Raw genomic sequence first — 57,074 nt, 5'->3', positions numbered from 1 at the left:
TATCATTATTAAATCAAGAAAATTAATTAGCTGTATTAGGAAAATTCATTAAACAAGAAAGCGTAATCTGTCGCTCTTCGACCAGTGGCTTTTTAGTAAATCGTTTTTTGTTATGGAGCTGCCGATTAATGGTCTTTCGCGGAATCTACTGCCAATAAAAAAGGCACTGTCTCCAGTGCCTTTTGGTTTTAATTGCTGACAACGAAAAGTCCGCTGTCATCTGCATCAATACGAATGGTTGATTCCGGTATTAATTCGCCAGCGAGTAATTGATGCGCGAGTGGATTTTCCACCTGCACTTGTATCGCTCGCTTAAGCGGACGTGCGCCAAACACTGGGTCGAAGCCCGCGTCGGCCAATTTATCCATAGCCGCGGCAGACAAAGTAAGCTTATATCCTTTTTCTGCGAGCCTAGCACGAAGCGAGGCAAGCTGAATTTTAGCAATAGATTTAATTTGCTCCTTCCCTAATGGATGGAATACCACAATATCATCTACGCGGTTGATGAACTCCGGTCTGAAGTGTTGCCCTACAACACTCATTACCGACGCTTTCATATCGTCATACTGACTTTCGTTGTGCTTATCTTGAATGATATCTGAACCTAAGTTGGACGTCATGATCACAACGATATTTTTAAAATCTACAGTACGTCCTTGTCCGTCAGTCAACCGGCCGTCATCCAATACTTGAAGCAGAATATTGAATACATCTGGATGTGCCTTTTCAACCTCGTCCAACAAAATGACCGAGTATGGCTTGCGACGCACCGCTTCGGTTAAGTAGCCACCTTCCTCGTAGCCAACATAGCCAGGAGGTGCACCCACTAAGCGTGCTACCGAGTGTTTTTCCATAAACTCTGACATATCAATACGCACCATGGCATCTTCAGTATCGAACATAAAGCCTGCCAAGGCTTTGCAGAGCTCAGTTTTGCCCACGCCAGTTGGCCCTAAAAATAAGAATGAGCCAATAGGTCGATTTGGATCCGCAAGCCCAGCACGTGAACGGCGAATTGCGTTTGAAACAGCTTCAACCGCTTCTTCTTGTCCAACAACCCGTTTGTGAAGTACGTCTTCCATACGCAACAACTTCTCACGCTCGCCCTCAAGCATTCGCGCTACAGGTATACCCGTCCATCGCGAAAGCACATCTGCAATTTCAACGTCCGTCACTTTATTTTTAAGTAACGTCGTCTCGCGAGTTTCGTTTTCAGCCGCTTGCTCTAACTTTGCTTCAAGCTCTGGAATACGGCCGTACTGAAGTTCCGACATACGATTCAAATCAGATGCACGTCGCGCTATCTCCAAGTCAAGTTTAGCCTGCTCAAGCTCCCCTTTAATGGTTTGAGTGCCCTGCATGGCGTCTTTCTCATCCAGCCACACTTTCTCAAGCTCTGCGTACTTGGTTTCCGCTTGCTCACGCTCTAGCTCAATCATCTCAAGTCGCTTATGACTCGCATCATCTGTTTCTTTGGCCAGAGCTTGCTCTTCCAATTTTAGCTGGATGATACGACGCTCCAGACGATCCATCTCTTCGGGCTTGGAGTCTATTTGCAATCGAATGCTAGACGCAGCCTCGTCTATAAGATCAATGGCTTTGTCTGGCAATTGGCGGTCGCTAATATAACGATGCGACAAACTTGCCGCTGCAACGATAGCGGGATCAGTAATATCTACCGAGTGATGGAGCTCATAGCGCTCTTTTAAGCCACGCAGAATAGCAATAGTGTCTTCAACGCTTGGTTCTTCAACTAATACCTTTTGGAAACGACGTTCAAGTGCTGCGTCTTTTTCAATGTACTGACGATATTCATCCAGTGTTGTAGCACCAACGCAGTGAAGTTCACCACGGGCTAACGCAGGTTTAAGCATATTACCTGCATCCATCGCTCCATCGCCCTTCCCTGCACCTACCATGGTGTGCAGTTCGTCAACGAATAAGATCACGCGGCCTTCTTCTTTAGCCAGCTCATTAAGCACTGCTTTAAGGCGTTCTTCAAACTCACCGCGATATTTAGCTCCCGCCACTAACGCGCCCATATCAAGGGCAAGAACACGCTTGTTCTTTAAGCCCTCAGGCACTTCGCCATTAATGATGCGCTGAGCCAACCCTTCAACAATAGCCGTTTTACCCACACCCGGCTCACCAATGAGTACTGGGTTGTTTTTGGTTCGACGCTGCAGTACTTGAACAGTTCGGCGAATCTCATCATCTCGACCGATGACCGGGTCGAGCTTGCCTTGTTCTGCTCGCTCGGTTAAATCTGTCGTGTATTTTTCAAGCGCCTGACGTACATCTTCAGCATTAGGATCCGTGACCTTCTGACCACCACGCATGTCGTCTATTGCGCTTTCAATAGCTTCTTTAGTGATATTCAGGCTTTTGAGGATTTCCCCCAAGCGCCCTTTATCTTGTAGCGCCGCTAGAACAAAGATTTCTGAAGTGATGTATTCGTCTTTTCGCTGCTGCGCTATCTTGTCACAAAGATTTAGCAAAATGCCGCTGTCTTTACTTAATTGAACATCTCCCCCAATGCCTTCAATACGAGGTAGGCGCTCAATAGCTTGGCTCAGTGCTGAGCGTAGCGCATTTACATTGATGTTTGCTTGGTCAAGCAAAGGGCGTACTGACCCGCCTTGCTGATTTAGCATGGCAGTCATTAAATGGACAGGTTCAATGTATTGATGATCTCGCCCCAATGCGAGTGATTGAGCATCGGATATTGCGAGCTGAAATTTACTGGTAAATCTATCTAGTCTCATAATTTCAACCTAATTAATGAACAACTATACCTGCGGTAACACGCCGCAATTACGAACATTTTAACTCTCGCTGAGTGGGTAATGATCTATGCGGAATGGTATTCTTTATGTTCTAGTTATGTAGGCTGCTCAATTGCGATTCAAGTATGAGATTAAAAAGTTAGCCAAAAAGATAACAAATAATGTATGAAGTTTGATCTAGCGCAACTGTGTGATCAGACTAAAACTGCCGCCTTTTTTCGAAACAATTTAAAGCAGGCCTATTACGCTAACTATACGCCCAGTCGTGCGCTTGTTTTGATGCGTAGCTCTTCGATGAGAGTAAAAACGCTGTTCGTCAGTGTAAGTACACAAGTTACTTTGTGTAATACTCTCAACGCCAGCTTGCTGCAATTGCACCTGTGCCACTAGAGGTAGATCTAATAAGTACTTCCCTCTATTAGAGCTATTGGCAATGGCACCGTCTATATGGCGAAACTTACTCGCCAACTGTGCATCAACTTCGTAGCAGGGCCCGCTGATTGCAGGACCAACCCAAGCGATGAGTTTTTTTGCGTCGCTGCCAAAGTGTGAAACTGCACTTCCGATAATGTTAGTATCGAGACCTTTCCAACCAGCATGTACTGCCGCCACTTCTTGACCGCTTTCATCACACAATAAAATGGGCACGCAGTCTGCGGTCATTACCGCACAAAAATGCGATGTTGAAGAAGAATACGACGCATCAGCGGTGGTATCTGCGCTCGGCAATGACACCACGCGGTTGCTGTGCACTTGCTCCAACCATGTGATCTTTTCACTATGTGGAATTAGGCTTCTATTGGCTTTCACTAGTAGGAGGTCGTCCCCCACGTGGGCGCCAACGTTCAAACCTGCAAAATCACCTATGCTTGTACCTCCCATTCTTGTCGTTGTGTATGCAACAACATTTGCGGGACATGACCACGCTGGCGTAATCAAATCCAGCGTGGATGAAATAGGTGAATTCGCAGCTGACAATGTCATAAGTTCGCCTTACTCATTAAAGCATATCTTGTGGATTGTCCGCGGTGTCCTTTTTCACGGCTTTAAGCAAGTCCTGCATATCTTGAGGTAGGGGAGCTTTCCACGTCATCCACTCTTCAGTTTCAGGGTGAAACAGCGAGAGCTGTGCGGCGTGCAACGCCTGACGTTGGAATCCGCGAAGCGCAGCGATAAATTCTTCTGACGCCCCTTTAGGAAGACGAGGACGCCCGCCATAAACTTGGTCGCCAAGCAAAGGATGCTTAATGTGGGCCATGTGTACGCGGATTTGGTGCGTACGGCCAGTTTCAAGCTTCAAACGCAGGTGCGTGTATGCGCGAAATTTTTCGATAACACGAAAATGAGTGACCGCTGGTTTGCCCATTTCACGTACTGCCATATGCGTACGTTTTGTTGCGTGTCTACCAATAGGCGCATCTACAATACCACCAGCGACCATCGTACCTAAGGCAACGGCTTCGTATTCACGACTCATTTCCCGACGTTGAAGTTGGTCAACAAGATGCGTTTGAGCAGGAATTGTTTTTGCTACTACCATTAACCCCGTCGTGTCTTTGTCAAGGCGATGGACAATGCCCGCACGTGGAACTTTGTCTATCTCTGGACAATGATTTAACAAGGCATTTAGCACGGTACCGCTTGGGTTCCCTGCACCTGGATGCACAACCAAATCTGCTGGTTTGTTTATGACTAGGATGTGTTCATCTTCATAAACAATGTTTAACGCGATGTCTTGCGCTTCGCTCGTTACTTGTACATCCATTTCGGCCTGTACAGTAACAAGTTCATCCATTTGCATTTTGTGGCGAGGCACGGTGATTACTTCACCGTTTACAGCAACATTCCCATCTTGGATCCAAGTTTTTAGCTTAGAACGAGAATATTCAGGGAACAAATCAGCCAAAACCTGATCTAACCGTAAACCAAAATGCGCAGCTTCCGTTGAAGCTTCTAATTGTATTGTGTTCGGCGACTGTGTCATAACACCATTGATTACGTCTAAAAAAGGGTATTATAACAAGTATTCACGCTGTACACTGCCTTGTTTACGTTTTTGTATGGTTTTTCTCATCGTTAGTACGTTAGAATGCAATTAAAGTGTTGTTGTTTAACACATGAGCTTAGACAGCGAAGTATTAAAACTGTTTAGCAGGAAAATAGAATTATTATGAAATCATTTCGTCTACTGGCCCCCGTTTTATTGGGTGCTATGGTATCTGTCGCAGGATGTAGCTCTTCAGATAATGAAGAAAAAGCCGTATTAGCTAACATGGGTGCGCAGCAACTGTACGACAGAGCAAAGCAGAGCATGGAAGTAGGTAACTTCAGCGCTGCAGCACAAACGTTAAGCGCGCTAGATTCGCGCTACCCGTTCGGTCCCCTATCCCATCAGGTACAGCTAGACCTTATTTATAGCTATTATAAGTCAGGTAAAAACGAAGAAACGCTTGCCACTATCGACAGATTTATTCGTCTGAATCCAAACCATTCAGATGTTGATTACGCGTATTACATGCGTGGATTAACTAACATGGAATCAGATAGCAACCTTTTCCAAGAGTTAATGAATATTGACCGTACGGATAGAGACCCGTCGAAGTCTCGTGCTGCGTTTGAAGATTTCCGCAGACTGATTCAACAATATCCAGATAGCAAATATGCCGCAGATGCGAAACAGCGCATGGTTCATATTAAAGACCGCTTGGCTCGCTATGAAATCGCTATTGCACGTTTCTACATGAGACGCCAGGCTTATGTCGCTGCAGCAAACCGTGGTCGCTATGTTATAGAGCACTTCCCGAATACCACTCAAGTGCAACAAGCACTCGAAATTATGGTTTCAAGTTATGAGCAGCTTGGCCTAGATGAATTGCGTAACAATGCGATGAAGACACTAAAGCTTAACTACCCTGACAGCGAATTTATTAGCTAGATTTGGCTATTCTGTTTTGCTAGAGCTTTATGCAACCAATAAAAAAACGCACATTTGTGCGTTTTTTTGTATCTGGATGTCACATATTGACTGCGTTCGCTTGATAGATTACTAGCGGAAAAACAAGTGACTAAAAGGGTTTAACAATCTTGCAAGGCCCGAAGTAAAGTGCAATGGCTGATCGACAATGCTAAATACAAGGCAGCCTTCTTTACCTTCGGATTTTGGCGTGTGCGTTTTATCACCATCCATGAAAATAAAGTCGCCGGTATCATAACGACTTAGCCCATCACTGAACTCACCATCAATGACTAATGTATATTCCGTTCCACGGTGCGTGTGCTCAGGTACACTACCACCACTTCCCATAAAGATAAAATTAGCTACACCTTGGTTTCCAAGGTCAACTGGCGCCTGCCACAGCTTCCCGACCAAACTTGACCAGTTACCTGTCTTATCGATGTAGCGGTGAAGTGTTCTGGGTAAAGTGAATACCCTTCCATCTAACTCGATGGTATTTGCGCTTGCCTGCGCCTGCAAGGCCGCCCGCCTCTTTACGGGCTCACGATACGCTGTGGGCTGTTCCATCAAAGCATTATTTTGTTTCGATGATGGGAGCTGCGTAATTTGGGATAGCATGTCACCAAACTGAAGTGACATTTCAGCTCTGTCGCTTGCCGATGAATTGGCGTTCGAAACCATTTGAGCAGCAAGACTTTCCGTTTCAATTTCAACAAAACGCTGACATTTCTCACACATGTCACAATGTGCAGAGACCATCAGTGATATAGCAGGTGACAATGTGCCCTCAACAAAATCTTTAAGTTGCTGGGCACTTGGGTGAAACCTAATCATTATCGTTTAACATGACCTTTAATCGTTGAAGTGCCAAACGTGTCCGCGACTTTACTGTACCTAATGGAATTGAAAGCTCATCGGCGACTTCTTGTTGTGACTTGCCATCAATATAGATAGCTTCAACCACTGCTTTCTGTTTTACAGGTAGTGATTCGAACAAATAGCCAATCTGCTCTAAAGTAACTTGTTCGTCAAGTGGCGCCTCGTTTGCATCGGCTGTTTGTTCGCATAAAACCGGCCATAGATCGTCAGAACAAACATCCTCTTTTCTATTCTGCAGCTTTCGAAGCATATCAAAGCGAATGTTGCGTGCGATTGTGAAAATCCACGTTGACGGAGAACCTTTTTCTGCATTGAACAGGTGCGCTTTCTGCCATACATTCGACATAGTATCTTGTACCAGTTCCATGGCCAGTGCCTCATTACCCATCTGTTTCAGTGCATAAGAACGCAGCCGAGGCGCGAAGTAGTTAAACACTCTCGCAAATGAACGCTTGCATCGGGTGTCTGCAACCGCGACAAGGTAATCAGACATTTCAGTTGCACACTCTTTAGGCTTGATTGTGCTGTTACTTTGTTCCAAAGGAATTCCAACTAACATAAGATTCGTCCGCTTTTCCGTTTTGGTTGTATCATTCTACGGCGTTATGACTTAAAACGTTTGCGAAAATCGCTAATATTGGATTACGAATTTGTAATGTCTTTATCCGACTCAACGACTAAGCGATTAGTGCAGAGAGATAGTTCAGTAAACTGGTGCATTCTCTTTGCGCTAAAAAGTGCTGTTTTTGCGAGCCGTCTACTGGCAATAATTCTAACCACCGATTTAATACCCAATTAGGGCAATCAAACTTTGGTGATTCATAAAGCGATGCCAACTCTTCGTAATTTCCAAATATTTCTTTAAGTCGCTCGTCCATAGGCGCTATTTGTTGAGGAGCCAAATCGCACTGCCAAGGTTCTAACACCTTGCAACTACCGGTACGAAGACCATCTTTTTCAACTTCTATGCTACTTACCTCAACTAAATGAGAACCAGCAACCTTTATGCCAAGCAACCCATCATCGAGCATGTCGAAGTCAACAACCTGCGCATAAGTACCTATTTTATGAATATGCTCATTCAAATTTTTGTCACCGTTAGCATTAAGCATACACATCACAAAGCCTTTATTTTCAGCACATGCCTGCTTAACCATTCGCACGTATCGTGGCTCAAAAATGCGCAATGCCATTCTACCTTCCGGCAAAAGGTGCGCAGATAAAGGAAATAAAGGAAAACGTTCTACACTCATACTCAGCACTTCCGAAAACACGAAAATAATTACGCAAGTGAGAACAATTAGGATCGAATGGGAAAATTTTTCACATATAAATGGAAAAACATGATCTTTAGCACGACGATTAATGTAATTTAGTTTTTAAATAAAACATTAACAGATTTCATATCAGAGACTTGCAATTTGAACGTGAAAATAACCGCGAATTTTTTTAAGCGTCGACATTACCGATATGCAAATCTGATTTTGAATTATGAGTTAAGGAAAGGCCATGGACGTCATTGGACGCTTTTGTAAAATTTACACAGACATATGTCAAATTTCTCCAGACGACATAGAACATATCTATGCCGACGACATACTGTTTATCGACCCAATCACTACACACCATGGCATTGATGAAGTAAAACGCTATTTTTCTAACTTATTGACGCAAGCCGAAAGCTGTAAGTTCGACATTGCGGACATTTTTACTTGCTCGCCCAATGGCTCAAAAGAGCATCCATCAAGTCATTCAAAGGTTACCCATATCGCAAACTGGACGATGACCCTTACGCTGAAAGATAGTGATAAGCAAATTACGCTAGATGGCACCACGCAACTTGGTGTCAGCGATGACAGCATTATTTACCACAAAGATTATTACGACTTGGGCGAAATGGTCTATGAGCACGTACCCATCCTAGGTTTTGTCGTAAAAAAAATTAAAGGGAAGCTAGCAAAGTGAAAAGTATTCTAATTACTGGCGCCACATCGGGTATTGGTAAAGCATTAGCAATAAAGGCTGCAAACAGCGGTTATCAAGTGATTGCCTGTGGTCGAAATGAAGACACACTCAACGAGCTCAGTAAGTACAATAATATTAGCGCATGCCAGTTCGATGTCACTGATCTTGACGATACTCGACGGGCGCTAGCAACGGTTAAGTTTGACATTGCTGTACTCAACGCTGGTACCTGCGAATATGTAGATATCGACAACTTCGAGCCAGACATGTTTCGCCGCGTATTCGAACCTAATTTCTTTGGCGTTGTTCATTGTGTAGACGCTCTTCTTCCACGACTTAAGCAAGGCGACAAGCTTGTGATTGTTGACAGCATGGCTCGCCTACTTCCTTTTACGCGAACGCAAGCGTACGGTGCGAGCAAAGCTGCCCTACATTATTTTACAAAATCATTAGAAGTAGACCTTCACCACAAAGGCGTGAAAGTGCAAGCGGTGTCTCCTGGATTTGTAGAAACGCCCCTCACAGATAAAAACGATTTTGAAATGCCAATGAAAATTAGCGCTGAAGAAGCCGCTGACGCTATGCTTAAAGGAATAGAGGGCAACAAACAAACAGTTTTCTTCCCTCGGTTCTTTGGTTTTATTCTGCGCTTTATGCATATACTGCCAACCCCACTGCAAAAGCGATTGTCGTTGGCAATGAGAGAAAAACAATAAGAGAAGATGAATGAACAATAAGATTGCCATCATTGGCACAGGTATTTCTGGTTTGACCTGCGCGCACCTTCTAAATAGGCAGCACGACATCACAGTGTACGAAGCAAATGACTATATAGGTGGTCATACTGCAACGAAGAAAATAAGCGACAATGGGGAAACTTACCATATCGATACAGGCTTTATCGTTTTTAATGATTGGACCTACCCTAATTTTATAAAGCTCATTAATCAGTTAAATGTTGGGTATCAACCAACAGAGATGAGCTTCTCTGTAATGAGTAAAAAGGCAAACCTCGAATACAACGGCAATAACTTAAACAGTTTATTTGCACAGCGGCGTAATATTTTGAGGCCTAAATTTTGGCGCATCGTGAAAGATATATTGACGTTTAACAAAGCGTGTAAAGCGATGGTCGCAGAAAACCGTAATACTTCTTCACTTACGTTAGAAGACGTCATTAGAGAATTAAAACTCAGCGATGACTTTGCACGTTATTATATCTTGCCTATGTGCGCCGCAATTTGGTCCAGCAGCTTAGAGCAAACGAGAAAGTTTCCACTCACGTTCTTTTTGCAGTTTTTCAACAACCATGGCTTGCTCAATATTACCGACCGTCCTCAGTGGTACACAATTAAAGGTGGGTCAAGCCAATACATTCCGCCTTTAATCGCACCATTTGAGTCTAAGATAAAACTATCGACGGCCGTTCTGTCGGTAGCGAAAAGCGATGATAAGTGGCAGGTTACCGACTCTTCAGGCAAGGCTGCGATGTATGATCATGTGGTATTTGCGTGCCACAGTGACCAAGCGTTAAAAATGATTCACTCACCGACTTCGCTGCATCGAGATATCCTTGGAAATATCCCTTACGCAGAAAACGACGTGGTGATGCACAAAGATATTTCACAGCTGCCTAAAAGAAAATTAGCTTGGGCGAGTTGGAATTACAGCTTAAAAGAAGACGCAAGTGAGGAAGCCCGCCCCGCTTCTGTCACTTATAACATGAATATTCTTCAACGCCTTGAAGCACAAAGCACCTACTGTGTAACGTTAAATAATACTGCGGAAATAGACCAAAAGAGTATTCTTCGAAGCTATCAGTACGCACATCCGCAATACAGTGCCAGCATGGTCAACGCCCAAGCAAGAAGAAATGAAATTTGTGGCGTAGACAACTTACATTTTTGTGGAGCCTACTGGTATAACGGTTTTCATGAAGACGGCGTAACTAGCGCACTTGATGTTTGTTCTCGCTTTGGTGAAGCCCTGTGATAGAAAGTGCCATCTACAAGGGTAAGGTTTATCACCAACGGTTTAAGCCTACTCAGCATAAATTTGACTATGACATTTATTTATTTTGGCTAAAGCTTGAGAGCAACGAACTCGAAACCTTGTCCAGTACGTTAAAACGCTTCTCTGCATACGACAAGGCTAGAGTGCGTTTCAAGCGTGAAGACTATTTAGGTGATCCCTCTTTACCTCTAGGTCAGGCAGTAATAGACAGAATGACAGAGTTAAACGGAGGGAAGACGCTTCAAGGCGATGTCTTTATGCTGGGACAACTGCGTATGTGGGGGCTGTATTTCAGCCCGGTGAATTTCTATTACCTACGCAATGCCGAAGGTAAGTATACACATATGCTTGCCGAAGTAAGTAATACGCCGTGGAATGAGCGTCATCACTACCTTGTAAATCTAGATACTCAAGACGATACGCCAAAAGCTTTTCATGTTTCCCCGTTTAATCCAATGGATATGACCTACAAATGGTCGATATCGCAGCCGTCGACTAGACTGTCACTTGCGATGGATTGTGTAAGAGACGACAAAGAGTTCAGTGCAGGGATTAATTTGACTAAATTTACTTTAGATAATGCGAATCTATCTGCGGCACTTAAACGTATACCCAGTATGACAATAAAAACTGTGGCTGGAATTTATTGGCACGCGCTTAAACTATTGCTTAAACGAACGCCACTGTATACACACCCAGAAAAAAGTCAGGAACAATAACAATGTCTTTTGGTGAATCTGTACTACTGACCACCTCAGAGGTCTCCTTTGTAGATAAAGCGTGTAGAACTCTATTCCTACAATGCTTAAAACAACTGCCTTTTGGCAGTCTAACCATTCAAGAAAACGGCGATGTCGTTGCGCGTTTCGGCACAGACGAAAGCGATTTGCGTGCAACGGTAAATATCAAGGATGTACAAGCCTATCGACGCTTACTGCTTGGCGGAAGTGTGGGCGCCGGAGAAGCATTCATGGATGGGTTATGGGACAGTGACGACGTAACAGCCGTGGTAAGAGTGTTTGCTAGGAATTTATCTACCCTTGACGAATGGGAGAATAAATTTAAATGGGTGACTATGCCCATCAACAAGATTCAACACTTTGCACGTCGAAATACAAAGGACCAAGCCAAGAAAAATATCGAGGCGCATTACGATCTGGGTAATAAGCTTTATACCCGCTTCCTTGACCCAACAATGATGTATTCGTCAGCCATATACCCAGATCCGAATGCAACTCTCAATGATGCACAAAATTACAAGCTCAAAGCCATTTGCGACAAGTTACAGCTTAGCGAAACCGATCATCTTCTAGAGATTGGCACGGGCTGGGGCGGGCTAGCCGTCTATGCTGCTAAGCATTATGGTTGCCGCGTAACGACCACTACCATTTCAGAAGAGCAGCATGCATGGGCAAAAGAATGGATTGCCCGAGAAGAACTTGAAAGCAAAATCACTTTGCTGAAAAAGGATTATCGCCTACTTGAAGGCAAGTACGATAAGCTCGTGTCTATCGAGATGATTGAAGCTGTAGGCAAACAATTTTTAGGAAATTTCTTTGAGAAATGCTCGTCACTTTTAAAAGACGACGGCCTAATGCTGCTTCAGTCAATAACCATTGATGACAGACGTTACGACAGCTATTCAAATAGTGTCGACTTTATTCAGAAATATATCTTTCCGGGGGGATTTTTACCTTCTCAGCACCAGCTTAACGCTCACCTGAAAAAGTACACTAATATGATGATTCGTGACTTACACGACATCGGGATTGACTATGCGAAAACATTGAACCATTGGTATGAAGCATTTATTTCTGCAAAAGATGAGCTTTTAAACGACGGTTATGACGAGCGTTTTATGCGAATGTGGACCTACTACCTGAAATATTGTGAAGGTGGTTTTTTAGAAAGAACAATCAGTACCGTTCAACTTGTGATTTCAAAGCCTCATTACAGACTTGATTTGGCTCGTGTTTAACAACGCTAATTATCGATAGTAGTGACAAAAAAAGCGGCGCCCTTTTGGCGCCGCTTTCTTGTTTGAAGCTGACACTAGGTCAAAGCACTACTCATCTACAACTGATATAGGCTTAGACAGCATTGGCTTACCCTGATTAATATTAATTTCAACGCGACGATTTTGCGCTCGGTCTGAAGGTGTAGTGGCATTTTCTACAATTGGATCGGTATCTGCCTTACCCACTACCGACATACGACTTTCGTCAAACCCTGGCGCGGTACGCATGGCTTCTGCGACCGCGACAGCGCGCTGCGCTGACAAGTCCCAATTAGAACGATAGAGTTCATTAGCAATATGCTGGCCATCACTGTGCCCTGAAATTTCGATTTCTCCAGGCACATCCGCCAACAGCGTACCTATTTTTCTCAACACCGGTTGGAATTGGGGCTGCAAAAAGGCCGAGCCCGCCGAAAAGGAACCGTTTTCACGGATTCGAATGGTTAACTGCTGACCCAACGATTCCATTTCCACCGAACCATCTAGAATTTGTTTTTCGAGCTGCTGAGCTACTTTTTTCATCAGTTCAGCCATTTGCGACTGATCGGTGCTTTGTTCAGCCGATGAAGACGATTCTGTAGCAGTTTGTTGAGATTGTCCGCCACGCTGCTCGCCGCGCTGCTTCTGCCTTCCGCCGGCAGAATCCTCATTACCAGCCTGAAATTCCAGCATTTGCTGGGTCATTTCGTTAGTTTGCTGCTGAATGGACTCAATAGGCGTAGGGTCAGGCTTGCCAGGACGAAACTCCATTGCAATAACACTGGTACCCTTTGGAATATCTTTTACTTCAATTTTATTTTGCACACCAAAGGCAAACTTCATAGAGCCTGCAATTTGTTTAAACTTCAGTACGTCCATTTCCGAAAACGAAAGTAGCAGTACAAAGAAGCACATAAGCAATGACATTAAGTCTGCGAAGGTTACCATCCAGGCTGGAAGTCCCTCGGGGGGACATTTTGGGCATTCTTCTTCGGCCATTACTCTTCCTCTGCGCTTCCGCGTTTACTCGCCGCAAGGTAGTTCTTTAATACCCCTTCGATAACACGTGGGTTCTGGCCGTCGGCAATACCCACAATACCGTCAAGAACAAGACTCTGGTTTAACTTCTCTTCTCCAGCTCTTACCGCCAGTTTAAAGGCAATTGGCAAACACACGACGTTGGCAAAAAAGGCACCATAAAGCGTGGTTAATAGCGCTACCGCCATGGCAGGGCCGATGGCTTTAGGGTCATCCATGTTTGAAAGCATGGCAACCAGACCGATCAAAGTACCAATCATACCCATCGCTGGTGCTACGTCACCCATTCCTTTAAATATAGAAGCGCCGAACTCATGCCTTTCCGTTGTCATAGAAATATCTTTAGCTAACGTTTCTCTCACCACTTCAATGTCGTGACCGTCCACCAGCATGTCCACACCCTTTTGCATGAACTCATTTGAAATTTCCGCTTCTTCTAATGCCAGAAATCCGCCTTTTCGTGCAGCGTCTGCCATTTCAACAATCTTTTCGATAAGCTCTTCAGGCGTTTCGATTTTGAACATGAATGCTTTGCCAGCAACTTTACCCGCACTGAAGAATTGGCCCAACGTAAACTGAGATAGGACAACAAATAGTGTTCCCCCGAATACAATAAGTATTGATTGCACGTCGATGAACATGCCCAAGCTGCCGCCCAGAATCATAGCCATCACTATGAAACCAATGGCGCCCAACATACCTATGACGGTTGCTAAATCCACTCACTCTTCCCCATTTATGCGCAGTCAGTGCTGTTAGTGTACAAATACCCTATCGGCAAAAGATAGAAATACTAAAACGACATTATTGAAAAATATCACATTTATTTGTTTATTATGAAGTAGGTTCTATGCAAAAGCGCAGCTTTGTCTTTTTTCTAAACTAAAATACCTAGCGCTTTTTCAGCTCCTTACTTTTTCCTTCACAGTAAATAACACGGTTACTTCTGAAAGGTTAGTGAACCCTGCATCGAATATAGCACAATTTGCTTGTATGTTGCCTTTTGAACTGGATGAAAAAAAAGCTATGTTACTGTGATATAGGCGATATACGGACAAACCATTTGACCCTTGTGCAACCCTCGGTTAATGTGCGCGGTATACGTATTTTGGCCACTATATTGAGTGTTTTTATGACGACAGAAAAAGCATCAGCGTCTTTTGAAGAAACTTTATCAGAACTAGAAGCTATCGTTAACGAAATGGAAAGCGGTGATCTGCCTCTTAATAAAGCACTAGAAAAATTTGAGCGCGGTATAGCACTTTCCCGCCAAGGCCAACAATCTCTTGAAAACGCCGAGCAAAAAGTAAAGATACTGCTCAGTGAACAAGGCGAAGAAACGCTCCACCCTCTTCCTGAAAGTGAACAGCCATAAATCGTTCATTTTTAACTAACAGGCAATCTATGAATTTTTCTGCTTTGCATCAGCAAGTTAAACAGCAAACTGATGCATCTCTTCTTACATTAATTGACGAATTACCCGATTACGCGCCGCGCTTAAAAGACGCAATGCGTCACGCCTTACTTGCTGGCGGTAAACGGATGCGGCCACTACTTGTTCAAGTAGTAGGTAACACCCTAGACGTGCCCAAAAAAGACCAAATGGCTATTAGTATGGCCATTGAATGTGTGCATGCCTACTCGTTAGTCCACGACGATTTACCAGCCATGGACGACGACGACTTGCGCCGCGGTATGCCAACCTGCCATATCGCCTTTGATGAGGCTACCGCTATTTTAGCTGGCGATGCGCTGCAGGCACTTGCATTTACAGTGTTAGCTGATGCGCCATTAAGCACGTATGCTGAAACAAAGCGTAGCCAGTTACTGTCTGTACTTGCGAAAAGTGCGGGTTACATAGGTATGTGCGGTGGGCAAGCTATCGATTTAGCCAGCACCGGCAAAACCATCTCGCTAGAAGAACTAAAACAGCTGCATAGATTGAAAACCGGTGCATTGTTAAAAGCCTGTGTTGAAATGGTCGCCATTGTTAGTGAAGGCTTACTGCCTCAAACTAAAATTGACTTAATGGCTTATGCCGCGGATATTGGGCTAGCTTTCCAAGTTCAAGACGATATTTTAGATGTGGAAGGCAGTAGCGAAAAATTAGGTAAGCCCGCGGGGTCAGACGAAGCGTTAGGGAAAAATACCTTTCCAGCCAAACTTGGTATTACAGGCGCTAAACAAGAATTAGAAATGCTTCACGATAATGCACTTCAAGCATTGGCGCGTTTACCCTACAATACTGACAGTTTAATTGCGTTTAGCGAGCTTTTGGTAAAACGCGACCATTAGCCACGCGCCATGTTGAAAAAGATAATAAGTACATGAGTTTAGATCTCCAACATTACCCAACGCTTGCGCTTGCGCAAACACCCGATAAATTGAGGCAGTTGCCCCAAGACAAATTACGCGAGCTCGCCGATGAGTTGCGTGAGTACTTACTTAACAGCGTAAGCCAAACCAGTGGGCACTTTGCATCTGGTTTAGGCACAGTGGAACTGACCGTCGCTTTGCACTATGTGTACGACACCCCCTTCGATCGACTGCTGTGGGATGTAGGTCACCAAGCTTATCCGCACAAAATCCTTACAGGTCGTGCAGAGCGCATGAGTACCATTCGCCAAAAGAATGGTCTGCACCCTTTCCCATGGCCGCCTGAGAGCGACTACGACACCTTTGCAGTTGGTCATTCGTCTACATCGATTAGTGCAGGGCTGGGCATGGCTGTGGCTGCCGAAAAAGAAGGCAAAAACAGAAAGGTTGTAGCGGTAATTGGCGACGGTGCTATGACCGCTGGTATGGCGTTTGAAGCCCTTAATCACGCTGGTGATATCAAGAAAGACATGGTAGTTGTACTTAACGACAACGAAATGTCTATTTCTGAAAACGTAGGTGCGTTGAACAGTCACTTAGCTCGCTTGCTTACAGGCAACTTTTTCAACTCTATACGCGATGGCGGCAAAAAGCTGCTAAGCAATGTACCTCCTATTAAGGAGTTTGCCAGCCGTGCAGAAGAACACATTAAAGGCATGGTTGTCCCGGGCACGATATTTGAAGAGCTTGGCTTTAACTACATTGGCCCTATCGATGGCCACGACGTAAATGGTGTTGTCGATACGCTACGCAATATGCGCAAGTTTGACGGCCCGCAGCTACTTCACGTAGTCACCAAGAAAGGTAAAGGTTACGCGGTTGCTGAAGAAGACCCTATCAAGTTCCACGCGGTACCAAAATTCAATCCGGCTGACAACGCTTTGCCAAAATCTAAGCCTTCAGCTCCTACCTACTCTGCAATCTTTGGGAAATGGCTGTGTGATATGGCGGCACAAGACCCTAAGCTAATGGCGGTAACGCCAGCAATGCGCGAAGGTTCAGGCATGGTTGAGTTTTCTCAGCGTTTTCCAGAGCAGTATTTCGATGTTGCGATCGCTGAACAGCACGCGGTGACCTTTGGCGCAGGCCTTGCCAAAGACGGTATGAATGCGGTTGTTGCTATTTATTCGTCGTTCCTGCAGCGCGCCTACGACCAGCTCATTCACGATGTGGCGATTCAAGACTTACCCGTATTGTTTGCCATTGATAGAGCCGGTATTGTTGGCGCAGATGGCCCTACTCACCAGGGGGCGTTTGATATCGCTTTCCTTCGCTGTATTCCGAATATTGTGGTTATGGCTCCTTCAGATGAAAATGAATGTCGTCAAATGCTCTACACGGGTCACAAGCTACAAAAACCAGCTGCTGTTCGTTACCCTCGCGGTGCTGGCATGGGTGTCACGCCTGACGAAGCTATGACAGAGCTTGAGATTGGTAAATCTCGTACGTGTCGAGAATCATCAAAAGGCAAGTCTGAAAGTATCGCCATTTTAAACTTTGGCTGCCTACTGCCCTACGCGCTTGAAGCTGCAGAGGCGATTGACGCTACCGTTATCGACATGCGTTTCATTAAGCCGTTAGACGGCGACGCAGTATTAAAAGCAGCCAGTGAACACAGCGCTCTTATCACGCTAGAAGACGGTTGTATTATGGGGGGAGCTGGCAGTGCGGTGCTTGAACACTTGCAGCAAAATGGTGTTCTTAAGGCAGTGAAGATGTTGGGTCTCCCTGATAGCTTTATATTACAAGGCACTCAGCAGGAAATGTACAAAGAGCACGGCCTTGACGCCGAAGGTATTATTGCAGCGGCTAGCAGTTTAAGCGCTAACTAATTAAGCTTTAAAATCACCACTAAGACATTAAAAAGCCCGCTATTTTGCGGGCTTTTTCGTAAATAGTTTGCTCACCGTCAACTGGCTTTCCTTTGAGGTAAGTTTAACAAAATGGCGGCGAATATTCGTAATGAATTAAAACAAAGCCAATGCGGCAGGCCAAAACGCTATTAGTAAATGTAGACAACCGCATGCCATGGCGCCAGCGATTAGATCGTCAAGCATAATGCCTGTACCGCCGTGTAAACGCTTATCGATAATACCTATTGGCCAAGGCTTTAAGATATCGAAAAGCCTGAATAGAACAAAGCCTACAAGCAAAGAAGACGCTGAAATAGGTACAAACAGAAAGGTCACAAACATGCCCGCTATTTCATCCCACACTATAGAGCCGTGATCGTGAACCTGCATATCGTCAGCCGTTTTACCGCACAGGTAAATTCCTACAACTGAGAATATCAGCGTAAGCGCGATAAAGGAAATTAGGGAAATCTGGCTACACGCAATAAGTAGGGGCAACGCAGCAAGTGAGCCAAAGGTTCCCGGCATGAAAGGAATAAGTCCACTGCCAAAGCCTAGTGCGAGAAAATGCACTGGATTTTTCATACTCACTCTAGCGCGAAACTCAGCCTGCATGCTTTTTCCTTTTTATTGCTTTTGTCGGACAAATAGGCCGCCTAAAAGGCGTGCTCGTAACCTGACACATTAACAGGTGTGTACTTTTCGTTGTCTTTGAGCAATGAAAGTGTGCCGTTATGACCGGTTAATTGGCCAATACATGTGGCTTTCACGTTTGTGCTTGCCAACGAGGTTTCAAGACTTCCGCGCTGCTCTTCACTTACAGTGAAAATAAGCTCATAGTCATCGCCTGCAGACAGCGCGTATTCGATAGCTTGCTCAGGTGTAACCGCGCTTGTTAATGCTCGTGACAACGGTAAACGCTCTACATGAACATTTGCACCGCAATTTGACGCTTTTAAAATATGACCTAAATCTGAAATTAAACCATCAGAGATATCAATGCACGACGTTGCAATACGTCGGATAGCTGTGCCCACCGCTACGCGAGGAGTTGGGAAGTAATGACGATTTACCAATACGTCTTTCGCTTCACCACTTACACTCAGCTTATTTTGCAGGATGTCTAAACCTGCACCCGCGTCACCAAGCGTTCCTGTGACATAAAGCCAATCACCCGGCTTAGCGCCGCTACGCGTTAGCTCAGAACCCGGCGGTATAAAGCCTTGAGCTGTAATCGTGAACGCCATTGGGCCTTTAACCGTATCGCCACCGATAAGCTGTACAGAATAGTACTGAGTTAGCTCATAAAGGCCCGAAACAAAGTCATCTAGCCAAGCTTCGTCCACTTCCGGTAATGACAGTGATAAGCTAATCCACGCTGGCTCTGCGCCCATTGCGGCAAGGTCGCTTAAGTTTACCGCCACTGTTTTATACGCAACAGACTTCGCCGGTGCGTCTTTCAAAAAGTGCACACCTGCAACCAGGGTATCTGTGGTAACGGCAAGCTGTTGGTTTTCAGGAACCGTTGTTACAGCACAGTCATCACCAATACCAATAACAACGTCTTTGCGTTTGTGGCCGCTGTTTGAAAAGTAGCGGCCGATAAGATCAAATTCTTTCACGGTAATTTTTAAACCCTTTTAGCGGCAGTCCATGCCGCCACGGTAAGGTTAGTCGCGCTCGTCTTTGCGCAATGTGCGCACTGCTTTATCCAGTGCACCATTAATGAACTTGTGACTTTCTTCAGCACCAAATGCTTTAGCAAGCTCAATCGCCTCATTAATAATTACGCGGTAAGGGACGTCAATGCGCTCGGTCAGTTCCAGCGTCGCAATGCGCAAGATTGCTTTTTCAATAGCGTCTAACTCTTCAGGCAAACGGCCAAGGTAAGGCTTGATGATCGCATCAAGATTACTTGCGTTGTGTGCAACACCGCGAAGCAGAGCTTGGAAATACGCCATATCTACCTTTTGCATGTCGTTACTGGTGGCTAGCGCCAGTTCAACCTGCTGAATATCGTTGTGACTCATTTGCCATGAATACACGCCTTGCAGAGCGAGTTCACGGGCTTTACGACGAGCTGAAACTTTCACTTAATGTTTACCTTAAAGCTTTTCAACAGCATCGATAACGTTAACCATTTCCAGCGCACCAAGTGCAGCTTCTGCACCTTTGTTGCCCGCTTTGGTTCCTGAACGCTCGATAGCCTGTTCAATTGAATCTGTTGTAATTACGCCAAATGATACGGGTACACCGTATTCAAGAGAAACTTGCGCAAGACCTTTGTTGCATTCGCCTGCTACAAAATCAAAGTGTGGTGTACCACCACGAATAACCGCACCTAGTGCGATGATGGCGTCAAATGACTTTTTCTCAGCTAATTTCTTAGCTACTACAGGTAACTCGTAAGCACCAGGTACACGTACTAACGTGATATCGTCATCACTCACTTCACCGTGACGCTCTAGTGTATCTAGTGCACCTTCAAGTAAGCTTTCAACTACAAAGCTATTAAAGCGTGATACAACGATAGCAAATTTCTTACCGGTTGCTCTGATATTACCTTCAATTACCTGCATGGATTCATTCCTCGAGAAAAAACGGCGCGAAGTATACCACAACTGCGCCCAAACTAAATCGATTGTTTCTTTAACTTCAACTATTCGTAAACGGGTACGTTAGCTTGACTCAATGTGGGAAGGGAGTGCTCGTCGCAAACCCTCTCCACTTTAGCTCCGCCCTACAGCTAAGTACTAGTCGTGCACGTACTCCACTACTTCAAGGCCGTAACCTGAAAGTGCGTGATATTTAATTGGCTTACTAAGAAGACGCATTTTGTGTACGCCCATTGATGCTAGAATTTGACTGCCTACACCAATAGTGCGTGACGACCCCTGCCAGTCAGCGCCAGTCGGGCGCTCGCCTCGGTCTTCTGCGGCAAAGCGGCGTACCTGACTTTCAATATGCTCTTCTTTACCTAATAGCACCAATACGCCACCGTCTTCTGAAATTTTGCGCATGCCATCTGCAAGCGTCATCGAGCGATGAATACCGCGGGTAGACCCAAGAAGATCACTAAACGTATTGTGAAGGTGTACACGTACAAGTGTCGGCTCATCTTCTTTAATTTCGCCTTTTTTAAGTGCGAAATGAAGTTGGTTGTCGATGCTGTCTTTAAACGTGTGAAGCTCGAAGTCACCATACTCGGTTGGCATATTGCATTGAGCGACCTTTTGAATGGTGGTTTCGTTGAGATTGCGATATTCAATTAAATCAGCAATGGTGCCGATTTTAAGATTATGTTTTTCAGCAAACTTTTCTAGTTCTGGACGACGGGCCATCGTGCCGTCTTCATTGAGGATTTCTACAATAACCCCAGCAGGCTCTAACCCTGCCAAACGCGGTAAATCTACACCAGCTTCAGTGTGACCTGCGCGGTTTAACACGCCACCGTCTTTAGCAATTAGCGGAAAAATATGACCCGGCTGTACAATGTCTGTCGCTTTCGCATCTTTCGCTACAGCAGCTTTAATGGTTGTTGCGCGATCTGCCGCCGAAATGCCTGTAGTCACGCCGGTTGCCGCTTCAATAGACACAGTGAAGTTGGTAGAAAACTGTGCTTCGTTTTTATCCACCATAAGCGGAAGATTCAGGGTGCGACAGCGCTCTTGCGTCATTGGTAAACACACTAAACCGCGAGCGTGGGTTACCATAAAGTTAATGGCTTCAGGCGTCACATGCTCTGCCGCCATTATCAAATCGCCTTCATTTTCCCTGTCTTCGTCATCCATCAAGATAACCATTTTACCTTGGCGAATGTCTTCAATAATTTCTTGTGTAGTGTTAAATGCCATGTTGTGTGCTTCTTGTAGGGTTATTTTCTTAAAAATCCGTTCTCGGCAAGAAATGCCATGTCAATGCCTTTGCTTTTTGGCTCGGCGGCTTTGTCGCCCAACATCAATCGCTCTAAATAGCGCGCAATAACATCAACCTCTAAGTTCACCGCTGTGCCCACCTTATAGCTCCCCATAATGGTTTCTTGCAATGTATGAGGAATGATCCAAAGCATAAATTCTGCGCCATTAACTTCGTTAACAGTTAAGCTGATACCATCAACGGTGATACTACCTTTATGCGCAATATATTTAGCCAAGGCTTCTGGCGCTTTTACCCAGAACTCTACGTAGTCTGAGTGCTTAATGATTTGTGTAACCTCGCCTACACCATCAACGTGACCAGAAACGATATGACCACCTAAACGGTCGCTTGGACGCATCGCTTTCTCAAGATTCACCGTAGAGCCTGCGCTGTAATGTGCAAAGCCCGTTAATTTGATGGTCTCTGCCGACACATCTGCACAATAATAATCGGGGCCCATATCAGTAACTGTTAAACAAACACCATTGGTCGCAATACTGTCGCCGAGTGCGACATCAGACATATCAAGCGTAGGCGATGAAACGGTAAGTCGAATATCGTTGCCACGGTTATCAAGCTTCTTGATTGTACCTAGCGCTTGAATAATTCCTGTAAACATAAAGTTCCTCTTTAATCGCGTTAACCACGGGTGTTGCTAACATCAGGACGGAAGATAAGCTTAATATCGTTACCCACTTGACGATTTTCAATAAGCGAAAGCGAAATACATTCATTTAGCGACGTGAACGCGGGTAAATTAACCATACTGACTCCCTTATCACCTAAAAGCTTAGGCGCTTGGTAGCAAATAAGTTCATCCACCAGCCCTTCTTGCAATAATGCACCGGCAAGGCCTGGGCCTGCTTCCACCCACACTTCATTATATTGCTTATCGCCTAGTGCTGACATAAGTGAATGTAAATTGAGTTTACCGTCTTTTTCGTCCAGTTGGAGATAGTGCTGAGTAGCGGTGTCTGGGTGAGCCTGTGACGTCGCCGTGATCGTAATATTGCCGTCGTTAAAAAGTGTGTAGTCTCTACTAAGCTTACTTTTGCTATCTACAACCACACGTGCTGGCTGGCGGATATGATCTAGTGGATACTTTTCAAACTGAGCCTCTTTTTCACGAACTAAGAGGCTAGGATTATCAGCTTGTACCGTACCCGAACCCGTCAATACTACGCAACTTTGTGCACGATACTGTTGCACATCCCGCCTTGCTTCTGCACCAGTAATCCACTGACTTACCCCATTTTGAAGGGCTATTTTTCCATCTAGGCTAATACCTAATTTCACGCGAACAAAGGGCCTACCGGTAAGCATGCGTTTAATAAACCCAGGGTTTAGCGCTGCGGCCTCAGCAGCCATCACTTCGCTTACCACTTCGATGCCTGCTTCCTGCAGAATGCTAATACCGTTACCGCATACGTTTGGATTCGGGTCGGTCATAGCAATAACAACACGCGCTACCTTTGCTTCTACCAAGGCAACAGCGCAAGGCGGTGTGCGACCAAAATGACTACAAGGTTCAAGTGTAACGTATGCCGTCGCGCCCTTTGCGCCTTGCGGACGTGCGTTAGATGCTTGTCTTAATGCATGCACTTCGGCATGGGGTGTACCAGCTTGAATGTGATATCCCTGACCAAGCAATTGATTGTTTTCGTCAACAATTACACAGCCTACGCGAGGGTTAGGAGAAGTGGTAAAACGCCCTTGTTGGGCAAGCTGAATGGCTTTTGCCATCCAAAAATAATCGTTTTTAACCGTATCGTGGTTCACTTGGATTCCTGTTGTAGCCCTAAGTGCCTGATGTTTGAGAGGTCGCCGACTTAATCTCCTAATCGCGCAATCTCTTCTCCGAATTCACGAATATCTTCGAAAGAGCGATAAACGGAGGCGAACCGGACATAAGCAACTTTATCGAGTTCTTTGAGGGCTTTCATAATTAGGTTGCCGAGCAGTTCACTGCTCACTTCACGTTCACCGGTTGCGCGCAACTGTGACTTAAGTGAGAGGATACATTGTTCAACTTTTTCTGTGCTCACAGGGCGCTTTTCGAGTGCGCGTTGCAAGCCTGCACGAAGTTTATCTTCGTTAAACGGTTCACGAGAACCATCGCGTTTAATAACGCGAGGCATCACGAGCTCAGCACTTTCAAAGGTCGTGAAGCGCTCGTGACACACCATACATTCACGGCGTCTACGCACCTGTTGCCCTTCTGCAACCAAACGAGAATCAATGACTTTTGTTTCTTGTTCTGAACAAAACGGGCAAAACATGAATAATCCTTAAATATTGCGTACTTAGGTATCTAAATTAAACCTAGACTAGTTAGTCCAGCATTAGTACCAAAGTACGCAATAAAACACAAACCTATTTATTTATAAACAGGGAATTGTGCGCAAAGTGCAACCACTTCGTCTTGAACACGTTTGATAACAGACTCATCGCCCATGTTATCTAGAATGTCGCAAATCCATGTTGCAACTTGCTTAGCTTGTTCTTCTTTGAAACCACGGCGAGTAATCGCTGGGCTACCAATACGAAGACCACTGGTTACAAACGGTGAACGCGGGTCATTTGGCACTGAGTTTTTGTTTACCGTAATATTTGCGGCACCAAGTGCTGCGTCAGCATCTTTACCGGTAATGTCCTTGTCGATAAGGTCAAGAAGGAACAAGTGGTTGTCAGTACCGCCAGAAACGATGTTATAACCGCGCTCTTGCATTACAGAAACCATAGCTTTCGCATTTGCAACAACCTGCTGCTGATACACTTTAAATTCTGGCTGTAGTGCTTCTTTGAATGCAACCGCTTTAGCTGCGATCACGTGGCAAAGAGGGCCACCTTGGTTGCCTGGGAATACAGAGCTGTTTAGCTTTTTGTAAATCGCTTCATCGCCGCATGAAGAAAGGATTAAACCACTACGTGGGCCAGCAAGGGTTTTATGAGTAGTCGTTGTTACCACGTGAGCGTGAGGAAGCGGGTTTGGATAAACGCCCGCTGCTACAAGTCCTGCTACGTGCGCCATATCTACGAGCAAGTAAGCGCCAACGCTATCAGCGATTTCACGGAATTTTGCCCAATCAACAATGCCAGAATACGCAGAGAAACCACCGATAATCATTTTCGGCTTGTGCTCTTTAGCAAGTGCCTCAACCTGAGCGTAATCGATTTCACCGGTTTCTTTGTTCAGACCATACTGAACAGCATTGTAGGTTTTACCAGAGAAGTTTACGTGTGAACCGTGAGTAAGGTGACCACCTTCAGAAAGGCTCATTCCCAATACCGTATCGCCTGCGTCAAGTAGTGCCATGAATACGGCAGAGTTAGCTTGTGAACCAGCGTGCGGTTGAACGTTCGCGTAGTCTGCACCAAATAGTGCTTTTGCACGATCGATAGCAAGTTGTTCAACAACGTCTACGTGCTCACAACCACCGTAGTAACGCTTGCCTGGGTAGCCTTCCGCGTACTTGTTAGTAAGCTGCGAACCCTGTGCTTCCATTACACGTGGGCTACAGTAGTTCTCAGAGGCAATTAGCTCTATGTGATGTTCTTGACGCTCAACCTCTTTAGACATTGCATCGGCTAATTCAGGATCGAAGTCGGCTATATTCATTTCGCGAGAAAACATGGGGGCTCCTTAACTGCGGTTTTTATATGGCGTTACGCACTGATTGCTCAAATTCGAGCCATATTCTAGTCATTTTCGGGGGCTTGTATACCGCTTTGTGACCAAATTAATATAATTGGCGCAGGTTTAACGAAATACCTGCGCCAGCGCGAGATCAGACCTGTTTTTCCAGGGCTTTAACACGGTCAAATAAACTACCAATTTTGGCAAGGCGAACCGCATTTTTGCGCCAGTCACGGTTGGTTTGTGCTGGCTGGCCAGAAGAATAAACACCCGGTTCAGTGATATCTTGAACAATCATGGTATAGCCAGTCACCTGAACATTATCGCAAATGCTAATGTGGCCATTAATGCCCACTCCACCACCGATAATAACGTGCTTGCCGATATGACAGCTACCAGCAATACCTGTAGCGCCGCAAATACAAGAGTGATCACCAATAATACAGTTGTGGCCAATTTGTACTTGGTTATCGATAATAACGTTAGTGCCTAAAATCGTATCTTCCATGGCGCCGCGGTCAATGCTGCTGCTTGCGCCAATCTGACTGTCGTCACCAATGCGAACCGACCCTGTTTGTGGAATAGGGATCCAAACGCCTTTATCATTTGCGTAACCAAAGCCTGCCGCACCAATAACTGTTTGGCTATGAATTGTCACGCGCTTACCAATCACAACGTCATGATAGATAGTTACGTTCGGGTGAATGGTGCAGCCTTCACCAATATGGGTACCTCTACGAATAACCGTATTCGCGCCTACAGTAACTCTATCGCCTAAAACCACGTTCTCTTCAATGATTACATTGTGGCCTAGCGATACATCACTGCCGATGCGGGCAGATGGCGCAATAACCGCTGTCTCAGCAATACCTGTCGCTACCGCTGGAGTAGTATCAAACAACTGAGCGATAAGGGCGAACGCTGCATGAGGGTTTGCCACAACCAACGCTGGAACTGGGCTATCATCTTTTAAGTTTTTGTGCAGAATTACCGCACCAGCCTGAGTATCTTTTAACTGCGGCTTGTATTTAGGATTTGTTAGAAACGAAATTTGGTGCGATGCTGCACCGGATAACGTACCTACTGCAGAGATAGTAATGTTTCCATCGCCCTGCACTTCCCCACTTACATGTTTGGCAAGCTCTTCCAGACTGTATGTGCGTTTACTCATAGCGGTCATCATAATTACCTGTTCAGAGATATGAATAGTGTTGAGTCTATCGCTTTGGGTTCTTTATTGCTGTTTGCTAGCTCACCCTAAAGCCCATGTTTACTCATGCTTATAAAAACAAGTTTACCTTAAATCAACTCGCCAACCGATGCATAAATCGATCTTTTTGGCATGAGTGATTAAAATATCGCCAAGCACAAATACACTAAGCGTAAGTAACTGGCACAAACTACCCTGTTACGAGTAGAATAGACCACAATCACTTTTTTATTTTTCACCGCTTATTCAGCGAGGATAGAGCATGGCGCAATACGTTTACAGTATGCATCGCGTGGGCAAAATCGTCCCACCTAATAGACACATTCTAAAAAATATCTCACTTAGCTTTTTCCCAGGCGCCAAAATTGGTGTGCTAGGTCTAAACGGTGCAGGTAAATCTACCTTACTTCGCATTATGGCCGGCGTAGATACCGACATCGAAGGTGAAGCGCGTCCTCAACCGGGCTTAAAAGTGGGCTACCTTCCACAAGAGCCTCAGCTTGATGAAACAAAAGATGTTCGCGGCAATATAGAAGAAGCCGTCGCCGACGTTAAACACGCATTAACTCGCCTAGATGAAGTATATGCAGCTTATGCAGAAGCAGACGCTGATTTTGACGCCCTTGCTAAAGAGCAGGGCGAGTTAGAAGCTATTATTCAAGCCAAAGATGGCCACAACTTAGAAAATGCATTAGAGCGTGCTGCTGATGCCCTTCGCCTTCCAGCGTGGGATGCGGACGTTAGCAAACTATCTGGTGGTGAACGCCGCCGTGTAGCGCTGTGCCGCCTACTTCTAGAAAAGCCTGAAATGTTGCTTCTAGACGAACCCACTAACCACTTAGACGCAGAATCAGTCGCATGGCTAGAGCGTTTCCTTCACGATTATGAAGGTACGGTAGTCGCTATTACCCACGATAGATACTTCCTTGATAACGTTGCAGGTTGGATTTTAGAACTTGACCGTGGTGAAGGTATTCCGTGGGAAGGTAACTACTCTTCTTGGTTGGAGCAAAAAGAAAACCGACTTGAGCAAGAAGAGCGTACCGAAACGGCACGTATGAAGAGCATGAAACAGGAACTTGAGTGGGTACGCTCAAACCCGAAAGGTCGTCATGCTAAAAGTAAAGCTCGTATGGCCCGCTTTGAAGAACTATCTACCAGCGATTACCAAAAGCGTAATGAAACCAATGAGCTTTTCATTCCACCAGGTGAACGCTTAGGTGACAAGGTTATTGAAGTAAGCAACCTTAAAAAGTCGTATGGCGATCGCGTGCTTATCGACGACTTAACGTTTAAAGTACCAAAGGGTGCCATTGTAGGTATCGTTGGCCCTAACGGCGCGGGTAAATCAACCTTGTTCAGAATGCTTACTGGTGCTGAGAAACCTGATTCAGGCACCATCGATTTAGGTGAAACCGTTCAAATTGCTGCGGTAGAACAGTTCCGCGACCACATGAACGAAAACAACACCGTGTGGAAAGAAATTTCTGACGAACAAGACATTATTCGCATTGGTAACTTTGAAATTAACAGCCGCGCCTACTGCAGCCGTTTTAACTTTAAAGGCACCGACCAGCAGAAGTTCATCAAAGACTTGTCAGGTGGTGAGCGTAACCGTGTTCACCTTGCGAAACTGCTTAAAGCAGGCGGTAACGTATTGCTACTGGATGAGCCAACCAACGACCTAGACGTAGAAACACTTCGCGCCTTGGAAAACGCGCTGTTGGAGTTCCCAGGCTGTGCCATGGTTATCTCGCACGACCGTTGGTTCCTAGACCGTGTAGCAACACACATTATGGATTACCGCGATGAAGGTAACATCAACTTCTTCGAAGGTAACTACTCAGACTACGAAAGCTGGTTGAAGCAAGAATTTGGACAAGATGTGGTTGAACCGCACCGCCTTAAATATAAGCGTATGTCTAAATAAAACAAATTCAGAGATGTAAGATCTGTATCTCTGCTTTACGCCTAAAGCCGCTATCGCTGATAGCGGCTTTTTTATTTGTTCGCTTTTCATTGCGAACCCACGCAAATTAGCCAATACTAATACCAGTCCGCATAGGTCATTACCCACTCAGTGGGCAATTATCTACGCGGACTGATATAACAGCGTTAATGATAACTGGGTATTTGAAAAATGACGGATAAGCGCCAATTTCAACGGGTGTCACTGAATGTAAATGGCACACTGGCACACAATGACGTTAGTATTGATGTGGTAGTCAGCGACGTATCGCTTCAAGGCATTAAACTTCAAGCTACCGAAACGGCGTTGTCACACTTACCTTTTGACAGTCACGACCCTTACACTGCTACCTTCCAAGCAAATGAAGACAGTCCTGTAATAACCCTTTCTATTTCGCAGTTGTATCGTCATGCCGACAGTAGAAAAGAACGGGTTTCATTAGGCTGTAAAGTTGAGCGAATGGATGTAGACAGCATTAGCGCCCTTCGTCGTTTAATTACTTTAAACAGCGACGACGCCAGTATTGAAGAGAAAGACCTGAATGCATTAGTTGATGCGGTTTATCAGGCGCCACATTAACCTTTAAAAAACGCGTTTCACTCGTTTAATGCAGGAAAGGCCCATTTAATAGGCCTTTCAATTTAACAGGCACCGTCAACACTTTACTTAAATGTTGAGCCTTTCGCATTACTCAAGCGCGTCTAACGCCTCAGATAAGCGCGCTACCGGCACCACTTTCATACCATTAATGGCTTGCTTAGGCGCATTGGCTTTTGGCACGATCGCCCGCTTAAAACCATGTTTCGCTGCTTCGATAATGCGTTCCGTTCCGTTAGGAACCGGGCGAATCTCGCCGGCTAGCCCGACTTCGCCGAATACAATTAAATCTCTGGGCAGCGAGCGATTTCTAAAGCTTGAAATCATGGCCAATAATAAGGCTAAGTCTGCACTGGTCTCTGATACTCTTACACCGCCTACCACGTTGACAAAAACGTCTTGATCGTTCATTTGCACATTGCCATGGCGATGCAAAACCGCGAGCAGCATCGACAAACGGTTCTGATCCAACCCTACAGCGATTCGCCTTGGGTTCGACATCTGTGAATAGTCTACCAACGCCTGAATTTCTACAAGTAACGGGCGGGTGCCCTCCCAGATAACCATAACGCTAGACCCTGGCGTTTCATTGTCACCTCGACTTAAGAATATGGCCGATGGGTTGCTTACCTCTTTAAGGCCTTTTTCTGTCATGGCAAACACGCCGAGCTCATTTACCGCACCAAAGCGGTTTTTATGACTTCGAAGCGTACGGTAGCGACCATCACTTTCTCCTTCCAGCATCATAGAGCTGTCGATACAGTGCTCAAGAACTTTCGGACCCGCCAAGTTACCGTCTTTTGTTACATGGCCAACAATGAACATAGCAATATGATTTTGCTTGGCAAAGCGTGTTAAATACGCCGCGCTTTCTCGTACTTGCGACACACTGCCTGGCGCAGACTGAACGTCTGACACGTGCATCACCTGAATAGAGTCGATAACCATAATTTTAGGCTTTTTCGTAAGGGCTAAATCGCAGATAGTTTCCACGTTTGTTTCGGCTAACATCATCAGCTTGTCGTCAGGTAGATTTAAGCGCTTTGCTCGCATGGCGACTTGCTGAAGCGACTCTTCCCCCGTGACATAAAGCGCGGTTTCACTTTTTGCCATCTGACACATTACTTGAAGCAGAAGCGTACTCTTACCCGCTCCTGGCGATCCACCAATTAACATAGCTGCCCCAGGGACTATTCCGCCCCCTAACACTCTATCTAGCTCTTTAAATGTTGACGAGAAACGCGGTAGTGATTCGAGATCTATTGCATTTAATGTCTCAATTTTGGCAGCGGTTTGCCCAGCATAGCCTGACGTGGTTTGGCGTGCGACACTTTTGGCACTTGCAACCACAAACTCACTTATCGTATTCCACGCTTTACACTCTGAACATTGACCTTGCCAGCGAGGGAACTCTGCACCGCAGTCAGAACACACGTAAGCAGTTTTACGTTTTGCCATATTCCAGTTTTATCCATTGCTTAAAAAGAGTATTCTAACACTTAACAACGGTGAATTAAGCACAAACCTAAGGTCAGTTCTCCTCCAGTAAAACTGGTACAAAAGTATAACGATTTTACGGGTTAATGAGTTTTGCTGATTTGCCGATAACAACTAAAATAATGATACTAAACAACAAAGTTGCGCATTCATGAGTCAAGATTTAAAGCAATATGCTGATATTATTGAACAGCTAAAGCCCATGGTTAATGAGCCTGAGTTTAACCAGGTATTGCTTCAAACTGCATCTGATGTGCCGAAAGAAAAGCGCTTCCTCATCAAAATGGAAGTGAAACGCCTAGCCAAACCCTGTATGCGCACCATAGACTTGCGTGGTCATGTTGACGGAAAGTGCAATAAATATGTACACGAAGGACGTAGCCATTACATGGATGACGTCGCTGTTGACAAGTTTGAAGAGCAGTTGAGGGTATTTGGCCGATATACTTACGGTGTTTACGAAGCGGTACAAAACACCGAAAACAACTTTCGCTTAATGCGCGAAAAAGAACTCGCACAAGAACGCGCTGATAAAGAAAATCCTGAACTCAAAAAGCGCTCAGCAGTATTGGAGCAGTTTAAAGTTCCTACCGTAAACCTGCTTGATTACAGACAGCGCAACACTGAACGCATGAACTTCGCTGTGGCGGTAGAGTTATTTAATAGCGCCAATCAATCAATGCGCGGTTTGAGTGTTGATATATCTCTTGAAGGCTTACAGGTAAAACTCTCTAAAGACGCGTTTTTCAAAAAAGGAGAAACGCTGTTTATATTCTTTAGGGGCTTAGAGAATGAATTTGCCATGGACAAAAAGAATGGCATTGCATATAAGCTCGTAAAGATAATAACTAAAAACGATGTTAACTATCTTGCCTTGCAACGAGATAAAGAAAAGCCAAGCCCCGCATTCGACAAATTCTTAGAAAGCTTTATACACGGCAATAAACGCCGATATAAAGTTAATATGAGCAATACGATTGAGGCGATTACCAGTAAGATTTGTGAGCAGTACTTTTCGCCGCGTAGCCCCACGCTGCCGGTGTATATAGACGTCATTAATAAAACGCTGGTTCCCCGGTTTGCTATGGTTAACGAAGTGAACCGCGAAACCGTGCAGTATTGGCAAGACGAAGACGATAACTGTCGATTGAACTTCTTACTCACCCAGGAAAGGCTTATGCGCTTATTGCAGAAGTCAGAAGAAGTAAGAGAGATTTTCGTATTTAGTTTTACTCATTTGCAGAACGACAAGGTCTACTTTTACTCAGCGTCTTACGAGGAACTCTTGCAAAAAGACGTACTAACCCGAGTATTTTTAGGGTTTGGCTCTAAAAAAGCGAGTTGGCGGGTATTTAAAATAACCTTAACAGAGGTTGACCCTGAGCAGGCCCATATTCCGCTTTCCATTCCGGATTCTGTAGGTAATAAAGTTAAAAAACTGAACACTCCGCCATCGGCTCGACTAATGTCAAAGCTGAAAAACCTGCGATTCTTGGCACACGTAACCGATGTAACCTCAGTAACAGGGCAAGAGACCTACAACGAGTTTAAGTTTAATCGAGAAAACCTCTCTCATCTGCGAAATTTTGGGCATCCGCGCAATCGCGCTCCTTCGAATGTTCAGGTTGTCAGGTTTAAATATGAAGAGCAACGCATTGAAAGTCGCTATCAGCTGAGAACCCAAATTGAAGCTCGCTTCAATAATGAAGAACTGGTGCACAAAGGGATCAGCGAAGATATTTCGGTGCATGGACTTGGACTTCGTATAGAGTTGAGCAAAGAATATAAAGGTAATTTAGAGGGCAAAGTAGAAGTCGCCTTCCCTCGTCTGCAAGAAATTGCCAGTTCCTTTGATGTCATGCATTTGCAATACGAAATCATTTATCACAACGTCGACAAGAACATTCTTCATTTAAAAACTATGCCGGGCGACGAAGGCAAAAGTGCTAGAAACTTCTTTGAAGAACTGATTAAAAAGAACAAAGGCAGCCTTAAAGTAGAGAATGACGAAGAAGAAGTACCAGGCATGGGACAGGCGCTTCGTTGTATTAATGCGCGAAACGCTACTTCCCTATCCTTCTTAATGAGTAAGGAAGGTGTTCGCTACACTCCACAGGCTTGTATTGTCGGAAAGCAGGACGAACGCATAACCACGCTAACCACGCAATACGCCGAACGTGGTCAAGTGAATTTAGAGTTTCTCTTTAGAGACAGAAAACAAGATATACCTTTTGTACAAAGTGGCATTAAGGCCGTTAAGCTTGAAAATATGCCGTTGCGACAGGAATTATTTATCTCATTCGATGCATCACAAAAAGAGCCGCGAATGGCGATCATTCCTCGCTATTCCGATAAATTCGAAAATAACGAGCAGCGCCGAGCGTTTATTAGAGAAGCTATGGTTCGCGGCCAGTTCGTAGCTATTCATGTCATGCTAACCACAACCGGCAAGCCAGACATGACCATGCTGCAAACGGAAATCAATTACGTCACCATGTACGCCATGCACCGGGCCCGTGAGCTAGAGAAGAAAATGTGGAGTATTGCAGCGTGCTCTCACCTAGTCGATGTCACAGATGAAGTACTTATAAGATACGGCTTTACAGTGGAAGACATCACGGCAAATAAAACGTTAAAAAGTGCGGTTCAACCTAAAGCTATTGCGCGCAACGCGTAGTGAAATAGCAAAGCTTATCAATTTAAATGAGCCCGTAGGTTAAGACCCATCACGGGAGGATTTTAATCACAAGATTTTGGAAACTTGTGGCTGGTGAAAGGTAACCGATAAAGTGTGAAGCGCTAGTTTTATTGCCCCAAAACTAACGCTTGTATTACAGACTCTCGCTAACTACTTGTCTAGAAAATACAGAAGGCTATGTAAACTGCCAATGCGGATTGCCACATCTGCCTTTTCATTAACCAGTGGCTTACCGTGACACGCCACGCCTAGCGCTGATTCAGCCATCATGACCAAATCGTTAGCTCCATCACCCATAGCAACGGTTTGTTTGGCTGAAATTTGCCACTTCTCGGCAAGGGCGTTTACGGTTCGCGCCTTAACGTCTGCATTGACAATTTCACCCTCTACTTTTCCAGTCAGCTGCTCGTTTTTCACCGCAAGCGTGTTAGAAATGGCAAAATCGAGTCCAAGCCTTGCTTTTAGGTGGTCAGCGAAAAAGGTGAATCCACCTGAGGCGATCGCTAATTTCCAATTATGCTGTTTCAAGTGAGTAAGCAAGGCTTGAATGCCGGGCATGATAGGTATGCTGTCACGAATTTGATTAAGGTGACTAACTGGCACGCCTTCCAAGCAGGCCACTCTATGCGTTAAGCTATCATTAAACGCAATTTCTCCACGCATTGCCTTAGCGGTAACTTCTGCCACCTGCTCGCCAACACCCGCCAATTTAGCTATTTCATCGATACATTCAATAGCGATGACAGTGCTATCCATGTCCATGACCAGTAGTCCTGGCTCAGACAATGAGGGGCGAGAGCCCTGCAAACCAACATCAACATTATATGCCTTGGATACGTCGCCCAGCAGTGGCTTAATCTGCTCAAGTTCAGTGTTTTGCAAAGCACCTCTAATTTCTATTACATCATCCCCCATTTGCTTGTGTAAATGATGGAAAGCAGCGCTTGAAGGAGTAAACACATCGTTGAGTTTAATTAAAACGCTGTGCAGTAGATAAGGTGTTACAGCTTGACCAATAACGGTTAACGTATGTGAATACGCACTGTCGTTGTGACTATTGCTAACTACATGAGACAAAAAAGAAGCTAAATGGATATCGTCATTATCGATATTATTAAGAAGAGTGTCTTTCATAACGCACACAGAAACTGCGGTGATTGGCAAATGGTGCTCTAATGCTAACCAATTAGGCTAACTAATAAAATATCTCCTTTTAAATTATTTCGAATTATCCTACTGTTAGGCAACCCTCGTGACTTTATGGAAAAGCGAATTGGTAGACGGGCTAAGCAAAGCAGCTTCACAAACAAAGAATGACTCGCATTCGTTGTACACAGTTCTAAAGCGATTGTTCCACACAATAGTAGTGAGTGCGGTGTTTGCTTTGATAGTGGTATTGCTTCTGTTATTCCAACAATACCAAAACGACTGGCTTACCGTGCAAACTCGCTTCTCTGGTGAGAGCATAGCAAGGCAGTATGCAAAACTGCTACAACCTGCCTTTATCGCTGACGCACTTTCGAATCAGGAAACTGAGAACAATGTAGATTCCGCGCTATCTGATACTCTCACTCAACGGGAGTATATTGAAAGTGTCGCCTCTATTTTGGTCGACGAGCCACACATTCTTGCCTTGTCTGTGTTTGATAAGGACGGGAGGTATATTGCTCCTTTGCCTCAAATTGCCAGTGTGGTGTCGATGAGTCAGTCGCAAAGTGTAACGCCGCTAACCTATGTTGGCGTTATCACTGACGATAATGAAAATTTACTAGGTTATGTGAATATTCACATGAACACGCAGGCTGTCCTCGAGAGTCCACTGACATTGCGTTACCAGCTTGCTCTTATTGCGTGTATTCTCGTCTTTTTAGCGCTCATGCTAGGTATTTACCTAACCCGGGCCTTTTATAAATCTCGCCCATGGTTTATTCAGGTAATCGAATCAAAAAGAAATAAAGAGAAGCGCTAGATAGCTAATTTGGAAGTCTATGCTTCACTTCCAGCATCAATATCAAATAGTCGAGTGTAGTTCGCTGTGGTGGTGGACACTATTTCTTTATGTGACATGCCATAGCGGTCGCTTATAACATCAACGACATCTGATAAATAACGAGGTTCGTTTGCTTCTCCTTGTCTACCGCACATGGGCATATCAGGGGCATCCGTTTCTAAAAGCAATTTATCAAAATGGTGTTCTAACAAAAAACCAAGGGTGTTTCGTGTTTTTTGAGCACGCTCATAGGTAATCGTACCGCCTATACCTAGGTAAAACCCTCTTTCAATATACCCTTTGGCCGCTTCAATACTTCCTGAAAAAGCATGTACAACGCCTATACCTTGGTATTTGGTTTGCTTCAATGCTTCAACTAGCAGATGATGACTTCTTCTGTGATGTAAAATTACGGGTAACGATACTTTATCGGCAAGTTTCAAGTGGTTATGTAGCGCTTCCTTTTGAAGCGCTAATGGCACGCTTATATGCCCATCGATACCTGTTTCCCCCACGGCTTTTACCGAAGGGTGCAAGTTAGCCGTAGCGTCCTCAAGTTGACGAAGACTCTTCTTGAGTGTTTGCTCTGGCTTTTCAAGCTCACTGCCAGTTAAAAAATAAGGATGGAGTCCAAGCGCAGTATCAATAGATAAAAGGCTTTCATAGCGTTCATTGAGCGCTTGTAACGCCTGCCAAGATTCGGGGGTAATGCTAGGCGCCATGATGCGGGTAAGCCCTGCGGCTTTGGCGCTTTCTAATGCAACTCTAAGATCTTTCTTTTGTGCAAGTAAGTCGAGATGGCAATGACTATCAATCACGGTTTAGATGCCTCCTTGTTACTTATCTCGCCGCACGCTATCTACAAGCTCAATAGTTAAACGGGCTCACATTCTAGTGAAGTACTTTAGCGGGAACGAAAGGTGAACGTATTCCCTACGGCATAAGGCGCTGTGTTACCCACGCGCCATCTTCAGTTTTGTTGTATTCAAAGCGGTCATGTAGCCTATCTTCTCCACCTTGCCAAAACTCAATTTGATGAGGCACGATCCTGAAACCGCCCCAAAAGTCCGGCACGGGAAGCTCTTTGTTAGCAAACTTATCTTTTAACTGCTTAAACTGGGTCAGTAGAAGCTCCCTGCTGCCAATAGGTTTGCTTTGTTTTGACGCGTACGCTGCTAGCTGACTGTCTTTTGGTCGCGAAAAGAAATAAGCAGCATTCTCAGAAACAGAAAGCTTTTCAACGCTGCCACATACGCGAACCTGACGCTCCATAAAAAACCAGGGAAAGTGGCACGACACTTTAGGGTTTACCGCTAACTCTTGTGCCTTACGGCTGCCTAAGTTAGTGAAAAACACAAAGCCCTTTTCACTGACATCTTTTAACAAAACAATACGCTGAGAGGGTTGGCCGTTGGCATCGACGGTGGCAACCGTCATTGCAGTAGGATCAGGAATTCCGGCGTCTATGGCGTCTTTTAACCATTTATCGAACATGATAAATGGACTTGAAGTAATATCTGACTCACTCAAACTGCCCTTTGAGTACTGCCTGCGCATATCTGAAATTGCCATATACCGCTCCTAAAAAGAAGTTGTTGTGCCTGCTAGAGATGTTGAAACCGAGTAAATAAACCACCGTGTAAATGCTCACATAAGCGCATCTAACTGAGGTAGTTGTCCACAAGCCATCAGCTACACCACTTGGCGAAAATGCTGACTCACTATCTTTGCTAATATAACGTGCTAATATAACGCTAGTTACAGCTAACTAGCGTTATAAAGATAATATTAGCGTGAACTAGAAGTTACTGTCGTCTCCGTAACCTAGAGAGCGCAGAGCACGTTCATCGTCTGCCCAGCCTTGTTTCACTTTCACCCAAAGTTCTAGAAATACTTTGTTGTCGAACAAGTTTTCCATATCTTTACGCGCTTGCTCACCAATGGTTTTCAAATGCTTTCCGCCTTTGCCGATGATCATGCGTTTTTGGGTTTCACGCTCTACCAAAATCAGACCGCTGATACGATAAACACCATTGTCTGCCATTTTGAATTGCTCAATTTCCACAGTAGTAGAGTAAGGCAGTTCATCGCCGGTAAAGCGCATAAGCTTTTCGCGAATGATTTCAGCAGCCATAAAGCGGCTTGAGCGGTCAGTAATGTAATCTTCCGGGAAGAAAAACTCACTTTTAGGTAGCGACTTGGCCACTAACTCTCTAATTTCGTCAACCATTCGGCCCTGTTTAGCACTGATAGGGATCATGTGCTCAAACGGGTGCTTTTCGCCAAGCTTTTTAAGGTGAACCATAAAGTTTTCTTTATCTTCAACCTTATCCATCTTGTTTACGATGAGATAGCAAGGAAGGTTTGCTTGTTTAACCTTACTTAATACCATTTCATCTTCGGCGTTGAATCGATCGCCTTCAACAACGAAAAGCACAAGACCAACCTCAGCCAAAGAGCTTGATGCCGCGCGGTTCATGTAGCGATTAATCGCGCGCTTTTCGTCTTGGTGAAGTCCAGGGGTATCAACGTAAATCGCTTGATAATCACCGTCGGTGTCTATACCGAGAATGCGGTGGCGCGTGGTTTGCGGCTTACGCGACGTAATGCTTACTTTTTGACCTAGCAAGCGATTGAGCAAGGTCGATTTACCCACATTAGGGCGACCTACTATGGCAACTAGGCCACAGCGAGTTTGAATATCAGGCATTTCTGGCAAATTCGATTCATCATGCGTTGTCATCAAGCTTCTCCAATGTTAAACGAGCAGCTTCTTGTTCTGCTTTTCGGCGGCTATTGCCAGATGCCACTACGGCTTCTGGTAAGCTTTCTACCTTGCAGCTAACTTCAAATGTTTGTGCGTGATCTTTCCCTGAAATAGACAACACCTCATAGGTTGGCAGCGCTTGTTTACGACCTTGTAAAAACTCTTGAAGACGAGTTTTGCTGTCTTTAGGGTGGGCATTAGGATCTAGTTTGTTAATGCGGGTTTCCCATAAACGGTCTATAACGCCTCGTACCTCGTCCATACCGGAATCGAGATAAATAGCCCCTAAAATAGCTTCAACTGCATCGGCTAAAATCGAACTTCTACGATGACCACCGCTTTTGAGCTCACCGGGCCCTAAGTTAAGTAGTTCACCCACACTGGCTTCCTTTGCAAGTTCTGCCAGTGTGTCTCCTTTAACCAAAGTAGAGCGCATTCGTGTGAGTTTGCCTTCTGGCACAGTTGGGAATCGCTTAAACAGCGTTTCCCCAACAATCATGCCTAAAATAGCGTCACCTAAAAATTCTAGTCGCTCATTGTGCTGTTTAGCCGCACTGCGATGAGTAAGTGCTTGTTCCAATAAAGCTTCATTGCTAAATGTGTAGCCTATCGCCTTGTACAGACGACGATATTTATCAATTCCCTGCATTAATGAATGCCACCTGCTCGCTCAAATCGAACACCTGTTGGTACCCAAGTTGGAAGGAAGTCTGACGGACTGCGCTCAAATTCAAATGAAATCCAAATCGCCACCGCTTTTCCAACCAAGTTTGCATCTGGCACAAAACCCCAAAAACGGCTGTCGCGGCTGTTGTCACGGTTATCGCCTAGCACGAAATACTGACCTTCTGGCACAATCCACTCATTGCTGCGCGTTCCAGGCTGGGTATAAAAATTAACCGGCGATATCTCGCGTACTGGGTGGCGCAAAATGTCGTGCTCTACTGTGCCTAAATCTTCGGTGTAACGCATAAGCTGCGCCATGTCCTGTACGAACTCACCACGCTCTTGGAACGTCAGCGGTACGGCTTTCAATTTAGGACAGTTGTTGCCAGTCTCACACTTCGGTTTGATATAAACCTGTTTGTTTTGATAAACCACAGTATCGCCCGGTAAACCGATCACGCGCTTAATGTAGTCTATTGAAGGCTCTTCAGGGTACTTGAAAACCACCACATCACCACGCTCTGGAACGCCAGTTTCAATAAGCTTACTTCTGAAAACCGGGTCTTTCACGCCATAGGCAAACTTTTCAACCAAAATGAAGTCACCCACTAACAGAGTGGGCATCATTGAGCCTGAAGGAATTTGAAATGGTTCATATAAAAACGAACGCAATACCAATACGAAAGCAATAACAGGAAAAATCTGTTGCGAAGTATCAACAAGGTACGGCAGTTGAGGATCTTCTCCATAGCCCGCTCCTTCTGCGGTTGCCGCAGCCTGTAAACGTGCTTTTCGCTTTGGTGCAAACACTAGGCTATCCACTAGCCAGATTAATCCTGTTATTAAGGTGAGTGCCACCAAAATCAAGGAGAAGTAATTCGCCATTATTTGCCCACCTTCAATACTGCAAGGAACGCATCTTGTGGCAATTCAACATTACCCACTTGCTTCATTCGCTTTTTACCTTCTTTCTGCTTTTGAAGTAGTTTCTTCTTACGGCTTACGTCACCGCCGTAACACTTCGCGATTACGTTTTTACGTAGCTGTTTAACTGTACTTCTTGCAACAATATGGTTACCGATAGCCGCCTGAATAGCGATATCGAACATTTGTCGTGGAATAAGCTCACGAAGCTTTTCGACCAGCTCACGACCACGACCTTGAGAGTTTTCTCTGTGCGTAATTACCGCTAACGCGTCTACACGTTCACCGTTAATAAGAATATCAACACGCACCATGTCTGATGTCTGGAAACGCTTAAAGTTGTAATCAAGCGATGCAAAACCACGGCTCGTAGATTTCAAGCGGTCGAAGAAATCGAGCACCACTTCTGCCATTGGCAGCTCATAAGTTACTGCCACTTGCTTACCGTGGTATGTCATGTTGGTTTGCATACCGCGCTTTTCAACGCAAAGTGTAATTACGTTGCCCAAGTACTCTTGTGGCACAAGAATATTGGCTTCAACCATAGGCTCACGAATTTCAGCGATATCATTTACCGGAGGTAGCTTAGCTGGGCTATCTACGGTAAGGGTTTCGCCCTTGGTCGTTTCTACTTCGTATATTACGGTAGGCGCAGTAGTGATAAGACCCAAGTCATATTCACGCTCTAAACGCTCTTGAATGATTTCCATGTGCAGCATGCCAAGGAAACCAATACGGAATCCAAAACCTAGCGCTGCAGAGCTTTCTGGCTCATAGAACAGTGAAGCGTCGTTCAGGCTTAGTTTCGCCAAGGCATCACGGAAGTCTTCATAATCATCAGAGCTTATTGGGAAAATACCGGCATAAACCTGAGGTTTAACCTTTTTAAAGCCCGGCAGCATTGCATCAGCTGGCTCGCGAGCCAAGGTAATGGTGTCGCCCACAGGCGCGCCTTGGATATCTTTAATTCCTGCGATGATAAAGCCTACTTCGCCGGCTCTTAATGTGCCCGTATCGAGTGGCTTAGGCGTAAATACACCAATTTTGTCAACCTGATGCGTTTGACCGTTTGACATAATTTGAATTTTGTCTTTCTTGGTCAGCTGGCCTTCGACAATACGAACCAGTGAAACAACGCCTTGGTAGTTGTCGAACCAAGAATCGATGATCAGCGCCTTAAGTGGCGCTTCGCGGTCACCTTCTGGCGGCGGAATTTTATTTACAATGACTTCAAGTACATCTTCAATACCGATACCGGTTTTTGCTGAGCAGCGCACAGCGTCCAGCGCATCGATACCAACAATATCTTCAATTTCTTCTGCAACGCGGTCTGGTTCAGCCTGAGGCAGGTCGATTTTATTGAGTACAGGCACCACTTCCATATCCATCTCGATGGCGGTATAGCAGTTTGCCAATGTCTGTGCTTCTACGCCCTGACCTGCATCAACAACCAAAAGCGCACCTTCACAGGCAGCAAGAGAACGAGATACTTCATAGGTAAAGTCAACGTGTCCGGGAGTGTCGATGAAGTTAAGCTGATAAGTTTCACCGTCGCGCGCTTCGTAGTTCAGCGTTACGCTTTGCGCTTTGATAGTAATACCGCGCTCTTTTTCCAGGTCCATTGAGTCGAGAACCTGTTCAGCCATTTCACGGTCTGTTAGCCCTCCACAATGCTGGATTAGACGGTCTGACAGCGTAGACTTACCGTGGTCGATGTGGGCGATAATACTGAAGTTACGAATGTGCGATTGTTGCATAATGCTGGAAATTACCTGCAGAAAAATTCATTAAACAAAAAATGCTGCTTGCCTTGCTTAAAGGGTTATACGCAGCGCGTGCGGATTTTACCCATTTCTTGCGCGAAAAGCGAATTGGCGTGGTGGAAAATTTATTACTTTCAAGAAACATAACGAATGGAAGTGGCAACCTGACGTGACTTCCTCGGCCTATCTCAAAACTTGGCTACATTGATGAGCGTGAGTTAACACTATAATCTCGTATAAATTGGCCTCGTATAAAACGGCCTCGTATGGAGCAGTCCTGTATTAAACCATTGAGCAGCGTAAAGCCCTTCAAAAAATCAATGTTCTACTGCACTGTGCTCTTGTTGACCCAATAGGACAGGTTGATATTTCGTACGTTCTACACGACGCAACTTGTAAGCAATTAGCTTATAGGTAAAGAAGGTTACTAACCCACTTGGCAGCATGGCCCATAACTCGTGAGTAAATCCGTTACTACTAAGTAATGATATCGACACCGAATATGCCCCGATAAACGCTATAAGCGGTAGCAAGTACAACCAAGCCGATGCACTTAAAATACCTGCTTCCGGTATGCCTACAGTCACTTCTTGGCCAACCCGCACAGGCATGGGAGTACGCAGCGTCAACTGCTGCGTTTTCGGTGCAAGCGCACGAGAAATAACGCCGGTACCACAATCACTTTGTGCTTGGCATGCGTTACAGGTGGATTTAATCGCTGCTTCTACGGTGACCGTATCACCATTAACGGCAACTACGGTGGCGGTTTCTCTTATCATTGTTACTCAATTGCGCGGTTATTCACTTACACTGCTGACGGGGCGTAAAGACGTAGCAATAGCGTTAGCGGTTTGCAAAGGTATTTCTCCCACCACTGTCACCTGGGCTTTGCCGTCTGTCAACGTTAAGAACGTACTCACTTCATTGCGCAGCGCCAGCGTTTCACCTAACGCATCTTCCGCAGGCTGAACATACACAGATACGTCAACCAATCCATCTGAAAAGAGTTTATATTCTACAATTTGCCCTGTTAAGGCCAATCGTCTTGTATCTTGCTTTATTTCTCGCATGCCAGCCGGCAAATAGGTGACATCCCATTTGTGTGCACGATTTGGCGTGTTGCTCAGCGCCATGGGCGCGGGTAACGACGCAGAATTAATTCGAGAGAAATAATCAGCAGGCTCTGGCGATATCGCAAAGGCCGTGACCTGAATCTGCTCTAATAGCGCCCCTTGCAAATCAAGCATGTTCAGTTTGAGCAACATACCAGACGACTCATCCAGCCACAGTTGATAACCAAATCGCGTGTTATCTCGGCTGACTATTCGAATTTGTTGCGCTGAACGTCCTGCCACCCGCGCTCTTCCCACAGCGACGAACTCATAGGCTTCGGCAAGCTGTTCAGGATGATACAATAATACACTTGGTATTGGACCGTTGATATGCTTTGAACGCAAGCTATAGGGTTGTACATCTGGCTCAAATACACTCACCACATCGTTCACACGAATAAGCTCGCGGCCTGGTCCATTTTGAAGATTTAACTGCTCTAATTCAGAACCATCTTCCATTATCCCGTGGCGCCATAAATATGGAACGGTTTCCTTTCCTGCAATAGTTTGCACAAAAGACACTTGGAAATTGGCATTGGTTATAATGTTTTGAAGTTCAGCTAGCCACTGATTGGCCGATTGAGGCTCTCGTGTGCGAGAAGCAGATGCATTTTGCTCGCTTCGACTTTGTTCAAGTTGCTCTTGAATCACGTCTTCTCGCTCTGCTTCTTCTTGATCAGCTTCATCTAGTCGGCCAGCTCTCGTGTTTGATTCTGAGTTAGCGTCTAATTCAACGTCGCCATCATTCACGTTTTGGACTGGGGCAATAGGAGCTTTCGTTTCTTCGCTCAGCGAAGTAGTTTGGGCAATAGTGGGCTGAATAGCCGCGCCCGAAATGAAAAAAAGTGCAAGGATAGAACTACAGCGCATTTTTTCCTGCCTTAAAACAAACATACCAGCAGTATATGCTGGTATGATTAAAATATGAAATGTATGTCAGTCGCAATTTACTTGCGAAAGCACATTCCAACTAATGTTGACTGGCTGCGATAACTTATGGGCGCTCTGGTCCACTTGTTTCGCTTTCACCTTCGTCCTCTTGCGCTTGCTTAAGCTTTATTTGCTGCTCATGATCAGCAATCAATGCATTAATTTTGCGCTTTTTCTCAAGCATTTCATTCATGTCGTTACGTGGCAACGTTCTGGTTTGTTCCAAACTCACTGGAGACAATCCACCTTGAGGAGCAATCGTTGGCGCTGTCATAAATGGCTCTGTAGGCGCTTCTTGATTAGTGTATTGAACACCAAAGATAACTGCCACTGCCACCGACGCGGCTACTGCAAACTGGCCTGACTGCTTCGCAAAAGGAACAACATTGCCAATCAATGGTATCGACTGCCAGCGCGAGCGTTTAGGTGCGACTATAGCTGGCTCGTTTTCAAGCGCAGCTGCTACGCTTGCGGTGATGTCCAACTGTGGAGCAACACTTGCTTCTTTTCGCATTGCACCGCGATACACATGGTAACGTTGCCATTTGGCCTGAAGCGCTTCATCTTGCTTAATCGCATCGATGATGTCATTGCCTTCTATCTCACCATCCATGAATGCGGACAATTTTTCTTGCTGTTGCGTCATATATTCATTTCCAGATCAAAGTGATCGTTAACTACCCTAACACAGCTGTTAGTCATCGTGGAAAAAAGAAAGTTCATCTTTTTTTGATTTTATTTCTTTTTAATTTTCTAACAACGGTTGAATAACTTTATCAATCGCCTCGCGAGCCCTAAAAATACGGGATCTCACCGTACCCACAGGACACGACATTACGTTCGCGATTTCTTCATAGCTCAACCCTTCAATTTCACGCAGCGTTATCGCCATACGTAAATCGTCCGGCAGCTTCTCAACTACCTTAAACAGGGTTTCTTCAATTTCCTCAGATAACAGGCTTCGCTCGGGTGTAGATTGCTCTTTTAGTGCATCACTACCCTCATAGAAATCTGCTTCGTCAGCATCGACATCGCTTGCAGGCGGCTTGCGACCTTGAGATACAAGATAGTTCTTGGCACTGTTTACCGCAATCCGATAAAGCCAAGTATAAAATGCACTGTCGCCACGAAAATTAGGTAAGGCACGGTATGCTTTGATAAACGCTTCTTGCGTTACATCAGCAACGTCACCGGTATTTTTCACATAGCGAGAAACGAGATGCATCACTTTATGTTGGTAACGAGTTACCAACAAGTTGAACGCATTTTTATCGCCACGCTGTACTTTTTCGACCAGTTGTTGGTCGGTTATCTGCTCGCTCATTCGAGCCATTACTCCCTACTTCAACTACACAATAGCTCTAACAAGCATGTGTATAGACGCGTTCTTTTTACAAAAGTTCTGTAAAAGCATTAAATATTTTAAAAAATGCTTAGGCCAGGGGGCAAGAATGATTGTGTTTTGCTACTCATCCTTTAGACTTGCCGAACCTTTGCTCGTTTGAATTGATATAAAAATACATGAAATCTGTATCGTCTTCACTAACTTCCACATCAAATGCAATAGAACACCGTTGTGACGTATTGATTATTGGGAGTGGCGCGGCAGGATTGAGCTTAGCGCTTAAGCTTGCCGACCATTGTCAGGTTATTGTACTTAGTAAAAGTGACCGCAATGAAGGCTCTACCCGCTATGCACAAGGTGGTATTGCCGCAGTATTCGATGAACAAGACTCCATAGACGCACACGTAAAAGACACGCTTGCTGCAGGTGCTGGGCTTTGCGAAGAGCCAGCCGTAAGATTTACTGCAGAACGAGCAAAGGCGTCACTTGAGTGGCTTATCAGCTACGGTGTACCGTTTGATACAGAAAAAAGTGAATCTGGTGAGGAGCGCTTTCACCTTACCCGCGAGGGTGGACACAGCCACCGGCGAATTCTTCACGCTGCAGATGCCACTGGCGAAGCGCTTCAAATTACATTAAACGACGCGGTATCGACCCATCCAAACATCCACATATTTGAGCGCTATAACGCCATTGATCTCATTCCTTCAAAGGAAGAAAAGAACAGCGTGGTGGGTGCTTATGTTTGGAATAGACAACAAGAGCACGTTGAAGTAATTCGCGCCCCTTTCGTTGCGCTAGCGACTGGCGGTGGTAGTAAGGTGTACCAGTATACATCGAACCCCGATGTGTCGAGCGGTGACGGCATTGCCATGGCATGGCGAGCGGGTTGTCGAGTGGCCAATATGGAATTCAATCAATTTCATCCGACTTGCTTATTCCACCCGCAGGCACGTAACTTTTTGATTACAGAAGCGCTGCGCGGCGAAGGCGCAAACCTATGCCACGCCGACGGTACCCGCTTTATGCACAAATTTGATGAGCGTGGCGATCTTGCGCCGCGCGACGTAGTCGCTCGCGCAATCGATTATGAAATGAAGCGATTGGGCGCTGACTGCATGTACTTGGATATCAGTCATAAGCCTGCTGACTTCATCGTTAAGCACTTCCCTAATATATATCGAAAGTGCCGCTCGCTTGGTATCGATATAACCCGTGAACCTATCCCAGTCGTGCCTGCTGCGCACTACAGCTGCGGCGGAGTGATGACCGACTTTAATGCCAAAACCGACTTGAATAATGTATACGCAATCGGTGAAGTGGCCTACACAGGTCTGCATGGCGCCAACCGCATGGCATCTAACTCTTTACTTGAGTGTGTGGTTTTTGCCAGCGCTGCAGCGGAAGATATTATTAAAAATCTTCCCAGTGCAGACTGTGAAGAGTCTATTGCGCCTTGGGATGAGAGCCAAGTGTCTAACTCTGACGAAGAAGTCATCATTCAACATAACTGGCACGAACTTAGGCTGTTTATGTGGGATTACGTAGGTATTGTACGCACTGATAAGCGCCTTGAACGGGCCATGCGCCGCATTAAGCTATTAGAGCAAGAGATTACTGAGTATTACTCACACTTCAGGGTAAGTAACAACCTGCTAGAGCTTCGAAACCTTGTTACGGTTGCAGAACTCATTGTGCGATGCGCGATGGAGCGAAAGGAAAGCAGAGGGTTACACTTTAATTTGGACTACCCTGAACAGTTAGACAACCCCGTTCCTACAATACTTATTCCCAGAAAACAGCTGTCAGGCGCCGACGTTGGCTCGCTAATTACTCAAGACAGCTTCGCCGATGCCGACTAGTGCATAAAGTAAGATTTGTATCAGTCTAAAGAAGGCGCTAATGTTAATGCGCCTTCTTTAATAACTGGACAATACATTCACACAGCATCATTTAGCGCTCAATAAAACACCTCAAACAAAAAGAGAGCATCACAGCATGCTCTCTTTTCACCGTCCACAGTATCATACCAAGCTGTTCCCTTTCAGATTCCCACGCTTTACTAGGAAACTTGCCAGCGCCTTCTGAGTGAGCAATGATCTATGCAGATTGGTATTAACCTTAGGTTATCTCCCGCTTATCTTTTGCTAATCTGCACCTGATTAAACATTAATTCAAGCCTGATTAAACACTAAACTAGCCGATAAGTGCACAAGGCTGTCATTACTATCGGTAACGTCTATTAGCACACTATTATCTGTTTTACAGTGTTGTTGAATGTGAATGTCACAGGGCAAAAACACGGGTTTTCTAAAGCGGCAATTTACTTCTTTTACGCTCATAGATTGTCTGAAGTCTTGATGACTTACAAACGCCGACACAGCGCGTGACAATGTCCACATGCCGTGCGCTATAGGCTGTTTAAACCCAAATGCTTTGGCAGATATTGCAGACAAGTGAATAGGGTTATAGTCGCCAGAAAGCTTTGCATAGCGGCGACCTGTATTAGCCGAGGCACTAATTTCGCCGATGAGCGCCCTATTCTCTAATTCACAATCGTCATGTAAGTCATTTTTAGCACCAAGTGGAGCTACATGAACGGCTTTCACCTTCACTAAGTAACTACTTATCGCCCTGTAAACCAGATTCCCTGCCTGCAGCGCCTCTAACATCACATCCACTTCCCAACCTCGGTTATGCGGTCTCACATCGTGAAAGCGCACGCGACATTCAAAGGGTTCGCTTAAATCGCAATGGTCTATTACCGATACTTTGTTAGCGGCGTGAATAAGGCCAAGCAATGGAAATGGGCTTTGTTTGTCCAGCAAACACTGCATTTGCAATGGTAAGGAAAGCATCTGCAAATAAAGTGGATGGACATGCTCATTTGCCGGCCAGTCAACTTCCTGACAAAAAGAAGCGTAGTGCACATTGTCGACATTGAGCGTTTTGGTATAGATGCGCTGAGGCAACGTAGGCGGTTTAAACTGCATAAGCTGCCTGGCGTCAACGCGTTTAAATAACGCTTTGGTATACTCACGAAACATCTTTTTAATTCCTTTAAGGCGTTGCTTTTCGGGCCAAGATAATGGCTCTAGCCAACCGGCGATAGTCTGCTTCGCAGCACTCACCTTTTAAGATCCAAGCGAGATGGCTATGATCTTTTTCAAACCATCTGCGTTTTTGGCGCAGCACATTGATACACAGCCCCCAAGTAAAGAGCTGGGAAGAATGATGAATGTTCATTGATGTGCCGTCGACCTGAGCATCAACTAACAAGCTACCTTTTGGCATGCCTTGCAAATCCAGTGGGAGCGTGCTGTCGTCAACAACCCGGATAATACCATCGATGGTCAAAGAGAGAGCGTATTGAGTAGCAGAAATTTTGTTACTAAACGCGTCATAAAGACGCCAGAAAATAACTAACGTGGTTGCAACAGCAACAAGCGCTATCAATTTTGAGAAGCTCAGCCAAGACCACAAGTATTGAGGAAGGCTGCACAATGCTGCGAAAAGACAAACAGCAACGCATACTTCCCCAAATAACCTTCTAAACCTATTGTGCGTAATGCAAATTCTATACTTTGACACGGTTGACGATAGTCGCCACCATGGCGGCTAGTTCAGGGTCTTCGCACTTTTGGTGTCCCATGATCCATGCAAACAAATCAGGGTCATCACTGGTAAGTAAACGTTCAAATGTTTCTTGATCTTCATAACTTAAAGAATCGAAGGCTTCTTCCACGAAAGGAAGTAAAAGTACGTCTAATTCTAGCATGCCTCTGCGACACGCCCACTTTAATCGCGCTAATCTTTTTGGTTCAAACATATGTCTTTCATACCGTTTTTTATTCGCTAACAATAATACCATGCCCTATGCGTGGGGATCACTGCTCTTTTGGTCAGATAGGCAAACTAAATAGAACTTAATCTGCGCACATTCCCATGTATTGCCCTTGAATATTGGTGGTTTTACCATACCTTGAGTACATACAGCGAATTTTACAGTGGTGAATATGACATCTATCGCATCATTACAAAGTCTTCCAAGTGAATTTGTGGTCAAGCTTTCAAATGCCATGATAATTTCTTTGGAAGGAGAACAGGCCGACAGTTACCTGCAAGGGCAAATTACGGTCAACATTAATAAGCTAACCGAGAATACTGCCAGGCATTTCGCCCATTGTGATAATAAAGGCAAAACGTGGTCTACCGGGTACGTAACTCGCCACCAAAACAAATTATTGTTGGTTACCAATGAAGATGCGGGTAGTCATTCATTAGCACAGCTTAATAAGTATGGTGTGTTCTCTAAGGTTGATATTCTCGACGATACACAAACATACAGCGCTTATTTTATTTCGCTTGATGCAGTGAAAACTAACGAAGTAAAGGCAGCGTTAAGCCAGCTTTTCTCCGAAAACGAAGTGGAACGCCTTCTTGAGAGCGATACTCCTGACAATGGTTCTCTTGAAAAGGTCGAGAGCGAACACGGCGTCGCCTATTTTGCCAATACTAGCTGCAAAGGAATTATTGTTCTTTTAGATGATAATGGCGCAAAGCAAATAAATTCGTTAATAGAGGCGCAAACCCTTTCTTGCTATCCCCAAACCGTGTTTGACGCTATACAAATTCAAAGCGTACACGCTTTAGTGCAAGGCGACGCAGTGGCGGAATACGTGCCCCAGATGATTAATGTGCAGGCGCTCAACGGTATCGACTTTGATAAAGGCTGCTATATGGGGCAAGAGGTGGTTGCGCGAACCCGCTTTCTGGGTAAAAACAAACGCGCCGCCTACAGCTTTAAGCTTGAAGGTAACGTAAATATTAAACCTGGCGATGCATTAGAAAAGCAGTTGGGCGAAAATTGGCGTATAGCGGGCAAAATACTCAATGTTGCATCGCTTGATAATGAAACCTGGTTTATTGCAGTGCTCAACAACGATACCACCAGCGAAGATTTACACAGATTGGCTGATAATAACGCCATTACCTGTTACCCTAATACTTTGCCGTACAGTATTGAGCAGAAAGCTAGCAATATTGTGAAAAAACGTCGATAAGCAGTTTTTACTGCATTACATTTATTGCCCTTTATTAAAGGGCCAAGATAGGATTTGTTATGACAATTACTTCTGACAGCGTTGTAACGCTACACTACACCGTATCTACCGAAGACGGCACAACGCTAGACTCTTCAGAAGGGAAATCGCCACTAGTAGTACTACTAGGCCGTCGCTTCTTAATTGAAGGACTAGAAGATGCACTTATTGGTAAATCGAAGGAAGATAGCTTCAACGTTTCAGTAAACCCTGAAAAAGCATACGGTGAACGTGCTGACGAACTTGTACAAACTGTACCACGCTCAATGTTTGACGGTATGGATGTTGAAGTGGGTATGTCTTTCCGCGCAACTACGCCACAAGGTGAGCAATCGGTCATTATCATTGAAACAACTGACGAAGAGGTTGTTGTTGACGGTAACCACCCTCTTGCCGGTATTCCGCTAACTTTTGACGTAACTGTTGTTGACGTACGAGAAGCAACGAAAGAAGAGCTTGAGCACGGTCATGTGCACCAAGCAGAAAGCAGCTGCTGTGATCCTAAAACAGGTGAATGCTCTGACGATAAACACTAACGTGTGATAATCATCCAAAAAAGGGAGCCAGCGGCTCCCTTTTTTATGCTTGATAAACACAGACTAGTTAAATCGCGTCTTCGTTTTGTTCACCGGTACGAATACGTACGGCGGTCTCAACGTTGTAAACGAAGATTTTCCCGTCGCCAATTTTGCCTGTCTTAGCTGACGTTTGAATAGCTTCAACCGCTTGCTCAACGCGGTCATCGTCCAATACAAGCTCAATTTTGATCTTGGGTAGGAAGTCAACTTGGTACTCAGCACCGCGATAAAGTTCAGTATGGCCTTTTTGACGACCAAACCCTTTCACTTCTGACACTGTCATCCCTGCGATACCGACTTCAGCTAGCGCTTCCCTAACATCGTCCATTTTGAACGGTTTAATGATAGCTTCAATTTTTTTCATGACTACAACTCATCGTAAATTGTTGGAATTGGCACACGTTTATGCTGTGTACGCTCATAAATATAGAGCAATTTCTCTTCCACTTCCGCAGAAACTGGCTTTCCTTCCAAAAAGTCATCAATTTGGTCGTAAGACATGCCCAATGCTTGCTCATCGGCTTTTTGCGGAGACAGGCTTTCCAAGTCAGCAGTTGGCGCTTTAGTGATGACGTTATGTGGTGCACCCAAATGGGCTGCCACTGCACGTACTTGGCGCTTACTGAGACCAAACAACGGCGCAAGGTCACAGGCACCATCACCATACTTGGTATAAAACCCTGTAATATTTTCAGCCGAATGATCGGTACCTAAAACGAGGCCATCAACCATCCCAGCAATTTCATACTGGATAACCATACGAGTACGTGCTTTAACATTTCCTTTCACAAAGTCTTGTTTCGCTTCATTGTCGGGAAGAAGGTTAGCACTGGCAAGCGCTTGTGAAGTAGACGCATGAATAGCATCTGCGCCAGGTTTTACATTCACTGCAAGAGAATGAGAGGGCTGGATAAAGTCGATAGATTTCTGTGCATCGTCTTCATCGGCTTGGGTATCATAAGGTAAACGAACCGCGATAAATTGGTATTTTTCGTGGTGCTCATCGTTTAATTCATTTACTGCTAATTGAGCTAACCGACCCAATGTGCATGAATCAATGCCGCCACTAATACCCAGTACCAGCGAATTTAAACCAGAAGTAAGTAACTGCTTTTTTATGAACGAGACTCGACGTGCGACTTCGTACTCTACGTCAATTTCAGGCAGCACTTTCATTTCATCAATAACTGCTTGTTTTTGCATCATTATATCCACGTATTTTTGGGGCGTCCTGGAACTTGATTCTACGACAATCTGACCGCAGATGTTAGTGGTATCCGCGCATCTATTTGGATTTACTCTTCTGGTATTGCAGTTGTGCAGCACTTAAGGTCAGCAATTTATTTATTATTAAGTTGAGATTCAAGCACAGCAGAACGACAAGCCATTAAACGTAAGGCGTATGGCCAAATATGCGGTTGCGCGGTAAAACATACCTTTGCCAACTCAAATTAGTTTACCCTAAAATATGAGTAAGTAGCGTAAAATTATTGCGCTACAACATTACATTGGAGAAAGGCGGCGCAAAAGCAAACCCGCCTCTTTCTCTTTATAGCAACGCGTGGAATCGAATACCGTTTATGACAAACACTAGGCTTACAGCACGACTATCCATAATGTCGAGACAGCAAGGACTAACCCTTCTAGAAATGCTTGTTGCCGTCGCTATTCTTGCCATTATTCTCACCACAGTTGCGCCTGGCATTCAAAATATCGTAATCAAAAATAGAATTACCTCTGACTTAAACAATTTAAGTGCAGTGGTTCAACGCGCTCGCTTTTCTGCGGTAGACGAACAAACCAACGTAGTGCTGTGCCCTACGCAAAACTATACAGCCTGCACGTCGAGTTGGCGCAATGCAAAAATGGTGTTTATAGATGCAAATGGAAACGGCGGCCGGGATAACAATGAGGTCTTAATTGTAGCAAGCGATCCACTTAGTAATGCCAATACCATCTCCGGTATAACCGGCAGCCTTATCTTCGACGAGCAAGGCGGAATAGACCGCGCCGCAACCATCACCTTATGTCCCAATAACAACGATGCAAACTATGCATCAGCACTTTTATTATCGCTTTACGGAAGAATATCTGTTGCCGTAGACAGTGATGACAACGGCAAAAAAGAAGACTTAGAAGGTAATGAGTTAAGCTGTAGCTAACCGTTCACTTTTCGTATCGTTAAGTTTCGAGCATTTTCTTACCAACATTCTGTGGGCGTCAGTGCGTCTTCACGTATTTTTATTACTCTACAGCTGTCCGTAGATGCTCTAGATGTCAGTGTAGCACTAATTTCATACATTCCCGTGTCGCTGATGGTTTGTGAGATGCGTACGCTGGCTATTCCAGAGGGTGGCAACGCATCGTGCGTTACGTACTCGCCTGTGAGTAGCCAACTTCGCGACTGAATTGCTTGGGCAGACAGAAGGTACGCTTTGACCTTGTTGAGCTGACTTAGTTGTTTGCTAGCGGTAATTGCCGACGTAGTCGCAACGCACAATATGCCTGCTATAGCCGTTGCAATCAGTATTTCTACAAGCGAAAACCCTTCAGTCAGATGATGTTGTATGTACGCTTTATAATTCCCTTCCATGGTACAGCTATCTCTCTAATTGAATTTCAGTACATTGAGATTACCAATATGAATTAAGCAGGGTAACTGGACTTACGCATGGCTTTTCACGCTTACACATCCAACAACAAGCTAAGCATTCCACAACGGAGATTGAATGGGTTTACGCTTTTAGAAATGCTAGTTGTACTGGCAGTAATCAGTCTCCTATCGTTAATTGCTATTCCTTCATTTGATGCATGGAATGAGCGAAATGCCTTTAAACATGCTGCCACCGGAATAGCCTCACTCGCAAAACAGGCGAGAATGAAAGCACTAATAAACAAAAAGAACATGTTCCTGATTGCGCAAATTGAACACAATAGCTGTGTACTCGTGAGCGAAGAAGACTCGTGCTCTTGCGCCACCCGCCCAAGCTGTGCCTTGACTGAGTCGAGTTTCTTATCACTGCCTTCGCGGTGGAATACAGAATTGAGCACAACCAATAATGAGGACAAGATTGTCGCGTTCAATAAAAACGGTACCCTCAATTTTGCGAGTAATACGACGCTAACGCTTTCAAGCCAGCGCTTCAGGGCAAAGTTAGTTATTAATACATTGGGGCGAATAAAGCTATGTAGCGTTCAGTCTATTTCTGGAATAGCGCCATGCTAAAACATGTAATGCGTCGTGGCGCAATCAAGCCGTATTGTGGATATAGTCTCACCGAACTACTGGTGGCCTGTGGCTTGGCAAGTATAGTGATTTCAGCCGTTGCAACTCAAGCGGCGCGGTCGCACATTGCACACTCATCAATTCAACACGCTACCAGCGTAGAAGACGACATACGTGCGCTACAAAGTACAATTACACAACACCTAAGCAAAGCGGGTTTTGTTTACTCCCCTAACACCCTATCACCTTTCGGTGCGACCACAATCGAAAATACGGTATTCGAAGTAACCACTGGCCACCGCGCAAATGAACCTGAAAATAGCTGTGTTACCTTTTCTTATGATAAGAACAAGGACGGCGTAGTATCGCAGGCTCAGGGGGAGTTTTTTGGATACCGATTGCACGACAATGCCATCGAGTACCGAGTAGCGGGACATTCCTGTATACAAAGCGGTTGGTACGACTTAACCGATACGCAAACTACCGTTGCCACCAAACTCACGGTTAACCGAAGGCACAGCAGTAGCTGGGGAAGTGCCTATGAAATTGAAATAGAGTTGCACAGTAAAGTTGATCCTACCGTCAAAAGCGCCAGAACGTTCATAGTTGAGGCTGTCAATGCCTACTACTAATACCGAAATGCAGTGCCCTCAAAGAGGCAACAGAAAAACTGAGTTTAGAACAAGCCATGGAGGGGTTGTACCTACACGCCCTACTGCACCGCTTCGTTTTCAGCAAGGCATCGCCGTGTTGGGAATTGTGGCCATATTATTAAGCGCTATTACCTTCTCAGCTATAAGTACATCACAGCAGGTTCAACAATTTTATACGATTGAAAAGACAAAGCGGGATACCGAGAAGGCGCATGTTACACACATGCAGCAAGTCAAAGAAATCGCCACGTTGTTACGAAGTCATTCGGTCTCGCAAACGTTGAATAGGATAGACACATCCAATGCAACGACACTTATTGAGCAGACCGATTTAGTTGGTGAAGAACAGCAGTCTTTGCAACACTTTGACGTGCGGGTTTCCCAAGACGAAAGTAATACGATTTTTACAGCTAAATTTCTGCGCTATCCGTCACTGTTAAGGCTACCTACTTCAACTCAACAATTATCATGGGACAATCAGCTTACCGAATGGCTGTTTAATCGAAGCATAGAGCACCTGAGTGCGACGTATTTTCCTCAAAGCGTTGCTAAACAGGATTGTGTGAACCTTCCGCCTGCCAGTATTTTCTGGATAGAGGGAGATTGCCAATTGGATAACGAAGATATAGCACACTCAGACGAAAACCAGCCTTTAATGCTACTGATAGTGGATGGCGACCTTTCACTTCACGCCGATACGCAATTCCATGGTTTGATAGTTATGCTTTCCACCACGCCATATACGCACACTTTGCATGTTTCACCTGAGGCATCTATAAAAGGCGCTTACGTTTCCAACCACCCCTTGAACACGAATCTTGATGGGCCATTAACACCGTCCACCGCGGTGCTAAAAAACCTTCAATCGCACACTACACTCGCTAAAATTATCCCTATCCCGGGTTCATGGTATAGGAATAACTCAACAAACGATTGAGCTGAATATTAGGTAAACGAAAAACCAGAAATAGAGGATCCTCAAAGATGCCTAAATTGAAAAATACAGGAAGTATTTTAATTGAAGTGTTGCTGGCACTGCTTATTTTAACAAGCACTACCACCTATCTACTTGCCACTCGCATTGATTCTAGGCTTCTCTTTCAAGTGACTTTGGATGAAAACGCTGAGCACAATGTCTCATTGAATTCGGATCGACTCGCTCTAGTTAACGACCCGGTTGACCAACGTTGGGATGACATCGCAATATTTGGTGAACCGTCATTACTGGTAATTTCAGCCCAATAGCACATCAACGCCACGTTTTTTTAAGGCGTCAAAACGACCTGTGGCATTAATCGGTTTACGAATATCTACCAGTATTAATAATTAACATGACCAGCAATATTCATCGGACTCAAGGGATCCATTGTTATTTTTATCCCAACCCTTTCTCCCATCACTGAAGTAAAACAACGTGCCATCTGATGCTTGACCTGTACCGCTGACTGGCGTTGCCCTCAACTCATAAGCTGTTGCGCTGGCCGCTTGTATAGTTAAATTATAACGGCGATTTGCTTGGGGCTCAGAAGACGGAGAGTAAGTAGAAAAAACGGCTGGCGCGCCGGTGTTTGCGCCACCACTTGCCGCACCTTCATAACTGAAAGAACCACTGTGATGACGTTCCATTGCAGATGCGAACCCCAACAAGTCAGCCTGCCCTGTGCCGCGGTATCCATCGGCAATAACACCTTGGTAAGAAGGGTATGCAATGGCGGCAATAATGCCCACTATCGCCACAACTATCATAAGCTCAATTAATGAAAATCCGCTCTCTGTTTTTTTATGCTTCACAATTATTCCCTCTCTGTTTCTGAGTGCCAACTACCACGCTGAATTCGCTCGAATCTTCCGTAAATATTTTCAGCTAAGCACTCAAATGCGTTAGTACATGCCTCGTCGTTGCCATCTTCATCAACGTCAATCACTGCTGAGACACATTCAGTACCCAAGCAAACCACTGGGCTCACAATATCTTCTATAAGAATTTTGGTCTCTGGTGCGATGCCAGTTTGTTTTAATTCTGCTGAGCGGTCAGCGTCGTTAACTTCTCCGTCATTATTTACATCTGTGACGGCGTTGCCATTAAACATACTGACTAAATAAGCGCGACTATTACCCGTGGGCGGAGCACATGCACTGGTACTACTCGCCGCCGGAACATAGGTCGTAAAGAACACCTTGTAATCGATAATTAGCGGAGAAGACAGTACCTTTTCACCGTTAGTGGTTAAATTCAAATACCACCCAGCCTTGTTAGCAAAGTCCTGTGAAGCCAACTCACGCTCCCCCTCGTCACTACTATTTAAGGCATGACTCGTGGCGTTGTACATTCCACTCTCATAAACCGTTTGCATAAATGTGTAATTCCCATTTACATCACGGTTAAATACGCCGCTGTCTTTAAGCATATAAAAGTTGTCTTCAACTACGGTATCTAGCGGAGATGCACGCCATCCACTGCCAAGGGCTATGCCATAATACAACTCATCGCCTAGCGCTATCTCTGTTACGTCTGGCCCATAGTAGAAATGTCGGTTGGTTTCTGCTGTGTCGCCACCGAAGTCGGCAATGCGCGCGCCTTTTATAAAATTCGTACCTGAATTTCCATTATAGATGTCTAACCTGAATAA

Annotated in this window: 59 protein-coding genes (1 of these 59 running past the window's edge); 21 read left to right on the top strand and 38 right to left on the bottom strand. The window is 45.0% G+C overall.

Translation table 11 applies throughout. From position 1 onward, the window contains the following. Positions 1-188: 188 nt before the first annotated feature. From clpB to rluD, 3 genes are all read right to left on the bottom strand, one after another. Complete coding sequence (clpB, locus tag AWH61_RS11330) at positions 189-2,765, bottom strand: ATP-dependent chaperone ClpB (RefSeq protein ID WP_075177095.1); 2,577 nt, start codon at positions 2,763-2,765, stop codon at positions 189-191. Between the two features lie 249 nt (positions 2,766-3,014). Then, on the bottom strand, positions 3,015-3,770 hold the full coding sequence (gene pgeF / locus AWH61_RS11325) for a peptidoglycan editing factor PgeF (protein WP_075177094.1): 756 nt from the start codon (positions 3,768-3,770) through the stop codon (positions 3,015-3,017). A gap of 16 nt (positions 3,771-3,786) precedes the next feature. Further along, the gene (gene rluD / locus AWH61_RS11320) at positions 3,787-4,770 is read right to left on the bottom strand and encodes a 23S rRNA pseudouridine(1911/1915/1917) synthase RluD (protein ID WP_014950071.1); all 984 of its coding nucleotides are present in this window, start codon (positions 4,768-4,770) and stop codon (positions 3,787-3,789) included. A gap of 186 nt (positions 4,771-4,956) precedes the next feature. On the opposite strand from rluD, the gene AWH61_RS11315 reads away from it, so the two are divergent. Beyond that, positions 4,957-5,721, top strand: coding sequence for an outer membrane protein assembly factor BamD (locus tag AWH61_RS11315; protein ID WP_014950072.1), 765 nt, complete (start codon positions 4,957-4,959; stop codon positions 5,719-5,721). Positions 5,722-5,832: 111 nt separating this feature from the next. On the opposite strand, the gene AWH61_RS11310 is transcribed toward AWH61_RS11315, so the two are convergent. From AWH61_RS11310 to AWH61_RS11300, 3 genes are all read right to left on the bottom strand, one after another. Continuing rightward, positions 5,833-6,576: a ChrR family anti-sigma-E factor gene (locus AWH61_RS11310; RefSeq protein WP_075177093.1), complete on the bottom strand. Its 744-nt coding sequence runs from the start codon at positions 6,574-6,576 to the stop codon at positions 5,833-5,835. Next, positions 6,569-7,180: a sigma-70 family RNA polymerase sigma factor gene (locus tag AWH61_RS11305; RefSeq protein WP_014950074.1), complete on the bottom strand. Its 612-nt coding sequence runs from the start codon at positions 7,178-7,180 to the stop codon at positions 6,569-6,571. The genes AWH61_RS11310 and AWH61_RS11305 overlap by 8 nt, the downstream gene beginning before the upstream one ends. Positions 7,181-7,298: 118 nt before the next feature. Continuing rightward, positions 7,299-7,874: an LON peptidase substrate-binding domain-containing protein gene (locus AWH61_RS11300; RefSeq protein ID WP_014950075.1), complete on the bottom strand. Its 576-nt coding sequence runs from the start codon at positions 7,872-7,874 to the stop codon at positions 7,299-7,301. A gap of 256 nt (positions 7,875-8,130) precedes the next feature. Between AWH61_RS11300 and AWH61_RS11295 the strand changes: the two genes are divergently transcribed. From AWH61_RS11295 to AWH61_RS11275, 5 genes are read left to right on the top strand one after another with little or no spacing between them, the layout of a single operon-like run. Continuing rightward, positions 8,131-8,586 carry a nuclear transport factor 2 family protein gene (locus tag AWH61_RS11295; RefSeq protein ID WP_075177092.1) on the top strand — a complete coding sequence of 152 codons (456 nt, stop codon included), beginning with the start codon at positions 8,131-8,133 and terminating at the stop codon, positions 8,584-8,586. Continuing rightward, the gene (locus tag AWH61_RS11290) at positions 8,583-9,302 is read left to right on the top strand and encodes an SDR family NAD(P)-dependent oxidoreductase (protein WP_075177091.1); all 720 of its coding nucleotides are present in this window, start codon (positions 8,583-8,585) and stop codon (positions 9,300-9,302) included. The genes AWH61_RS11295 and AWH61_RS11290 overlap by 4 nt, the downstream gene beginning before the upstream one ends. Before the next feature lie 10 nt (positions 9,303-9,312). Further along, positions 9,313-10,578 carry an NAD(P)/FAD-dependent oxidoreductase gene (locus AWH61_RS11285; RefSeq protein WP_075177090.1) on the top strand — a complete coding sequence of 422 codons (1,266 nt, stop codon included), beginning with the start codon at positions 9,313-9,315 and terminating at the stop codon, positions 10,576-10,578. After that, positions 10,575-11,318: a DUF1365 domain-containing protein gene (locus AWH61_RS11280; RefSeq protein WP_014950079.1), complete on the top strand. Its 744-nt coding sequence runs from the start codon at positions 10,575-10,577 to the stop codon at positions 11,316-11,318. The genes AWH61_RS11285 and AWH61_RS11280 overlap by 4 nt, the downstream gene beginning before the upstream one ends. Before the next feature lie 2 nt (positions 11,319-11,320). Beyond that, positions 11,321-12,577, top strand: a complete 1,257-nt coding sequence (locus AWH61_RS11275) for an SAM-dependent methyltransferase (protein ID WP_014950080.1) — start codon at positions 11,321-11,323, stop codon at positions 12,575-12,577. Between the two features lie 87 nt (positions 12,578-12,664). Here the strand turns inward: AWH61_RS11275 and AWH61_RS11270 are convergent, their stop codons facing one another. Both AWH61_RS11270 and pomA read right to left on the bottom strand, forming a co-directional pair. Beyond that, entirely contained in the window at positions 12,665-13,594 is a 930-nt protein-coding gene (locus AWH61_RS11270; RefSeq protein WP_075177089.1) for a flagellar motor protein MotB, read from the bottom strand. Then, positions 13,594-14,355, bottom strand: a complete 762-nt coding sequence (pomA, locus tag AWH61_RS11265) for a flagellar motor protein PomA (RefSeq protein WP_014950082.1) — start codon at positions 14,353-14,355, stop codon at positions 13,594-13,596. The genes AWH61_RS11270 and pomA overlap by 1 nt, the downstream gene beginning before the upstream one ends. A 410-nt stretch (positions 14,356-14,765) precedes the next feature. On the opposite strand from pomA, the gene xseB reads away from it, so the two are divergent. Genes xseB through dxs form a run of 3 tightly spaced genes read left to right on the top strand, consistent with a single transcriptional unit; the run spans position 14,766 to position 17,841 of the window. Further along, positions 14,766-15,008 carry an exodeoxyribonuclease VII small subunit gene (gene xseB, locus AWH61_RS11260; RefSeq protein WP_014976981.1) on the top strand — a complete coding sequence of 81 codons (243 nt, stop codon included), beginning with the start codon at positions 14,766-14,768 and terminating at the stop codon, positions 15,006-15,008. A gap of 29 nt (positions 15,009-15,037) precedes the next feature. Next, entirely contained in the window at positions 15,038-15,928 is an 891-nt protein-coding gene (locus AWH61_RS11255) for a farnesyl diphosphate synthase (RefSeq protein ID WP_014950084.1), read from the top strand. Positions 15,929-15,960: 32 nt separating this feature from the next. After that, complete coding sequence (dxs, locus tag AWH61_RS11250) at positions 15,961-17,841, top strand: 1-deoxy-D-xylulose-5-phosphate synthase (protein ID WP_075177088.1); 1,881 nt, start codon at positions 15,961-15,963, stop codon at positions 17,839-17,841. A gap of 135 nt (positions 17,842-17,976) precedes the next feature. Here dxs and AWH61_RS11245 read toward each other — a convergent pair whose 3' ends face one another. The 10 genes from AWH61_RS11245 to lpxD form a co-directional block, all read right to left on the bottom strand. Further along, positions 17,977-18,477 carry a phosphatidylglycerophosphatase A family protein gene (locus tag AWH61_RS11245; protein ID WP_014950085.1) on the bottom strand — a complete coding sequence of 167 codons (501 nt, stop codon included), beginning with the start codon at positions 18,475-18,477 and terminating at the stop codon, positions 17,977-17,979. 41 nt (positions 18,478-18,518) lie between these two features. Continuing rightward, complete coding sequence (gene thiL / locus AWH61_RS11240) at positions 18,519-19,484, bottom strand: thiamine-phosphate kinase (protein ID WP_014950086.1); 966 nt, start codon at positions 19,482-19,484, stop codon at positions 18,519-18,521. Between the two features lie 48 nt (positions 19,485-19,532). Next, on the bottom strand, positions 19,533-19,955 hold the full coding sequence (nusB, locus tag AWH61_RS11235; protein ID WP_075177087.1) for a transcription antitermination factor NusB: 423 nt from the start codon (positions 19,953-19,955) through the stop codon (positions 19,533-19,535). A 12-nt stretch (positions 19,956-19,967) separates the two neighbouring features. Continuing rightward, entirely contained in the window at positions 19,968-20,441 is a 474-nt protein-coding gene (gene ribH / locus AWH61_RS11230) for a 6,7-dimethyl-8-ribityllumazine synthase (protein ID WP_014950088.1), read from the bottom strand. A gap of 174 nt (positions 20,442-20,615) precedes the next feature. Beyond that, positions 20,616-21,716, bottom strand: coding sequence for a bifunctional 3,4-dihydroxy-2-butanone-4-phosphate synthase/GTP cyclohydrolase II (gene ribBA / locus AWH61_RS11225; RefSeq protein ID WP_014950089.1), 1,101 nt, complete (start codon positions 21,714-21,716; stop codon positions 20,616-20,618). A gap of 20 nt (positions 21,717-21,736) precedes the next feature. Further along, positions 21,737-22,399, bottom strand: coding sequence for a riboflavin synthase (locus tag AWH61_RS11220; protein WP_014950090.1), 663 nt, complete (start codon positions 22,397-22,399; stop codon positions 21,737-21,739). A gap of 20 nt (positions 22,400-22,419) precedes the next feature. Further along, positions 22,420-23,559, bottom strand: coding sequence for a bifunctional diaminohydroxyphosphoribosylaminopyrimidine deaminase/5-amino-6-(5-phosphoribosylamino)uracil reductase RibD (gene ribD, locus AWH61_RS11215; RefSeq protein ID WP_083605918.1), 1,140 nt, complete (start codon positions 23,557-23,559; stop codon positions 22,420-22,422). Positions 23,560-23,609: 50 nt separating this feature from the next. Beyond that, a complete protein-coding gene (gene nrdR / locus AWH61_RS11210) occupies positions 23,610-24,059 on the bottom strand; it encodes a transcriptional regulator NrdR (RefSeq protein ID WP_012517538.1) in 450 nt (149 codons plus the stop codon). A 98-nt stretch (positions 24,060-24,157) separates the two neighbouring features. Then, the gene (glyA, locus tag AWH61_RS11205) at positions 24,158-25,414 is read right to left on the bottom strand and encodes a serine hydroxymethyltransferase (RefSeq protein WP_014950092.1); all 1,257 of its coding nucleotides are present in this window, start codon (positions 25,412-25,414) and stop codon (positions 24,158-24,160) included. 154 nt (positions 25,415-25,568) lie between these two features. Then, entirely contained in the window at positions 25,569-26,597 is a 1,029-nt protein-coding gene (lpxD, locus tag AWH61_RS11200; protein ID WP_075177086.1) for a UDP-3-O-(3-hydroxymyristoyl)glucosamine N-acyltransferase, read from the bottom strand. Positions 26,598-26,889: 292 nt separating this feature from the next. Here lpxD and ettA point away from each other — a divergent pair, with 292 nt between their 5' ends. Both ettA and AWH61_RS11190 read left to right on the top strand, forming a co-directional pair. After that, positions 26,890-28,557: an energy-dependent translational throttle protein EttA gene (gene ettA, locus AWH61_RS11195; RefSeq protein ID WP_075177085.1), complete on the top strand. Its 1,668-nt coding sequence runs from the start codon at positions 26,890-26,892 to the stop codon at positions 28,555-28,557. Positions 28,558-28,767: 210 nt separating this feature from the next. Further along, positions 28,768-29,175: a PilZ domain-containing protein gene (locus AWH61_RS11190; RefSeq protein WP_014950095.1), complete on the top strand. Its 408-nt coding sequence runs from the start codon at positions 28,768-28,770 to the stop codon at positions 29,173-29,175. Between the two features lie 108 nt (positions 29,176-29,283). Here the strand turns inward: AWH61_RS11190 and radA are convergent, their stop codons facing one another. Continuing rightward, complete coding sequence (radA, locus tag AWH61_RS11185) at positions 29,284-30,651, bottom strand: DNA repair protein RadA (RefSeq protein ID WP_014950096.1); 1,368 nt, start codon at positions 30,649-30,651, stop codon at positions 29,284-29,286. A 190-nt stretch (positions 30,652-30,841) separates the two neighbouring features. Here radA and AWH61_RS11180 point away from each other — a divergent pair, with 190 nt between their 5' ends. Then, a complete protein-coding gene (locus tag AWH61_RS11180) occupies positions 30,842-33,367 on the top strand; it encodes a PilZ domain-containing protein (RefSeq protein WP_014950097.1) in 2,526 nt (841 codons plus the stop codon). Positions 33,368-33,538: 171 nt separating this feature from the next. Here the strand turns inward: AWH61_RS11180 and serB are convergent, their stop codons facing one another. Further along, positions 33,539-34,522 carry a phosphoserine phosphatase SerB gene (serB, locus tag AWH61_RS11175; RefSeq protein ID WP_039231744.1) on the bottom strand — a complete coding sequence of 328 codons (984 nt, stop codon included), beginning with the start codon at positions 34,520-34,522 and terminating at the stop codon, positions 33,539-33,541. Positions 34,523-34,640: 118 nt separating this feature from the next. Here serB and AWH61_RS11170 point away from each other — a divergent pair, with 118 nt between their 5' ends. Then, positions 34,641-35,357 carry a hypothetical protein gene (locus tag AWH61_RS11170; protein WP_014950099.1) on the top strand — a complete coding sequence of 239 codons (717 nt, stop codon included), beginning with the start codon at positions 34,641-34,643 and terminating at the stop codon, positions 35,355-35,357. A gap of 17 nt (positions 35,358-35,374) precedes the next feature. Here AWH61_RS11170 and AWH61_RS11165 read toward each other — a convergent pair whose 3' ends face one another. The 10 genes from AWH61_RS11165 to rpoE form a co-directional block, all read right to left on the bottom strand. Next, a complete protein-coding gene (locus AWH61_RS11165; RefSeq protein WP_075177084.1) occupies positions 35,375-36,196 on the bottom strand; it encodes a TatD family hydrolase in 822 nt (273 codons plus the stop codon). A gap of 115 nt (positions 36,197-36,311) precedes the next feature. Beyond that, positions 36,312-36,950 carry a pyridoxamine 5'-phosphate oxidase gene (gene pdxH / locus AWH61_RS11160; protein ID WP_014950101.1) on the bottom strand — a complete coding sequence of 213 codons (639 nt, stop codon included), beginning with the start codon at positions 36,948-36,950 and terminating at the stop codon, positions 36,312-36,314. A 226-nt stretch (positions 36,951-37,176) separates the two neighbouring features. Beyond that, positions 37,177-38,088: a GTPase Era gene (gene era, locus AWH61_RS11155; RefSeq protein WP_014950102.1), complete on the bottom strand. Its 912-nt coding sequence runs from the start codon at positions 38,086-38,088 to the stop codon at positions 37,177-37,179. Between the two features lie 19 nt (positions 38,089-38,107). Further along, positions 38,108-38,794: a ribonuclease III gene (gene rnc, locus AWH61_RS11150; protein ID WP_075177083.1), complete on the bottom strand. Its 687-nt coding sequence runs from the start codon at positions 38,792-38,794 to the stop codon at positions 38,108-38,110. Beyond that, complete coding sequence (gene lepB, locus AWH61_RS11145; protein ID WP_014950104.1) at positions 38,794-39,696, bottom strand: signal peptidase I; 903 nt, start codon at positions 39,694-39,696, stop codon at positions 38,794-38,796. Before lepB ends, rnc begins: the two co-directional genes overlap by 1 nt. Beyond that, the gene (gene lepA / locus AWH61_RS11140) at positions 39,696-41,492 is read right to left on the bottom strand and encodes a translation elongation factor 4 (RefSeq protein ID WP_014950105.1); all 1,797 of its coding nucleotides are present in this window, start codon (positions 41,490-41,492) and stop codon (positions 39,696-39,698) included. The genes lepB and lepA overlap by 1 nt, the downstream gene beginning before the upstream one ends. A 323-nt stretch (positions 41,493-41,815) precedes the next feature. Beyond that, complete coding sequence (locus AWH61_RS11135) at positions 41,816-42,277, bottom strand: SoxR reducing system RseC family protein (protein ID WP_039228286.1); 462 nt, start codon at positions 42,275-42,277, stop codon at positions 41,816-41,818. An 18-nt stretch (positions 42,278-42,295) separates the two neighbouring features. Next, positions 42,296-43,480 carry a MucB/RseB C-terminal domain-containing protein gene (locus AWH61_RS11130; RefSeq protein WP_075177082.1) on the bottom strand — a complete coding sequence of 395 codons (1,185 nt, stop codon included), beginning with the start codon at positions 43,478-43,480 and terminating at the stop codon, positions 42,296-42,298. Positions 43,481-43,604: 124 nt separating this feature from the next. Continuing rightward, positions 43,605-44,186 carry a sigma-E factor negative regulatory protein gene (locus tag AWH61_RS11125; RefSeq protein WP_014976995.1) on the bottom strand — a complete coding sequence of 194 codons (582 nt, stop codon included), beginning with the start codon at positions 44,184-44,186 and terminating at the stop codon, positions 43,605-43,607. Positions 44,187-44,285: 99 nt separating this feature from the next. Beyond that, on the bottom strand, positions 44,286-44,864 hold the full coding sequence (gene rpoE, locus AWH61_RS11120) for an RNA polymerase sigma factor RpoE (protein WP_012518957.1): 579 nt from the start codon (positions 44,862-44,864) through the stop codon (positions 44,286-44,288). 197 nt (positions 44,865-45,061) lie between these two features. On the opposite strand from rpoE, the gene nadB reads away from it, so the two are divergent. Then, entirely contained in the window at positions 45,062-46,747 is a 1,686-nt protein-coding gene (gene nadB, locus AWH61_RS11115) for an L-aspartate oxidase (RefSeq protein WP_014976996.1), read from the top strand. 312 nt (positions 46,748-47,059) lie between these two features. Here nadB and AWH61_RS11110 read toward each other — a convergent pair whose 3' ends face one another. The 3 genes from AWH61_RS11110 to AWH61_RS11100 all read right to left on the bottom strand — a co-directional run bounded on the left by AWH61_RS11110 (position 47,060) and on the right by AWH61_RS11100 (position 48,714). Then, complete coding sequence (locus tag AWH61_RS11110; protein ID WP_039228294.1) at positions 47,060-47,932, bottom strand: MaoC family dehydratase; 873 nt, start codon at positions 47,930-47,932, stop codon at positions 47,060-47,062. Positions 47,933-47,945: 13 nt separating this feature from the next. Then, the gene (locus AWH61_RS11105) at positions 47,946-48,341 is read right to left on the bottom strand and encodes a hypothetical protein (protein WP_075177081.1); all 396 of its coding nucleotides are present in this window, start codon (positions 48,339-48,341) and stop codon (positions 47,946-47,948) included. A gap of 121 nt (positions 48,342-48,462) precedes the next feature. Beyond that, complete coding sequence (locus tag AWH61_RS11100) at positions 48,463-48,714, bottom strand: FAD assembly factor SdhE (RefSeq protein ID WP_014950112.1); 252 nt, start codon at positions 48,712-48,714, stop codon at positions 48,463-48,465. A gap of 187 nt (positions 48,715-48,901) precedes the next feature. Here AWH61_RS11100 and ygfZ point away from each other — a divergent pair, with 187 nt between their 5' ends. Together ygfZ and AWH61_RS11090 are read left to right on the top strand one after the other, a co-directional pair. Next, entirely contained in the window at positions 48,902-49,948 is a 1,047-nt protein-coding gene (ygfZ, locus tag AWH61_RS11095) for a CAF17-like 4Fe-4S cluster assembly/insertion protein YgfZ (protein WP_049586589.1), read from the top strand. Positions 49,949-50,007: 59 nt separating this feature from the next. Then, positions 50,008-50,523, top strand: a complete 516-nt coding sequence (locus AWH61_RS11090) for an FKBP-type peptidyl-prolyl cis-trans isomerase (protein WP_014979789.1) — start codon at positions 50,008-50,010, stop codon at positions 50,521-50,523. Positions 50,524-50,590: 67 nt separating this feature from the next. On the opposite strand, the gene AWH61_RS11085 is transcribed toward AWH61_RS11090, so the two are convergent. After that, positions 50,591-50,929, bottom strand: coding sequence for a P-II family nitrogen regulator (locus AWH61_RS11085; protein WP_014950115.1), 339 nt, complete (start codon positions 50,927-50,929; stop codon positions 50,591-50,593). Positions 50,930-50,931: 2 nt separating this feature from the next. Then, on the bottom strand, positions 50,932-51,768 hold the full coding sequence (gene nadE / locus AWH61_RS11080) for an NAD(+) synthase (protein ID WP_014950116.1): 837 nt from the start codon (positions 51,766-51,768) through the stop codon (positions 50,932-50,934). Positions 51,769-52,181: 413 nt separating this feature from the next. On the opposite strand from nadE, the gene AWH61_RS11075 reads away from it, so the two are divergent. Continuing rightward, entirely contained in the window at positions 52,182-52,727 is a 546-nt protein-coding gene (locus AWH61_RS11075) for a GspH/FimT family pseudopilin (protein ID WP_039228301.1), read from the top strand. Between the two features lie 38 nt (positions 52,728-52,765). Here AWH61_RS11075 and AWH61_RS11070 read toward each other — a convergent pair whose 3' ends face one another. Beyond that, complete coding sequence (locus tag AWH61_RS11070; RefSeq protein ID WP_075177080.1) at positions 52,766-53,158, bottom strand: type IV pilin protein; 393 nt, start codon at positions 53,156-53,158, stop codon at positions 52,766-52,768. Between the two features lie 78 nt (positions 53,159-53,236). On the opposite strand from AWH61_RS11070, the gene AWH61_RS11065 reads away from it, so the two are divergent. The 4 genes from AWH61_RS11065 to AWH61_RS11050 are packed head-to-tail and all read left to right on the top strand — an operon-like array spanning position 53,237 to position 55,689. Continuing rightward, the gene (locus tag AWH61_RS11065; RefSeq protein ID WP_014950119.1) at positions 53,237-53,791 is read left to right on the top strand and encodes a prepilin-type N-terminal cleavage/methylation domain-containing protein; all 555 of its coding nucleotides are present in this window, start codon (positions 53,237-53,239) and stop codon (positions 53,789-53,791) included. Then, entirely contained in the window at positions 53,785-54,423 is a 639-nt protein-coding gene (locus AWH61_RS11060; protein WP_075177079.1) for a potassium:proton antiporter, read from the top strand. The genes AWH61_RS11065 and AWH61_RS11060 overlap by 7 nt, the downstream gene beginning before the upstream one ends. Further along, complete coding sequence (locus AWH61_RS11055) at positions 54,410-55,381, top strand: hypothetical protein (RefSeq protein ID WP_075177078.1); 972 nt, start codon at positions 54,410-54,412, stop codon at positions 55,379-55,381. Before AWH61_RS11060 ends, AWH61_RS11055 begins: the two co-directional genes overlap by 14 nt. A 47-nt stretch (positions 55,382-55,428) precedes the next feature. Continuing rightward, complete coding sequence (locus AWH61_RS11050) at positions 55,429-55,689, top strand: hypothetical protein (protein ID WP_014950122.1); 261 nt, start codon at positions 55,429-55,431, stop codon at positions 55,687-55,689. An 81-nt stretch (positions 55,690-55,770) separates the two neighbouring features. On the opposite strand, the gene AWH61_RS11045 is transcribed toward AWH61_RS11050, so the two are convergent. Continuing rightward, positions 55,771-56,235: a type IV pilin protein gene (locus tag AWH61_RS11045; RefSeq protein WP_014950123.1), complete on the bottom strand. Its 465-nt coding sequence runs from the start codon at positions 56,233-56,235 to the stop codon at positions 55,771-55,773. Positions 56,236-56,237: 2 nt separating this feature from the next. Further along, positions 56,238-57,074 carry the end of a PilC/PilY family type IV pilus protein gene (locus tag AWH61_RS11040; protein WP_039228311.1) on the bottom strand. 3,234 nt of this gene lie beyond the right edge of the window, so only the last 837 of its 4,071 coding nucleotides appear in the window; the start codon falls outside the window, past its right edge; its stop codon occupies positions 56,238-56,240.

Source organism: Alteromonas sp. W12 (assembly GCF_001924945.1).
Classification (GTDB): domain Bacteria; phylum Pseudomonadota; class Gammaproteobacteria; order Enterobacterales; family Alteromonadaceae; genus Alteromonas; species Alteromonas macleodii.
This window is presented reverse-complemented; position numbering and strand designations above follow the sequence as displayed.

What these genes read in the sequence shown, in the direction of transcription:
- AWH61_RS11270 (WP_075177089.1), bottom strand. Translation starts at nt 13,594, where the DNA reads ATGGCCGAAGAAGAATGCCCAAAATGTCCCCCCGAGGGACTTCCAGCC.
- AWH61_RS11055 (WP_075177078.1), top strand. Translation starts at nt 54,410, where the DNA reads ATGCCTACTACTAATACCGAAATGCAGTGCCCTCAAAGAGGCAACAGA.
- AWH61_RS11245 (WP_014950085.1), bottom strand. Translation starts at nt 18,477, where the DNA reads ATGCAGGCTGAGTTTCGCGCTAGAGTGAGTATGAAAAATCCAGTGCAT.
- AWH61_RS11315 (WP_014950072.1), top strand. Translation starts at nt 4,957, where the DNA reads ATGAAATCATTTCGTCTACTGGCCCCCGTTTTATTGGGTGCTATGGTA.
- AWH61_RS11305 (WP_014950074.1), bottom strand. Translation starts at nt 7,180, where the DNA reads ATGTTAGTTGGAATTCCTTTGGAACAAAGTAACAGCACAATCAAGCCT.
- nrdR (WP_012517538.1), bottom strand. Translation starts at nt 24,059, where the DNA reads ATGTTTTGCCCGTTTTGTTCAGAACAAGAAACAAAAGTCATTGATTCT.
- AWH61_RS11255 (WP_014950084.1), top strand. Translation starts at nt 15,038, where the DNA reads ATGAATTTTTCTGCTTTGCATCAGCAAGTTAAACAGCAAACTGATGCA.
- dxs (WP_075177088.1), top strand. Translation starts at nt 15,961, where the DNA reads ATGAGTTTAGATCTCCAACATTACCCAACGCTTGCGCTTGCGCAAACA.
- rpoE (WP_012518957.1), bottom strand. Translation starts at nt 44,864, where the DNA reads ATGAGCGAGCAGATAACCGACCAACAACTGGTCGAAAAAGTACAGCGT.
- AWH61_RS11050 (WP_014950122.1), top strand. Translation starts at nt 55,429, where the DNA reads ATGCCTAAATTGAAAAATACAGGAAGTATTTTAATTGAAGTGTTGCTG.
- AWH61_RS11135 (WP_039228286.1), bottom strand. Translation starts at nt 42,277, where the DNA reads ATGATAAGAGAAACCGCCACCGTAGTTGCCGTTAATGGTGATACGGTC.
- era (WP_014950102.1), bottom strand. Translation starts at nt 38,088, where the DNA reads ATGCCTGATATTCAAACTCGCTGTGGCCTAGTTGCCATAGTAGGTCGC.
- nadE (WP_014950116.1), bottom strand. Translation starts at nt 51,768, where the DNA reads ATGCAAAAACAAGCAGTTATTGATGAAATGAAAGTGCTGCCTGAAATT.
- AWH61_RS11070 (WP_075177080.1), bottom strand. Translation starts at nt 53,158, where the DNA reads ATGGAAGGGAATTATAAAGCGTACATACAACATCATCTGACTGAAGGG.
- radA (WP_014950096.1), bottom strand. Translation starts at nt 30,651, where the DNA reads ATGGCAAAACGTAAAACTGCTTACGTGTGTTCTGACTGCGGTGCAGAG.
- AWH61_RS11090 (WP_014979789.1), top strand. Translation starts at nt 50,008, where the DNA reads ATGACAATTACTTCTGACAGCGTTGTAACGCTACACTACACCGTATCT.
- AWH61_RS11130 (WP_075177082.1), bottom strand. Translation starts at nt 43,480, where the DNA reads ATGCGCTGTAGTTCTATCCTTGCACTTTTTTTCATTTCGGGCGCGGCT.
- AWH61_RS11295 (WP_075177092.1), top strand. Translation starts at nt 8,131, where the DNA reads ATGGACGTCATTGGACGCTTTTGTAAAATTTACACAGACATATGTCAA.
- AWH61_RS11285 (WP_075177090.1), top strand. Translation starts at nt 9,313, where the DNA reads ATGAACAATAAGATTGCCATCATTGGCACAGGTATTTCTGGTTTGACC.
- AWH61_RS11180 (WP_014950097.1), top strand. Translation starts at nt 30,842, where the DNA reads ATGAGTCAAGATTTAAAGCAATATGCTGATATTATTGAACAGCTAAAG.
- AWH61_RS11125 (WP_014976995.1), bottom strand. Translation starts at nt 44,186, where the DNA reads ATGACGCAACAGCAAGAAAAATTGTCCGCATTCATGGATGGTGAGATA.
- AWH61_RS11300 (WP_014950075.1), bottom strand. Translation starts at nt 7,874, where the DNA reads ATGAGTGTAGAACGTTTTCCTTTATTTCCTTTATCTGCGCACCTTTTG.
- AWH61_RS11190 (WP_014950095.1), top strand. Translation starts at nt 28,768, where the DNA reads ATGACGGATAAGCGCCAATTTCAACGGGTGTCACTGAATGTAAATGGC.
- ribH (WP_014950088.1), bottom strand. Translation starts at nt 20,441, where the DNA reads ATGCAGGTAATTGAAGGTAATATCAGAGCAACCGGTAAGAAATTTGCT.
- AWH61_RS11060 (WP_075177079.1), top strand. Translation starts at nt 53,785, where the DNA reads ATGCTAAAACATGTAATGCGTCGTGGCGCAATCAAGCCGTATTGTGGA.
- ygfZ (WP_049586589.1), top strand. Translation starts at nt 48,902, where the DNA reads ATGACATCTATCGCATCATTACAAAGTCTTCCAAGTGAATTTGTGGTC.
- AWH61_RS11220 (WP_014950090.1), bottom strand. Translation starts at nt 22,399, where the DNA reads ATGTTTACAGGAATTATTCAAGCGCTAGGTACAATCAAGAAGCTTGAT.
- lepB (WP_014950104.1), bottom strand. Translation starts at nt 39,696, where the DNA reads ATGGCGAATTACTTCTCCTTGATTTTGGTGGCACTCACCTTAATAACA.
- AWH61_RS11085 (WP_014950115.1), bottom strand. Translation starts at nt 50,929, where the DNA reads ATGAAAAAAATTGAAGCTATCATTAAACCGTTCAAAATGGACGATGTT.
- serB (WP_039231744.1), bottom strand. Translation starts at nt 34,522, where the DNA reads ATGAAAGACACTCTTCTTAATAATATCGATAATGACGATATCCATTTA.
- pdxH (WP_014950101.1), bottom strand. Translation starts at nt 36,950, where the DNA reads ATGGCAATTTCAGATATGCGCAGGCAGTACTCAAAGGGCAGTTTGAGT.
- clpB (WP_075177095.1), bottom strand. Translation starts at nt 2,765, where the DNA reads ATGAGACTAGATAGATTTACCAGTAAATTTCAGCTCGCAATATCCGAT.
- xseB (WP_014976981.1), top strand. Translation starts at nt 14,766, where the DNA reads ATGACGACAGAAAAAGCATCAGCGTCTTTTGAAGAAACTTTATCAGAA.
- ettA (WP_075177085.1), top strand. Translation starts at nt 26,890, where the DNA reads ATGGCGCAATACGTTTACAGTATGCATCGCGTGGGCAAAATCGTCCCA.
- AWH61_RS11110 (WP_039228294.1), bottom strand. Translation starts at nt 47,932, where the DNA reads ATGTTTCGTGAGTATACCAAAGCGTTATTTAAACGCGTTGACGCCAGG.
- rnc (WP_075177083.1), bottom strand. Translation starts at nt 38,794, where the DNA reads ATGCAGGGAATTGATAAATATCGTCGTCTGTACAAGGCGATAGGCTAC.
- lpxD (WP_075177086.1), bottom strand. Translation starts at nt 26,597, where the DNA reads ATGACCGCTATGAGTAAACGCACATACAGTCTGGAAGAGCTTGCCAAA.
- AWH61_RS11310 (WP_075177093.1), bottom strand. Translation starts at nt 6,576, where the DNA reads ATGATTAGGTTTCACCCAAGTGCCCAGCAACTTAAAGATTTTGTTGAG.
- AWH61_RS11275 (WP_014950080.1), top strand. Translation starts at nt 11,321, where the DNA reads ATGTCTTTTGGTGAATCTGTACTACTGACCACCTCAGAGGTCTCCTTT.
- AWH61_RS11100 (WP_014950112.1), bottom strand. Translation starts at nt 48,714, where the DNA reads ATGTTTGAACCAAAAAGATTAGCGCGATTAAAGTGGGCGTGTCGCAGA.
- AWH61_RS11075 (WP_039228301.1), top strand. Translation starts at nt 52,182, where the DNA reads ATGTCGAGACAGCAAGGACTAACCCTTCTAGAAATGCTTGTTGCCGTC.
- ribBA (WP_014950089.1), bottom strand. Translation starts at nt 21,716, where the DNA reads ATGGCATTTAACACTACACAAGAAATTATTGAAGACATTCGCCAAGGT.
- glyA (WP_014950092.1), bottom strand. Translation starts at nt 25,414, where the DNA reads ATGTTTTCTCGCGAAATGAATATAGCCGACTTCGATCCTGAATTAGCC.
- lepA (WP_014950105.1), bottom strand. Translation starts at nt 41,492, where the DNA reads ATGCAACAATCGCACATTCGTAACTTCAGTATTATCGCCCACATCGAC.
- rluD (WP_014950071.1), bottom strand. Translation starts at nt 4,770, where the DNA reads ATGACACAGTCGCCGAACACAATACAATTAGAAGCTTCAACGGAAGCT.
- pgeF (WP_075177094.1), bottom strand. Translation starts at nt 3,770, where the DNA reads ATGACATTGTCAGCTGCGAATTCACCTATTTCATCCACGCTGGATTTG.
- nadB (WP_014976996.1), top strand. Translation starts at nt 45,062, where the DNA reads ATGAAATCTGTATCGTCTTCACTAACTTCCACATCAAATGCAATAGAA.
- AWH61_RS11065 (WP_014950119.1), top strand. Translation starts at nt 53,237, where the DNA reads ATGGCTTTTCACGCTTACACATCCAACAACAAGCTAAGCATTCCACAA.